The sequence below is a fragment of the Stenotrophomonas sp. STEN009 genome, from assembly GCF_056760395.1.
Map to the genome: position 1 here is coordinate 1 of NZ_JBRRES010000026.1, position 56,680 is coordinate 56,680.

The 56,680-nt window shown below is 67.0% G+C and carries 49 protein-coding genes (1 of these 49 cut by a window edge); 31 read left to right on the top strand and 18 right to left on the bottom strand.

Annotation, left to right across the window (positions count from 1 at the left end; genetic code table 11):
• The first annotated feature begins 628 nt into the window (after nucleotides 1–628).
• Nucleotides 629–1,888 (top strand): enoyl-ACP reductase FabV, encoded by a 1,260-nt coding sequence (gene fabV / locus ACVOMM_RS12840; RefSeq protein WP_053520465.1) that lies wholly within the window; start codon nucleotides 629–631, stop codon nucleotides 1,886–1,888.
• A 65-nt stretch (nucleotides 1,889–1,953) separates the two neighbouring features.
• Here fabV and ACVOMM_RS12845 read toward each other — a convergent pair whose 3' ends face one another.
• The 3 genes from ACVOMM_RS12845 to ACVOMM_RS12855 all read right to left on the bottom strand — a co-directional run bounded on the left by ACVOMM_RS12845 (nucleotide 1,954) and on the right by ACVOMM_RS12855 (nucleotide 5,844).
• Entirely contained in the window at nucleotides 1,954–4,023 is a 2,070-nt protein-coding gene (locus ACVOMM_RS12845; RefSeq protein ID WP_128988965.1) for an EAL domain-containing response regulator, read from the bottom strand.
• 91 nt (nucleotides 4,024–4,114) lie between these two features.
• A complete protein-coding gene (locus tag ACVOMM_RS12850; protein ID WP_128988963.1) occupies nucleotides 4,115–5,299 on the bottom strand; it encodes a BaiN/RdsA family NAD(P)/FAD-dependent oxidoreductase in 1,185 nt (394 codons plus the stop codon).
• Nucleotides 5,296–5,844: a YaeQ family protein gene (locus ACVOMM_RS12855; RefSeq protein WP_053517781.1), complete on the bottom strand. Its 549-nt coding sequence runs from the start codon at nucleotides 5,842–5,844 to the stop codon at nucleotides 5,296–5,298. The genes ACVOMM_RS12850 and ACVOMM_RS12855 overlap by 4 nt, the downstream gene beginning before the upstream one ends.
• A 124-nt stretch (nucleotides 5,845–5,968) precedes the next feature.
• Between ACVOMM_RS12855 and ACVOMM_RS12860 the strand changes: the two genes are divergently transcribed.
• Nucleotides 5,969–6,850, top strand: a complete 882-nt coding sequence (locus ACVOMM_RS12860; protein ID WP_481526328.1) for a pseudouridine synthase — start codon at nucleotides 5,969–5,971, stop codon at nucleotides 6,848–6,850.
• A gap of 13 nt (nucleotides 6,851–6,863) precedes the next feature.
• On the opposite strand, the gene ACVOMM_RS12865 is transcribed toward ACVOMM_RS12860, so the two are convergent.
• Nucleotides 6,864–7,355, bottom strand: coding sequence for a YaiI/YqxD family protein (locus tag ACVOMM_RS12865; protein WP_128988959.1), 492 nt, complete (start codon nucleotides 7,353–7,355; stop codon nucleotides 6,864–6,866).
• Nucleotides 7,356–7,658: 303 nt separating this feature from the next.
• On the opposite strand from ACVOMM_RS12865, the gene ACVOMM_RS12870 reads away from it, so the two are divergent.
• The 15 genes from ACVOMM_RS12870 to pcaC all read left to right on the top strand — a co-directional run bounded on the left by ACVOMM_RS12870 (nucleotide 7,659) and on the right by pcaC (nucleotide 22,368).
• A complete protein-coding gene (locus ACVOMM_RS12870) occupies nucleotides 7,659–7,868 on the top strand; it encodes a cold-shock protein (RefSeq protein WP_005416210.1) in 210 nt (69 codons plus the stop codon).
• A 147-nt stretch (nucleotides 7,869–8,015) separates the two neighbouring features.
• Nucleotides 8,016–8,705 carry a glutathione S-transferase gene (locus ACVOMM_RS12875; RefSeq protein ID WP_262218397.1) on the top strand — a complete coding sequence of 230 codons (690 nt, stop codon included), beginning with the start codon at nucleotides 8,016–8,018 and terminating at the stop codon, nucleotides 8,703–8,705.
• 31 nt (nucleotides 8,706–8,736) lie between these two features.
• Nucleotides 8,737–10,302 (top strand): protein adenylyltransferase SelO, encoded by a 1,566-nt coding sequence (locus ACVOMM_RS12880; RefSeq protein WP_053517776.1) that lies wholly within the window; start codon nucleotides 8,737–8,739, stop codon nucleotides 10,300–10,302.
• A 273-nt stretch (nucleotides 10,303–10,575) separates the two neighbouring features.
• The gene (locus ACVOMM_RS12885; RefSeq protein WP_481505178.1) at nucleotides 10,576–12,087 is read left to right on the top strand and encodes a NosD domain-containing protein; all 1,512 of its coding nucleotides are present in this window, start codon (nucleotides 10,576–10,578) and stop codon (nucleotides 12,085–12,087) included.
• A gap of 22 nt (nucleotides 12,088–12,109) precedes the next feature.
• On the top strand, nucleotides 12,110–13,399 hold the full coding sequence (locus ACVOMM_RS12890) for a carbohydrate porin (RefSeq protein ID WP_065181319.1): 1,290 nt from the start codon (nucleotides 12,110–12,112) through the stop codon (nucleotides 13,397–13,399).
• Nucleotides 13,399–14,286, top strand: coding sequence for a type I 3-dehydroquinate dehydratase (aroD, locus tag ACVOMM_RS12895; protein ID WP_053517772.1), 888 nt, complete (start codon nucleotides 13,399–13,401; stop codon nucleotides 14,284–14,286). The genes ACVOMM_RS12890 and aroD overlap by 1 nt, the downstream gene beginning before the upstream one ends.
• Before the next feature lie 53 nt (nucleotides 14,287–14,339).
• Complete coding sequence (locus ACVOMM_RS12900) at nucleotides 14,340–15,656, top strand: MFS transporter (RefSeq protein WP_481526329.1); 1,317 nt, start codon at nucleotides 14,340–14,342, stop codon at nucleotides 15,654–15,656.
• Nucleotides 15,657–15,825: 169 nt separating this feature from the next.
• Nucleotides 15,826–16,506 (top strand): 3-oxoacid CoA-transferase subunit A, encoded by a 681-nt coding sequence (locus ACVOMM_RS12905; RefSeq protein WP_053517770.1) that lies wholly within the window; start codon nucleotides 15,826–15,828, stop codon nucleotides 16,504–16,506.
• The gene (locus ACVOMM_RS12910; protein WP_053517768.1) at nucleotides 16,503–17,150 is read left to right on the top strand and encodes a 3-oxoacid CoA-transferase subunit B; all 648 of its coding nucleotides are present in this window, start codon (nucleotides 16,503–16,505) and stop codon (nucleotides 17,148–17,150) included. Before ACVOMM_RS12905 ends, ACVOMM_RS12910 begins: the two co-directional genes overlap by 4 nt.
• Before the next feature lies 1 nt (nucleotide 17,151).
• Nucleotides 17,152–18,366 (top strand): 3-oxoadipyl-CoA thiolase, encoded by a 1,215-nt coding sequence (gene pcaF, locus ACVOMM_RS12915; protein WP_481526330.1) that lies wholly within the window; start codon nucleotides 17,152–17,154, stop codon nucleotides 18,364–18,366.
• A 67-nt stretch (nucleotides 18,367–18,433) separates the two neighbouring features.
• A complete protein-coding gene (gene pcaH / locus ACVOMM_RS12920) occupies nucleotides 18,434–19,144 on the top strand; it encodes a protocatechuate 3,4-dioxygenase subunit beta (RefSeq protein ID WP_053517767.1) in 711 nt (236 codons plus the stop codon).
• A gap of 4 nt (nucleotides 19,145–19,148) precedes the next feature.
• Entirely contained in the window at nucleotides 19,149–19,712 is a 564-nt protein-coding gene (gene pcaG / locus ACVOMM_RS12925) for a protocatechuate 3,4-dioxygenase subunit alpha (protein ID WP_111185632.1), read from the top strand.
• Between the two features lie 90 nt (nucleotides 19,713–19,802).
• Nucleotides 19,803–21,146, top strand: coding sequence for a 3-carboxy-cis,cis-muconate cycloisomerase (locus ACVOMM_RS12930; protein WP_481526331.1), 1,344 nt, complete (start codon nucleotides 19,803–19,805; stop codon nucleotides 21,144–21,146).
• Between the two features lie 25 nt (nucleotides 21,147–21,171).
• A complete protein-coding gene (gene pcaD, locus ACVOMM_RS12935) occupies nucleotides 21,172–21,957 on the top strand; it encodes a 3-oxoadipate enol-lactonase (RefSeq protein ID WP_164152931.1) in 786 nt (261 codons plus the stop codon).
• 24 nt (nucleotides 21,958–21,981) lie between these two features.
• A complete protein-coding gene (gene pcaC / locus ACVOMM_RS12940) occupies nucleotides 21,982–22,368 on the top strand; it encodes a 4-carboxymuconolactone decarboxylase (RefSeq protein WP_481526332.1) in 387 nt (128 codons plus the stop codon).
• Nucleotides 22,369–22,442: 74 nt separating this feature from the next.
• On the opposite strand, the gene ACVOMM_RS12945 is transcribed toward pcaC, so the two are convergent.
• Nucleotides 22,443–23,300, bottom strand: a complete 858-nt coding sequence (locus tag ACVOMM_RS12945) for an IclR family transcriptional regulator domain-containing protein (RefSeq protein WP_164152939.1) — start codon at nucleotides 23,298–23,300, stop codon at nucleotides 22,443–22,445.
• 101 nt (nucleotides 23,301–23,401) lie between these two features.
• A complete protein-coding gene (locus ACVOMM_RS12950) occupies nucleotides 23,402–25,825 on the bottom strand; it encodes a membrane-bound PQQ-dependent dehydrogenase, glucose/quinate/shikimate family (protein ID WP_481526333.1) in 2,424 nt (807 codons plus the stop codon).
• Nucleotides 25,826–26,121: 296 nt separating this feature from the next.
• On the opposite strand from ACVOMM_RS12950, the gene ACVOMM_RS12955 reads away from it, so the two are divergent.
• Nucleotides 26,122–26,661: an adenine phosphoribosyltransferase gene (locus tag ACVOMM_RS12955; protein WP_481526334.1), complete on the top strand. Its 540-nt coding sequence runs from the start codon at nucleotides 26,122–26,124 to the stop codon at nucleotides 26,659–26,661.
• A gap of 80 nt (nucleotides 26,662–26,741) precedes the next feature.
• On the opposite strand, the gene dbpA is transcribed toward ACVOMM_RS12955, so the two are convergent.
• On the bottom strand, nucleotides 26,742–28,118 hold the full coding sequence (dbpA, locus tag ACVOMM_RS12960; RefSeq protein ID WP_053517757.1) for an ATP-dependent RNA helicase DbpA: 1,377 nt from the start codon (nucleotides 28,116–28,118) through the stop codon (nucleotides 26,742–26,744).
• 69 nt (nucleotides 28,119–28,187) lie between these two features.
• Nucleotides 28,188–29,267, bottom strand: a complete 1,080-nt coding sequence (locus ACVOMM_RS12965) for a YeiH family protein (protein ID WP_262218409.1) — start codon at nucleotides 29,265–29,267, stop codon at nucleotides 28,188–28,190.
• A 101-nt stretch (nucleotides 29,268–29,368) separates the two neighbouring features.
• Here ACVOMM_RS12965 and ACVOMM_RS12970 point away from each other — a divergent pair, with 101 nt between their 5' ends.
• Both ACVOMM_RS12970 and ACVOMM_RS12975 read left to right on the top strand, forming a co-directional pair.
• Nucleotides 29,369–30,244, top strand: a complete 876-nt coding sequence (locus ACVOMM_RS12970; RefSeq protein WP_481526335.1) for a LysR family transcriptional regulator — start codon at nucleotides 29,369–29,371, stop codon at nucleotides 30,242–30,244.
• A 51-nt stretch (nucleotides 30,245–30,295) separates the two neighbouring features.
• A complete protein-coding gene (locus ACVOMM_RS12975; protein WP_065181328.1) occupies nucleotides 30,296–32,176 on the top strand; it encodes an ATP-binding cassette domain-containing protein in 1,881 nt (626 codons plus the stop codon).
• 196 nt (nucleotides 32,177–32,372) lie between these two features.
• Here ACVOMM_RS12975 and ACVOMM_RS12980 read toward each other — a convergent pair whose 3' ends face one another.
• Entirely contained in the window at nucleotides 32,373–32,834 is a 462-nt protein-coding gene (locus tag ACVOMM_RS12980; RefSeq protein WP_053517751.1) for a c-type cytochrome, read from the bottom strand.
• Between the two features lie 9 nt (nucleotides 32,835–32,843).
• Nucleotides 32,844–33,236 carry a c-type cytochrome gene (locus ACVOMM_RS12985; RefSeq protein WP_053517750.1) on the bottom strand — a complete coding sequence of 131 codons (393 nt, stop codon included), beginning with the start codon at nucleotides 33,234–33,236 and terminating at the stop codon, nucleotides 32,844–32,846.
• Nucleotides 33,237–33,441: 205 nt separating this feature from the next.
• Between ACVOMM_RS12985 and ACVOMM_RS12990 the strand changes: the two genes are divergently transcribed.
• The 3 genes from ACVOMM_RS12990 to ACVOMM_RS13000 are packed head-to-tail and all read left to right on the top strand — an operon-like array spanning nucleotide 33,442 to nucleotide 41,179.
• Nucleotides 33,442–34,587, top strand: coding sequence for an efflux RND transporter periplasmic adaptor subunit (locus ACVOMM_RS12990; RefSeq protein ID WP_053517749.1), 1,146 nt, complete (start codon nucleotides 33,442–33,444; stop codon nucleotides 34,585–34,587).
• 56 nt (nucleotides 34,588–34,643) lie between these two features.
• Nucleotides 34,644–38,105, top strand: coding sequence for an efflux RND transporter permease subunit (locus ACVOMM_RS12995; protein WP_481526340.1), 3,462 nt, complete (start codon nucleotides 34,644–34,646; stop codon nucleotides 38,103–38,105).
• Complete coding sequence (locus ACVOMM_RS13000) at nucleotides 38,102–41,179, top strand: efflux RND transporter permease subunit (protein WP_065181330.1); 3,078 nt, start codon at nucleotides 38,102–38,104, stop codon at nucleotides 41,177–41,179. The genes ACVOMM_RS12995 and ACVOMM_RS13000 overlap by 4 nt, the downstream gene beginning before the upstream one ends.
• Nucleotides 41,180–41,551: 372 nt before the next feature.
• On the opposite strand, the gene ACVOMM_RS13005 is transcribed toward ACVOMM_RS13000, so the two are convergent.
• The 6 genes from ACVOMM_RS13005 to ykgO all read right to left on the bottom strand — a co-directional run bounded on the left by ACVOMM_RS13005 (nucleotide 41,552) and on the right by ykgO (nucleotide 46,051).
• Nucleotides 41,552–42,772, bottom strand: a complete 1,221-nt coding sequence (locus ACVOMM_RS13005; protein ID WP_053517747.1) for a TraB/GumN family protein — start codon at nucleotides 42,770–42,772, stop codon at nucleotides 41,552–41,554.
• 4 nt (nucleotides 42,773–42,776) lie between these two features.
• Nucleotides 42,777–43,307, bottom strand: coding sequence for a GNAT family N-acetyltransferase (locus tag ACVOMM_RS13010; protein ID WP_065175046.1), 531 nt, complete (start codon nucleotides 43,305–43,307; stop codon nucleotides 42,777–42,779).
• A 13-nt stretch (nucleotides 43,308–43,320) separates the two neighbouring features.
• Nucleotides 43,321–44,208 (bottom strand): carbon-nitrogen hydrolase, encoded by an 888-nt coding sequence (locus ACVOMM_RS13015; RefSeq protein ID WP_164152926.1) that lies wholly within the window; start codon nucleotides 44,206–44,208, stop codon nucleotides 43,321–43,323.
• Nucleotides 44,209–44,372: 164 nt separating this feature from the next.
• Complete coding sequence (locus ACVOMM_RS13020; protein ID WP_065175047.1) at nucleotides 44,373–45,410, bottom strand: agmatine deiminase family protein; 1,038 nt, start codon at nucleotides 45,408–45,410, stop codon at nucleotides 44,373–44,375.
• Nucleotides 45,411–45,449: 39 nt separating this feature from the next.
• On the bottom strand, nucleotides 45,450–45,779 hold the full coding sequence (locus ACVOMM_RS13025) for a hypothetical protein (RefSeq protein ID WP_053517741.1): 330 nt from the start codon (nucleotides 45,777–45,779) through the stop codon (nucleotides 45,450–45,452).
• Nucleotides 45,780–45,925: 146 nt separating this feature from the next.
• A complete protein-coding gene (gene ykgO / locus ACVOMM_RS13030; RefSeq protein WP_005409283.1) occupies nucleotides 45,926–46,051 on the bottom strand; it encodes a type B 50S ribosomal protein L36 in 126 nt (41 codons plus the stop codon).
• 197 nt (nucleotides 46,052–46,248) lie between these two features.
• On the opposite strand from ykgO, the gene cmk reads away from it, so the two are divergent.
• From cmk to galU, 8 genes are all read left to right on the top strand, one after another.
• The gene (cmk, locus tag ACVOMM_RS13035; RefSeq protein ID WP_053517740.1) at nucleotides 46,249–46,926 is read left to right on the top strand and encodes a (d)CMP kinase; all 678 of its coding nucleotides are present in this window, start codon (nucleotides 46,249–46,251) and stop codon (nucleotides 46,924–46,926) included.
• A 199-nt stretch (nucleotides 46,927–47,125) separates the two neighbouring features.
• Complete coding sequence (rpsA, locus tag ACVOMM_RS13040; RefSeq protein WP_053517739.1) at nucleotides 47,126–48,805, top strand: 30S ribosomal protein S1; 1,680 nt, start codon at nucleotides 47,126–47,128, stop codon at nucleotides 48,803–48,805.
• An 85-nt stretch (nucleotides 48,806–48,890) separates the two neighbouring features.
• Nucleotides 48,891–49,196 carry an integration host factor subunit beta gene (locus tag ACVOMM_RS13045; RefSeq protein ID WP_053517737.1) on the top strand — a complete coding sequence of 102 codons (306 nt, stop codon included), beginning with the start codon at nucleotides 48,891–48,893 and terminating at the stop codon, nucleotides 49,194–49,196.
• 77 nt (nucleotides 49,197–49,273) lie between these two features.
• A complete protein-coding gene (locus tag ACVOMM_RS13050; RefSeq protein WP_053517736.1) occupies nucleotides 49,274–49,558 on the top strand; it encodes a lipopolysaccharide assembly protein LapA domain-containing protein in 285 nt (94 codons plus the stop codon).
• A gap of 6 nt (nucleotides 49,559–49,564) precedes the next feature.
• The gene (gene lapB, locus ACVOMM_RS13055) at nucleotides 49,565–50,743 is read left to right on the top strand and encodes a lipopolysaccharide assembly protein LapB (RefSeq protein ID WP_481526336.1); all 1,179 of its coding nucleotides are present in this window, start codon (nucleotides 49,565–49,567) and stop codon (nucleotides 50,741–50,743) included.
• 3 nt (nucleotides 50,744–50,746) lie between these two features.
• Entirely contained in the window at nucleotides 50,747–51,736 is a 990-nt protein-coding gene (locus tag ACVOMM_RS13060) for an MraY family glycosyltransferase (protein WP_065181335.1), read from the top strand.
• Nucleotides 51,737–51,739: 3 nt separating this feature from the next.
• Nucleotides 51,740–53,650, top strand: a complete 1,911-nt coding sequence (locus tag ACVOMM_RS13065; RefSeq protein ID WP_053517731.1) for a polysaccharide biosynthesis protein — start codon at nucleotides 51,740–51,742, stop codon at nucleotides 53,648–53,650.
• Complete coding sequence (gene galU, locus ACVOMM_RS13070; protein ID WP_053517730.1) at nucleotides 53,650–54,528, top strand: UTP--glucose-1-phosphate uridylyltransferase GalU; 879 nt, start codon at nucleotides 53,650–53,652, stop codon at nucleotides 54,526–54,528. The genes ACVOMM_RS13065 and galU overlap by 1 nt, the downstream gene beginning before the upstream one ends.
• A gap of 555 nt (nucleotides 54,529–55,083) precedes the next feature.
• Here the strand turns inward: galU and ACVOMM_RS13075 are convergent.
• Both ACVOMM_RS13075 and ACVOMM_RS13080 read right to left on the bottom strand, forming a co-directional pair.
• Complete coding sequence (locus tag ACVOMM_RS13075; RefSeq protein ID WP_053520191.1) at nucleotides 55,084–56,292, bottom strand: acetyl-CoA C-acyltransferase; 1,209 nt, start codon at nucleotides 56,290–56,292, stop codon at nucleotides 55,084–55,086.
• Nucleotides 56,293–56,384: 92 nt separating this feature from the next.
• Nucleotides 56,385–56,680: the 3' portion of a 3-hydroxyacyl-CoA dehydrogenase/enoyl-CoA hydratase family protein gene (locus tag ACVOMM_RS13080; RefSeq protein ID WP_065175049.1), read on the bottom strand. 2,077 nt of this gene lie beyond the right edge of the window; 296 of the gene's 2,373 nt are visible here — the last part of the coding sequence; its start codon lies off the right edge, out of view; its stop codon occupies nucleotides 56,385–56,387.

Sequence of the window (56,680 nt, forward strand, 5' to 3'; positions counted from 1 at the left end):
TGTGCGGGGGCCCCTTAACCCCCGCGCCGGGGGGGTGGCCCCCGGGGTGGGCGGGGCGGGTGTCGGCCCCCCACGGCAAGACCGGGGTTGGGCGTCCTGCCCAACCCGCCCGAGGCATGCCTCGGGCCCATGCGGCTGACACCCCGCACTCCGACACCGCCCCAACTTCGAAACGTTCACGCGGCTGTCGGTAGGTGTCGATCTTGGTCGACACATCTGTCAGATTTCGAATGAATTCAATCGTGTCGACCAAGGTCGACACCCACCAGAGCAGAATGCGGTTCCGACAGAACGCGGAAGACTGTCGAAGGCGGGGTGGGGGCGGGTTGGGGGGGGGGGGCGCCCAGGGTTGGGGCGCCCCGCCGAAAAGGGCGGACTTTAGGCGGGCCCCCCCACCCCCCCCCCCCCCCCCACCCCCCCATCCCGCAGATAGCTCGCTTCTGCCGTTGATGTTGACGTTGATTCGGCGGGTGCAGGGTGCAACCCTGCAAAACAAACACCACCCTACGGCAGCGTCGGTTGTGCAATCGTGCCCCGCACACTACGATCCTGCGGTTCGCGCGCGCAGGCGCGCCCTCCGATTCCTGCTGAGCGCCCTGCGCGCCGCATCTGCCAACCCGAGGTATCCATGGTCATCAAACCGCGCGTCCGCGGCTTCATCTGCGTCACCACCCATCCGACCGGCTGCGACGCCGCCGTCAAGCAGCAGATCGACTACATCCGCGCCCGCCCGCCGATCCAGAACGGTCCCAAGCGCGTGCTGGTGATCGGCGCCTCGACCGGCTACGGTCTGGCCGCCCGCATCACTGCCGCGTTCGGCAGCGGTGCGGCGACCCTGGGCGTGTTCTTCGAGCGTCCCGGCAGCGAGACCAAGCCGGGCACGGCGGGCTGGTACAACTCGGCGGCGTTCCACCGCTATGCCGATGAGGCCGGCCTGTATGCCAAGAGCATCAATGGTGATGCGTTCTCGGATGAAGTGAAGGCGCGCACCATCGAGATGATCAAGGCCGATCTCGGCCAGGTCGACCAGGTCGTCTACAGCCTGGCTGCGCCGCGCCGCAAGCACCCAAAGACCGGTGAAGTGATCAGTTCCACGCTGAAGCCGATCGGTGAGCCGATTACGCTGCGTGGCCTGGATACCGACAAGGAAGTGATCACCGAGACCACTTTGCAGCCGGCGACGCCGGAGGAAATCGCAGGGACCGTCGCAGTGATGGGCGGTGAAGACTGGCAGATGTGGATCGACGCGCTGGCCGATGCCGGCGTGCTGGCCAACGGCTGCACCACCACCGCCTTCACCTACGTTGGCGAAGAAATCACCCAGGCCATCTACTGGAATGGCTCGATCGGCGCTGCCAAGAAGGATCTCGACACCAAGGTGCTGGGCCTGCGCGAGAAGCTGGCGAAGATTGGCGGTGATGCCCGCGTGTCGGTGCTCAAGGCCGTGGTCACCCAGGCCAGCTCGGCCATTCCGACGATGCCGCTCTACCTGTCGCTGCTGTTCAAGGTGATGAAGGAGAAGGGCACCCACGAAGGCTGCATCGAGCAGCTGGACGTGCTCTACGACATCCTCTACGGCGGCAAGGCCGACGGCGTGGCGATCGACCGCCTGCGCCACGATCTGGTCGATGGCGATGGCCACACCGTCGCGCTGGTCGATGAAGAAGGCCGCCTGCGTGCCGACTACAAGGAAATGGCGGCAGACGTGCAGGGCAAGGTGGTTGCGCTGTGGCCGCAGGTGACCAACGAGAACCTGTACGAGATCAGCGACCTGGCCGGCTACAAGGCGGACTTCCTGCGCCTGTTCGGTTTCGGCGTTGAAGGCGTCGACTACGAGGCCGACGTCGATCCGGATGTGAAGATCAACAATCTGGTCGATATGACCTGATCGAAAAGGCCGGCGAAAGCCGGCCTTTTCACGTAGGGCGCGCCGCTATGCCCGGCGATGCGGGATCACCCGAAGTCGAAACTCATCGTCGGCAGCGCCGGACCGACGAAGTCGCCCTGCACGTAGTCCACGCCTGCACTGAACAGCAGCGTCATGGAGTTGGCATCGCTGACGAACTCGGCGATGGTGCGGATACCGGCCTCCTGCGCGCGCGCCGTGATCTGGCTGATGCGGTCGATGTTCTCGCGGGTCGCCGCCAGGTCGCTGGTGAATCCACGGTCCAGCTTGAGGAACTGCGGCTGGAAGTGGGCCAGCAGCTGGAACGAATCCAGGCCGGACCCGAACTGTTCCAGGCCAATGCGGCAGCCCAGCGGGGCCACGGCGGCCAGGAACTGCTGGGCGCTGCGCAGGTGGGTGAACACCTTCGCTTCCGGCGCATGCAGCCACAGGCGCTCGCCCGGAACCCCGTGCGCTTTCAGTTCACCACGTAGGGTGGCAATCATCTGCGGGTCGTCGAACGATTCGGGGGTGACCTTCACCAGCATCTGGGTGGCGCTGCCTTCGCGCGCGCGCTGCCCCAGCACCGTGATGGCCTTGGACACCACCCAGCGGTTGATCTCGGCCAGCAGCCCGTGTTCCTCGGCGATGCCAAGGAAAGCGGTGGGACTGAGCAGTTCACCGTTGTGCTCCAGTCGCAGATAGGCTTCGTACAGCTCCAGTGGCTCGCCCTGCAGGTTCAGTACCGGCTGGTAATGCAGCTGGAAGCCGTCGCCGTCCAGGGCTTCGCGGATGCGGCCGACCCATCGCTGCACACGTTCTTCCTCGACCCGATCGACCGCGGCCGGATCGAAGATGCGACAGGTGTTGCCCAGCTCGGCGGCCGCCTGCGTGCACTCGCTGGCACGCGCCAGGACTTGGCCGATACTGGCGATCTTCTCGCCGACCTGGACACCGCCGATGCTCACGGTGACCGTGGCCGAACGCGCGCCGATGCTGAACACATGGGCGGCATATGCCTCACGGATGCGTTCGGCCAGTGCCACGGTCTGCGCATAGGGGCCGGCCTGCAGCACGGCGAAGCTGTGTTCGCCGAAGCGCGCCAGCTGCGCGTCCTCCCCCACGACATCGGCCAGCAGGGAGGCCAGCGCGCCGATGAGGGTATCGGCCGAGGCCAGCCCGATGTCCGGCATCAGCCGCGCATAGTGGTCGGGCTCGACCAGCAGCAGGCCGAACTGGCCCTCGCTGCGGCCAGCCTGGGCGACCGCACTTTCGACCTGCAGCATGAAGGTCGGCCGGTTCAGCAGGCCGGTCACCTGGTCGCGCTGGCGAAGATCCTCGACCTCTCGGGCCAGTTCCGGGTCGAACTCGATCCGGCGGCGGAACACGACCTGCAGGCAGGATTCGCCCTCATAGGTGGCTGCGGTGAATTCCATCGTTGCCGGAAACGCACTGCCATCCTGGTGGCGTGCATCGAGCTGGTACTGCGGTGGTGGCGCTTCGCCGCGGCTGAGGCTCTTCAGCAGCTGCTTGAAGTCATCAACATGCTGGGCGGCCACCATGTCCAGCAGCGAGATGCCCTCGATGTCGTCGAAATGCTCGTAGCCGAACATGTCCAGATAGGCATCGTTGGCGCGGATGTGCATGCCTTCGTGCACATAGGCGATGGGTTCGCGGGAGGAGGCAATCAGCGCGTCGCAACGGCGCTCGGTCTCGCGCATCTGTGCCTCGATGCGACGCAGCCCGCGGCGCGCCTGCAGGTCGACCCACTGGTCGCGGACCACCGCCAGCAGATGCTCCGGCCGTTGACGGAGGGCAAGGGCGCGGATGCCATGGCTGCTGGCCTGGACCAGCTCATCCTCGTCGATGCGCTCGGCCAGCAGCACCAGCGGAATGTCCTTGCCGCTGGCCGCGATGTGCTGGGCCACCAGCGGCAGCGGGATGCCCTGCGAGGGCGAGGCCAGCACCAGATCGATGGCCTGGTTGGCCAGCACCTGCGACAGCTCGGCCGAATCCTGCGGGCGCCAGGGGCGCACGGCGATGCCGCTGTTGCGCAGCGTGCTGACGATGGCTTCCGCATTCTCGCCGCTGTCGTCGACGATCAACAGGCGGATGGTGATGTCGTTCGCGTTCTGCATGCACTGCTCCCCAATCTGCGGATCTTGATACACGATGCACGGCGAGCCGTCCATGCGTGCAGGCATCCCGCACCCCGAACGGCGATGCGGTTCACACCACGCTGCCGGCGGCGTGGCCGCTGGCCCAGGCCCACTGGAAGTTGTAGCCGCCAAGCCAGCCGGTGACGTCCAGCACTTCGCCGACGAAATGCAGGCCCGGCACGCGCTTGGATTCCATCGTGGAGGACGAAACGTCGGCGGTGTCCACGCCGCCCAGCGTGACCTCGGCGGTGCGGTAGCCTTCGGTGCCACTGGCCACCAGCGGGAACGCACCCAGCAGCTGCGCGGCCTGGCGCAGCTGGGGCTCATCCAGCTGCCGTACCGGGCGGTCCGGCAGCCAGTGTTCGCACAGGCGCTGGGCCAGGCGCTTGGGCAGGACCTCGGCCAGCACCGTGCGCAGTTCGGCGGCTGGCCGCTCCTGTTTCATCCGTCGCAGCCACTGGCCGGCATCCTGGCCGGGCAGCAGATCCAGTTCCAGTGCGTCGCCGGGTTGCCAGAAGGAAGAGATCTGCAGGATCGCCGGGCCGCTGACGCCACGATGGGTGAGCAGCATGGAATTCTGGAACTGCATGCCGTTGCAGCGCGCCTCGATCGGCAGCGCGACACCGCTCAGGTCGGCCAGGCGCTCCTGGTGCCTGCCGCTGAGGGTCAGCGGCACGAGTCCGGCGCGGGTCGGCAGCACGGCATGCCCGAACTGGCGTGCAATCTCGTAGCCGAAGCCGGTTGCGCCCAGGCTGGGGATGGACAGGCCACCGGTGGCGACCACCAGCGAGGCGCAGTGGAACATCCCCTGCGTGGTGTGCACACGGAAGCCATCCGCCCCGTGCTCGATGCGCTCGACGCTGCAGTGGGTACGGATGTGTACACCCGCTGCCTGGCACTCGTCCACCAGCATCTTCACGATCTGCTTGGACGAAACGTCGCAGAACAGCTGCCCCAGCTCCTTCTCGTGATAGGCGATGGCATGGCGCTCGACCATCTCGATGAAGTGCCAAGGCGTATAGCGGGCCAGCGCCGATTTGCAGAAGTGCGGATTGGCCGACAGGAAGTTGGCCGGGGTGGTGCCGGTGTTGGTGAAGTTGCAGCGGCCACCGCCGGACATCAGGATTTTCTTGCCGATCTTGTTGGCGTGATCGATCACCTGCACCTGGCGGCCGCGCCGGCCGGCGGTGATCGCGGTCATCAGGCCGGCGGCACCGGCACCGATCACTACGACGTCGCAGCGCGTCGTACTCATGCCTTGGCGCGCTTGCGCCAGGTGGGGATGATGTCGAGCTGGATCTGGTCGTTGAGGATCTGCACCTCGCCGTCCTGGATCAGCACGCTGAAGCGCATGGCACGCTGGATCTGCTGGCCCCACTGCTCGACGAAGGTGCCATCGAGGTCGATCACCGACAGGTTGTCGAAGCGCGCCAGGCCCTTGCCCTGCTTGCCCCACCAGATGTCGGACGCATTGCCGCCGTAGTTGACCACCTGCACCTGGCGGCTGCGGTTGCTGGCCTTGCGGATACGGGATTCATCGGGGTGGCCGAGGTCGATCCACTGCAGGATGTCGCCGGTGTAGTCGTGCTGCCACAGGTCCGGCTCGTCATCCGTACTCAGGCCCCGGCCGAATTCCAGGCGGTCGTCGGCGTTGAGGGCGAAGGTGAGCAGGCGCACCATCAGGCGCTCGTCGGTTTCCGACGGATGCTGGGCCAGGGTCAGGTTGTGGGTCGCGTAGTAGCCGCGATCCATGTCGCTGATCTGCAACTCGGCCTTGCGGATGGTGGCGGTGAGGGCCATGGGGGATCCGTCGACTAAAGAGGACAATGATAGAGGTTTGCTGCAGGGGTGTCCGTGGCCGGGGTGTCTGCCGCGCGTCAACGGTGGCACGCTTGCGGTTCCTGTTGCCGCCGGAGCGGACGCGATGACCCTGCCCAGCCGGCTGCAGCTGCCACCCGGCCATTGGCCGACCCTGCTGGACGGCCTGTGCGCACGCTTTCCGCGCATCGACCGCAGCCAGTGGCAGGACCGGTTCGCGCGCGGACGGGTACAGGATGCGCAGGGCAGGGCGCTGGCGGCGGACCAGCCGTGGCAGGTGGGGCTGGAAATCCTGTATTTCCGCGAGGTCAGCCACGAGCCGCGCATTCCGTTCAACGAGACGATCCTCTACCAGGACGAGCATCTGCTGGTGGTCGACAAGCCGCACTTCCTGCCGGTGACCCCGGCGGGTGCCCATGTCCGCGAAACCCTGCTGGCGCGGCTGGTGGCGCGGACCGGCAACGCGCAGCTGGCACCGCTGCACCGCCTGGACCGGCTCACCGCTGGGCTGGTCCTGTTCTCGCTGCGACCGGAGTCGCGCGATGCCTACCAGCGCCTGTTCCGCGAGCGGCGTATCGACAAGACCTACGAGGCGCTGGCCTCGGCACTGCCGGCGCTGGACTTCCCGTTCGAGCGCCACAGCCGCATCGGCCCGGCACAACCGTTCTTCCGCATGGGCGAAATGGAGGGCGAGCCGAATGCGAGTACCCGCGTCGAGGTGATCGACGCGACAGGTCCGGTCTGGCGCTACCGCCTGCAGCCGAGAACCGGTCGCAAGCACCAGCTGCGCGTGCACATGGCGGCGCTGGGCGCGCCCATCATCGGAGACGACCTGTATCCGCAGCTGCGTCCGGCCGCGACCGGGGCGCAGGCGCCGCTGCAACTGCTGGCGCGGGCGTTGTCCTTCGACGATCCCCTGAATGGGGAACGGCGGGTGTTCAGCAGCCAGCGTCAGCTGGGCCTGGAGCTGGGCCCAGTGGTGGCGTGAGCCGGGCCCCGCCTCATCGCGCCACGCGGATGCTGGCCAACCAGCGGTCCAGCGCGCTGCCGAACGCCTGGCGGTCGCGCGCATGCAGGGGAGGCGGGCCCCCGGTCTGGACGCCGGCGCCGCGCAGCTCTTCCATGAAATTGCGTACCGACAGGCGCTGGGCGATGGTGTCGGCGGTGAACAGCTCCCCGCGCGGATGCAGGGCCAGCGCGCCTCGTTCGAGCACCAGCGCGGCCAATGGAATGTCCTGGGTGACAACCAGATCGCCGGCGGCGACCCGTTCGACGATGGCGCTGTCAGCAACGTCCAGGCCCTGCGGCACCTGGAGGGAGCGGATCCAGCGCGAGGGCGGGGTGCGGATCCACTGGTTGGCGACCAGGGTCAACTCCAGGCCGACCCGCTCGGCGGCCCGGAACAGGATGTCGCGGATGACAACGGGGCAGGCGTCTGCGTCCACCCAGATGCGGGGACGGGGCAGTTCAGCCGGGGTTTCAGCTTCAGTCATTTACCCAGTGTAGGGTAGGAAAAACCTGAATGGGTCCCCGGATCCGGGCCCGACCGACTGCCAGCCCTTGCCACGCCTAGCGGGGGCGGGGTGGCGATGAATGCCGGGGCTATCGCTTTTTGGGGAAAACACGCGTATCGTGCGACCCACTGTGTTTGCTAGGGTCACCGTGAATCGTGGCCTGGTGCAGTTGATCTCACGATCCACTCATCGATCCGCTTTACCAACGCCTGCAACTCAGTCTCGGCCCCGATACCCGGTGGCTGCGATTTTTTTCAACATGTGTTTCAGGAGTTAGTAAATATGTCTGAACGTCAGACCGGCACCGTCAAGTGGTTCAACGACGCCAAGGGCTTCGGCTTCATCACCCCGGAAAGCGGCCCGGACCTGTTCGTGCACTTCCGCGCCATCCAGGGCACCGGCTTCAAGACCCTGCAGGAAGGCCAGAAGGTCACCTTCATCGCCGTCCAGGGCCAGAAGGGTATGCAGGCTGACCAGGTGCAGGCGGTCTAATCCGTCTGCTGCCCTCGGGTAGCCAGAACGCCGGAAGCGCAAGCTTCCGGCGTTTTTTTTTGCGTCGGCGGGAGCAGGCGCGGATCGAATCCACAGGCGCATGCGTGCAGGCGCGTTACGATGCTTGCACCCCTCTGGAGTCCTTTCATGCGCATCGTCCATCACCTCGAGAATTCCCGTTCGCTGCGCGTGCTGTGGATGCTGGAGGAGCTGGGGCTGGACTACGAACTGCGCCGTTACCCGCGCGACCCCAGAACGCTGCTGGCACCGCCGGCACTGCGCCAGGTACATCCGCTGGGGAAATCACCGGTGCTGCAGGACGGCGAGCAGGTGCTGGCCGAATCCGGCGCCATTCTTGATTACCTGGCTGACCGCTACGACACGCAGCGGCAGGTGTCGCCGTCGCCGATACCGGCCGAAGGTGCCGAGCGCATGGCCTATCGCTACTGGCTGCACTACGCCGAAGGCTCAGCGATGCCGCCGCTGCTGCTGACCCTGGTGATGAGCCGCATCCGCAACGCGCCGGTGCCGTTCTTCGTGCGCCCGATCGCCCGCAGCATCGCCGACAAGGCCGAGAAGAGCTTCGTCGGCCCGCAGCGCCGCCTGCACCTGGACTGGATGGAGCGCCGCCTGGCCGAGAGCCCGTGGTTCGCGGGTGAGCGTTTCACCGCGGCCGACATCCAGATGAGCTTCCCGATCCAGGCCGCAGCGGCGCGCGGAGGCGGACTGGACGACAAGCCGGCGCTGCGCGCGTTTCTCCAGCGCATCGGTGAACGCCCGGCCTACCAGCGCGCTGAAGCGCACGGCGGATCGCTGCAGGCGCTGCGCGGCGATTGAGGTCGGCGGCGTCCATCCCCATGTCAGGGCCATGGACAGCCCCTTCCCGCGATTCGACAACCGTCTGCTGACCGTCCTGCCGGGCGACCCGGAAGCCGGGCCCCGCCGGCGTGAAGTCCGAGAGGCGGCCTGGTCGTCGGTGATGCCGACGCCTGTCGCCGCGCCGACCCTGCTGGCCTGGTCGCCGGAGGTCGCCGCTCTGCTCGGCATCGATGTGGCTGAAGTGTCGAGCGGCACGTTTGCCCAGGTATTCGCTGGCAACGCGTTGTATCCGGGCATGCAGCCGTGGGCCGCCAATTACGGCGGGCACCAGTTCGGTCACTGGGCGGGCCAGCTTGGCGATGGGCGGGCGATCTCGCTGGGCGAGCTGGTGGCGCCGGATGGCCGGCACTGGGAACTGCAGCTGAAGGGTGCAGGCCCGACCCCGTACTCCCGTGGCGCCGACGGTCGCGCGGTGCTGCGCTCGTCGATCCGTGAATTCCTGTGCAGTGAGGCCATGCACCACCTCGGTGTACCGACCACGCGTGCGCTGTCGCTGGTCGGTACCGGCGAGCACGTGGTGCGCGACATGTTCTATGACGGCCGTCCGCGAGCCGAGCCCGGCGCGATCGTATGCCGTGTGTCGCCCTCGTTCCTGCGTTTCGGTTCGTTCGAACTGCCGGCCTCGCGCGGTGAGACGTCACTGCTGCAGCAACTGGTGGATGCCTGCATCGCCCGTGATTTCCCCGAACTGGCGGGGCAGGGTGAGGCGCTGTACGGTGACTGGTTCGCGCAGATCGCGGTGCGCACCGCCGAGATGATCGCGCACTGGATGCGTGTCGGTTTCGTGCATGGGGTAATGAACACCGACAACCTTTCCGTGCTCGGCCTCACTCTCGACTATGGCCCCTATGGCTGGGTCGAGGACTTCGATCCAGACTGGACCCCGAACACGACTGACGCACAGGGCCGTCGCTACCGCTTCGGAACGCAGCCGCAGGTGGCGTACTGGAATCTGGGGCGGCTTGCGCAGGCGCTGTCGCCCTTGTTTGCCGACGTCGCGCCGTTGCAGGCGGGCCTTGCTGCCTATCAGGCCACCTTTGCCGCCTGCACGCGTCGCGATGCGGCGGCCAAGCTTGGCCTGGCAGCTGCCGATGATGCCGATCTGCAGCTCTACCAGCGCTGGCAGCAGCTGCTGCAGGACGGTGGCATGGACATGACCCTGTCCTGGCGCGCCTTGATGCGGATCGATCCGGCATCGCCCGATCCGGCGGCACTGGCTGAGGTCTACTACGACCGGGAGCGGCAGGAGGCCGTGCAGGTGCCGCTGCGGCAGTGGCTGCAGGACTACGCCGCGCGCTTGCGGGCGGATCCTCTTCCGGCCGCCGAGCGCCTGGCGAAGATGGGCGCGGCCAATCCGCTGTACGTGCTGCGCAACTGGTTGGCGCAGGAAGCGATCGACCGTGCGGAACAAGGGGACATGGGCGGCGTACACGCCTTGCAGGATGTGCTGCGCGATCCGTACACCCAACGCGCCGGACGTGAGCATTTCGCCAGCAGGCGCCCGGCCTGGGCCGACGACCGCGCCGGCTGCTCGATGCTGTCCTGCAGTTCCTGAGCGGTGCTACGGCGCAGCCGTGCGCTTCGCCCGGCAAGTGCCAGTGCAGCCTTCCCTACAACGATGGTCGTACCCATTCAGTGCGATATTCGCACGCGTAGTCGATTACCGCACTTGAATGGTGCAGTGCGATAAACCTAATTTCACTTCCGCAGATTCAAAGCAGTCCAAGCGATCCACCCCTGGCGGGGCGAGGGCAGCACCCGACCCGGTGCTGAAGCCAGGTGCAGGGGAAGACCGCAGGATTTCCCTTCACCTGTGCGGAGTGATCGCATGCGTCGTCGCTTGTCCGTTGTTTCTCTGTTCCTGCTCGCCCAGTTGCCGACGCTGGCGTTGGCCTACCAGGCCGAACCGCCGCGCGGGCCCCTGCAGGTGCTGCGCGTGGACCGCTACGCCGACGACACCCGTCCCGGCTCCCTGCGCTGGGCGATCACCACCGCCAACACCGCGCCGGGTCGCTATCGCATCGAGATCGACGCGGTGGGTACCGCGCCCCATGTGATCAAGCCGACCTCGCCGCTGCCGGAGATCAAGGGGCCGGTGCAGATCATCGGCACATCCTGGGGCCGCGATGGCCAGTTCGTCGCCATCGACGGTTCGGCCTACGTCACCGGCACCGGCACCGATGCCTGTCCGGGCGCCGAACCGGGCCAGTCGGGCACCAACGTGCGCACCACCACGCTGCCGGGGCTGGTCCTGCGGGATACCCAGGGCGTTGAACTGGCCGGTCTGGAGATCCGCAATTTCTGCATCGGTGTGCTGGTCAACCGCTCCAGCCACAACGAGATCCACGACAACCGCATCGTCGCCAACAAGGGCGGCGCCGGCATCATGCTCACCGGGGACGACGGCACAGGGCAGTCCACTGCCACCACCACCGTGCACAACCGCATCGTGCGCAATGAATTCCTCGACAACGGCGATGGACTTGAGCTGACCCGTGGCGCGGCCTGGAACCTGGTAGCCGACAACCTGTTCCAGTCCACCCAGGCCAACCCGGAACCGTCGCAGGGCATCGAAATCCTCTGGGGCAACGACAACAGCGTGGTACACAACCGCTTCGTCGATTACTCCGATGGCCTGCAGATCAACTGGGGCAACCGCAACTACATCGCCGCCAACACCTTCACCGGCAATTCGCTGGGCCTGAGCATCACCGGCAGCGGCAACGTGGTCGATGGCAACATCATCACCGGCAATGGCATCGGCATCGGCGTGCGCCCGCAGCCGGTCAGTGCGCCGAACCGCTTCACCGCCAACCGCATCTTCGGCAACGGCCTGCCGATCGAGCGCTGCGAGGCCGGCGGCGCCTGCGTGAAGGGCCAACCGCGCGGCGCCATCGTGTTCGGCGTGCCAGGCCTGGAACACGCCAGCTTCGTCGGTTCACGTGGTCGTGGTGTCGACAATGATCCGTCCAAGCGTGCGCGCATCTGCTCCGCTGCCGGCCAGACCGACTGCCAGCCGCTGCCGAACCTGGGCCAGGCGGCACCGCAGCTGACTGTCGTGCAGGGCAAGGGTACGCAGCGCCAGTTGATCGGTCGTTTCCAGGGCACGCCCGACAGCCGTTACCAGGTCGAAGTGTTCGGCAACCGCGCCGCCAGCGGCAGCGAGGCCGAGTGGGTGCTGGGCAGCGTGCAGGCGCGCACCGATGCGCAGGGGCAGGGCCGTTTCACCTTCCCGCTCGGCGCCGCGGCAGATGCTGCGGCTGCCGGCAGCCTGACCGCCACGGTCACCTCGGCGCAGGGCGCCACCTCCCCCCTGAGCGCGCCGCTGTCGCTGCGCTGATCATCTCCACGAGACCGCGATCATGAATCTTGCGAAACCCGTTTCCCTGGCCGTCCTGGCCACCGCGCTGCTGCCCTGCATCGCCAGCGCGCAGTCGAGCAACCGCTACGAAGGCAGGACCCTCACTGGCGACTGGGGCGGCACCCGCACCGATCTGTTCGAGCGTGGCATCGCCTTCCGCGGCGACTACGTGGGTGAAGCCATGGGTGTGGTCGATGGAGGCTACGGCGAAACCGGTGCGCGCTATGCGCAGCAGGTGCGCGTTGGCGTGGACCTGGACATGGGCACGCTGGCCGGCTGGAACGGCGGTGCCTTCCACTTCACCCTCAACGACCGTCGCGGCCGCAGCACCTCGGTGGACTTCGTCGGCAACCGCTTCCCCATCCAGGAAGCGTACGGCGGCCAGTACACGCGGCTGACCGAACTGAGCTACGACCAGACCTTCAACGCGGGGCAGTCGTACTACAAGCTGGGCTATTACGCGATGGGCAACCAGTTCGGCCTGCACAGCCTGCTGACCCACTTCGTCAATGCGGCGTTCTGCGCGCACCCGCTGGCGATGTCGGGCAACAGCGGCTGGTACAACTACCCCGTGGCACGCTGGGGCGGTGAGTTCGCCCAGCAGGTCAGCCCGGCCGTCAACGTTCGCACCGGCTGGTTCCAGGTGAATCCGAACCTGGGTGGCAACATCGAACGCAACGCGTTCCGTCCGCTCGCTTCCGGTACCACCGGTTCGCTGTTCCCGGTGGAAGTGACCTGGACCCCGGCCAAGGGCAGCCGCTATGCGGGCGTCTACAAGTTCGGCGGCTACTACGACACCTCACGCGTGGACAAGCGCGGTCTGGATGCTTCGCCGACGACCGGGCGCCACGGCGCCTACGTGCTCGCCGAGCAGCGTCTGACCCGGGAATCGGCCGATCCCAGCCGCGGCCTGACTGCGTTCGCGCAGTACATGGTGTCCGACACCGACACCGCGCAGATCAAACGCTGGTATGCGCTGGGCGGGGTTTACCAGGGCATTGGCTCGCGCGCCCAGGACAGCATCGCGCTGGGCTACGTAGGCGCCGACATCAACAACCGGCTGGTCGATGCGCGCCGGGCCACGCTGGCCGCCGGTGGCGTGCCTGGCGATTCGCCGCTGTACAACCTCAGCCAGGCCGAGGAGCTGTTCGAACTGTCCTACAGCGTCCAGGTAAACCCGTGGCTGATGATCCGCCCGGATGTGCAGTACATCGTCAACCCGGGCACGTTCAACTACAGCGGTACCGACAACGCCTGGGCCGTGGGCGTACAGGCCAAGGTGACCTTCTGATGGCCATGCGCTCCTTCCATGCTCTGGTGACCGCCATGAAGTTCCCGCTCGCTCCGGTTGTGCTGGCCGGTGCACTGTGCGCCGTCCCGGCGCTGGCCCTGGCCGCACCGCCGCCGGCGGTACTGCAGGTCGGCCAGTTGCGTATTGGCGAGGGCCATCCCCGCACCATCGTGCCGATCACTGGCGCCACCGCTGACGTGGCCCTGCAGCAGGCGGCGGCCATCGCTGCCAGCAAGGCCACCGACATCGCCGAGTGGCGCATCGACTACCTGGACATCGCCACCGATGGCAAGGCGCTGGTCGCGCTGGGCAAGCGCATCCAGGCCACGCTGGGCGGCAAGCCGGTCATCGTGACGTTCCGCACCAAGGCCGAGGGCGGCGCCAAGCCGATCAGCGATGCCGACTACGGCGCGCTCTACGCCACGCTGCTGCGCGGCGGCGTGGCCCAGCTGATCGACGTGGAGATGTTCCGTGATCCGAAGGTGGTGCAGGCGCTGGTGGCGCAGGCGCACAAGGCCGGCGTGAAGGTGGTGATGTCCAACCATGACTTCCACGCAACGCCGCCCCGCGATGAGATCGTCGCGCGCCTGCTCAGGCAGCAGGCGCTGGGGGCGGACGTGCTGAAGATCGCGGTGATGCCGCGCGACGCAGGCGACGTGCTGGCCCTGCTCGATGCCACCTGGCAGGTGCGCCAGCAGAGCGACAGGCCGCTGCTGACCATGTCGATGGGGGGCACCGGTGTGGTCTCGCGCCTGGCTGGTGAAACCTTCGGCCAGGCGCTCACCTTCGGCATGATCGGCACCCCGTCGGCGCCGGGCCAGGTCGAAGTCGATCGCCTGCAGGACGTCCTGCAGGTCATCCATGCATCCAGCCAGGCCGGTCACTGAGACCTTCCCCGCCGGACGTTCCACCGCATCACGCTGTTGCAGGAAACCGCCCCATGAGCCACACCGCCCCCGTACCCTCGCTTGTCCTGGAACGGATGAGTCCCTTCCAGTGGACCGCCATCGCCATCTGCGTGCTGTTGAACATGCTCGATGGCTTCGATGTGATGGTCATGGCCTTTACCGCGCCGCATGTGTCGGCGGACTGGGAGCTGTCGGGCAAGGTGCTGGGGATGATGCTCAGCGCCGGCCTGGTCGGCATGGCGCTGGGCTCGTTCCTGCTGGCGCCGCTGGCCGATCGCTGGGGCCGGCGGCCGATGATCGTGTGCTGCCTGCTGATCCTGACCAGCGGCATGGCGCTGTCGGCTCTGGCTGCCAACGCCTGGCAGCTGGGCGCGCTGCGCGTGTACACCGGCATCGGCATCGGCGGCATGCTGGCCGGCGTGGGCGTGATCACCGCCGAGTACGCCAATGCCAAGTGGCGCAGTACGGCGGTCGCGCTGCAGGCCACCGGCTATCCGATAGGCGCCACCGCCGGCGGTCTGCTGGCGGCGTGGATGCTGGAACACTGGTCCTGGCACAGCGTGTTCCTGATCGGCGCCGTGGCGTCGCTGGTGTGCATTCCGCTGGTGCTCAGGTGCCTGCCCGAATCGCTGGATTTCCTGGTTGCGCGTCGCCCGGCCGATGCGCTGCCGCGCCTGAACGCACTGCTCTCGCGCATGCGCATGCCGCAGCTGCAGGCGCTGCCGCCGGCGCCGCTGCGTGATGGCCAGCGGCAGGGCTATGCGGCGCTGTTCGTGGGTGACCTGCGGCGCGTCGCGCTGCTGATCGCGTTGGCCTTCTTCCTGCACATGTTCGCCTTCTACTTCGTGCTGAGCTGGACGCCGAAGCTGCTGGTCTCTGCCGGTGTCTCCGCCCAGCAGGGCATCACCGGAGGCGTGCTGTTGAATCTGGGCGGCATCGTCGGCGGCAGCCTGTTCGGCTGGCTGGCCTCGCGCTGGTCGCTGTCGAAGCTGACCGCCGGTGCGCTGCTGCTGGCGATGGTGTCGATGCTGGGCTTTGCCGCCTTCAACACGCAGCTGGGCATGGCCTTCCCGTTGGCGTTCGTGATCGGTGCAGCACTGTTCGCCGCGATGGCGGGCCTGTATGCCGCGGCGCCGGTGGTGTTCGCCGCGCAAGTGCGGACCACCGGTCTGGGCTGGGCCATCGGCATCGGCCGCGTTGGTGCGATCCTCTCGCCGCTCACGGTGGGTGTGCTGGTGGATGGCCACTGGCGGCCCTCCGCGTTGTATGTGCTGTGCGCGCTGCCGCTGCTGCTGGCGGCTTGGGCGTGCCTGGGTCTGCGCGTGGGCGTGGGCCGGAACCAGCGTTGAACCGCGAGGGAGTCGTTGACTCAATGTGCGATTATCGAATCATGAGTGCGAATATCGCATTGACCGGACGGAGTGCCATGGCGACCATGTGGAGGCCGTGTTTTCCCTTCGCAGTGGCTCTGAAGCGAGGCGGTGATGACCGCTGGCGCGCAGGGCAAGGAGCAATGCAGTGATCGACAAGACCGTGGCCAGCGTGGAAGCAGCGGTGGCCGATATCCATGATGGCGCCACCGTGATGATCGGCGGCTTTGGCACGGCGGGCATGCCCGACGAGCTGATCGACGCGCTCATCGCACAGGGTGCGCGCGAGCTGTGCATCATCAACAACAACGCCGGCAACGGCGATACCGGCCTGGCCGCGCTGATCAGGCACAAGCGCGTGCGTCGCATCGTCTGCTCGTTTCCGCGCCAGGCCGATTCGCAGCATTTCGACGCCGCCTACCGCGCCGGTGAGATCGAACTGGAGCTGGTGCCGCAGGGCAATCTGGCCGCGCGCATCCACGCGGCGGGTTCCGGCCTGGGGGCGATCTTCACCCCGACCGGCTACGGCACCGAGCTGGCGCAGGGCAAGGAGACGCGTGAGATCGACGGGCGTCACTTCGTGCTTGAGTACCCGCTGCACGCCGATTTCGCGCTGATCAAGGCCGACCGCGGCGACCGTTGGGGCAACCTGGTGTACCGCAAGACCGCACGCAACTTCGGCCCGCTGATGGCGATGGCCGCGCGCTGCGCCATCGTGCAGGTGCGTGAGGTGGTGCCGCTGGGTGAACTGGACCCGGAGGCCGTGGTGACCCCGGGCATCTTCGTGCAGCGCGTGGTTCCGGTGGCCGCAGCGGGGGTGCAGGCATGAACAAGCTCAGCCGCGAACAGATGGCCGCGCGCGTGGCGCGTGACATTCCCGAAGGTGCCTACGTCAACCTGGGCATTGGCCTGCCGACCACGGTGGCCAATTTCCTGCCGGCCGACAAGGAGATCTTCCTGCAGTCGGAGAATGGCCTGCTGGGCATGGGACCGGCGCCGGCGCCTGGCCGGGAGGATCCGGATCTGATCAATGCCGGCAAGCAGCCGGTCACCCTGCTGACCGGGGGCTGCTATTTCCACCATGCCGATTCGTTCGCGATGATGCGTGGCGGCCACCTCGATATCTGCGTGCTGGGTGCCTTCCAGGTCTCGGTGCAGGGCGACCTCGCCAACTGGAGCACCGGGGCCCCCGATGCGATTCCGGCCGTGGGCGGCGCGATGGACCTGGCCATCGGTGCCAAGCAGGTGTTCGTGATGATGGACCTGTTCACCAAGAAGGGCGAGAGCAAGCTGGTGACCGAGTGCAGCTACCCGTTGACCGGGCTGCGCTGCGTGTCGCGCGTGTACACCGATGTGGCGGTGTTCGATCTGGGTGCTGATGGCGCGACCGTGCTGGAGATGGTGGAAGGCATGGATATCGGACAACTGCGTGAACTGACCGGCCTGCCGCTGGCACTGGCCGAGGGAGCCTGAGATGAGCCTGCATGAGACCTACATCGTCGATGGCATCCGTACCCCGATCGGTCGCTATGGTGGTGCGCTGTCCGGCGTGCGCGCCGACGATCTCGGCGCGATTCCGCTGAAGGCACTGCTGGCGCGCCACCCGCAGCTGGATCCGGCGCTGGTCGAGGACGTCTACCTCGGCTGTGCCAACCAGGCCGGCGAAGACAACCGGAACGTTGCGCGCATGAGCCTGCTGCTGGCCGGCCTGCCGGTGACGGTGCCGGGCAGCACGATCAACCGCCTGTGCGGGTCGGGCCTGGATGCGATCGGCACGGTGGCCCGTGGGATCGCCACGGGCGAGCTGGGTCTGGCCATTGCCGGTGGTGTCGAGTCGATGTCACGCGCGCCATTCGTGATGGGCAAGGCGACCTCGCCGTTCGCCCGCGACCAGCAGATTGAAGACACCACCATGGGTTGGCGCTTCATCAACTCCCGCCTGCGCGAGCTGCATGGCGTGGAGACCATGGGCCAGACCGCCGAGAACGTGGCCGAGCGCTACGCCATCAGCCGCGAGGACCAGGATGCGTTCGCGCTGCGCAGCCAGCAACGCACCGCCGCCGCGCAGGTGCGTGGATTCTTCGATGGCGAAATCGAGGCGGTGGAGGTGCCGGGCCGCAGGCGCGGCGAGACCGTGACTGTCGACCGCGATGAACACCCGCGCGGCGATACCACCGCAGACGCCCTGGCCGGACTGAAGCCGCTGTTCCGGCAGCCCGGAACGGTGACCGCAGGCAATGCCTCGGGCATCAATGATGGTGCCGCGGCATTGCTGCTGGCGTCCGGTGCGCAGATCGAGGCGCTGCACCTGGCCCCGCGCGCACGCATTCTCGGCTTTGCCAGCGCCGGCGTGGAGCCGGCAATCATGGGCATGGGCCCAGTGCCGGCCAGCCAGAAGCTGATGACGCGCCTGGGCCTGACCATTGCCGATTTCGATGCCATCGAACTGAATGAAGCGTTCGCCTCGCAGAGCCTGGCCTGCATGCGCCAGCTGGGCCTGGCCGATGATGCCGCGCACGTGAATCCCAACGGCGGCGCCATCGCCCTGGGGCACCCGCTGGGCATGAGCGGTGCGCGCCTGGTCCTGACCCTGCTGCGCCAGCTGGAAGCCACCGGGGGCCGGCGTGGCCTGGCCACGATGTGCATCGGCGTGGGGCAGGGTGTAGCCCTGGCCATTGAGCGCGTGTGAGCCCCAACGAACCCATGATCTGCACGACAGCCGCGGCCTGCGGGCCGCTCGCCAACAGGAGTACGCCATGAGCGATCCCACTCAACTGCGCGGCTACCGCACGCCGTATCCCGGCAGCCAGCCGCCGCGCATCCACCTGCCGTATGCCTCCACCGCGCTGCGTGGCCCGGGTACCGATCCGATCGCCATCCCGGTGACGCTCTCGGAAGTGACCGGCCCGAGCATCAACCGCATCACCCTAGGTGAGCACGCCGCGGACCTGACCGCAGGTTTCCCCGGCCAGCCGCAGGGCGAGCGCATCATCGTCAGCGGCCGCGTGCTGGACGAGAATGGCCGCCCGGTGCGCAACACCGTGGTCGAGGTATGGCAGTGCAACGCTGCTGGCCGTTACCTGCACAAGGGTGACCAGCACGATGCACCGCTGGATCCCAACTTCAAGGGCACCGGCCAGGTGCTGACCGACAGCGAAGGCCGTTACCGCTTCACCACCATCAAGCCCGGCGCCTACCCGTGGCGTAACCACTACAACGCCTGGCGCCCGGCGCACATCCATTTCTCCCTGCATGGCGATGGCATCGGCCAGCGGCTGGTCACGCAGATGTACTTCCCCAACGACCCACTGCTGGCGTTCGATCCCATCTACAACTGCGTGGACGATGCCAACGCGCGCGAGCGCATGGTGTCCTCGTTCGATTGGGAAACCACTACCAACGAATTCGCGCTGGGTTACCGCTTCGACATCGTGCTGCGCGGTCGCAAGATGACCGTCTGGGAGTAAGACCATGAGTTTCCAATCCACTCCGTGGCAGACCGTCGGCCCGTACTACCGCCTGGGCCTGGAACCGCTGTACCGCACCGACATCGCCCCGGCCACCGCGCAGGGCGAACGCGTGCACGTGCAGGGCCAGGTGTTCGATGGCAATGGCGTGCCGGTGTCCGATGCCGTGCTGGAAATCTGGCAGGCCGACGCACAGGGCATCTATGCCCATGGCGAAGACCCGCGCCGCGACGACCACGACCCGGCCTTCGATGGCTGGGGCCGCGTGCCGACCGATGAGCAGGGGCGGTTTGCCTTCAGCACCGTCAAGCCGGGCCGCGTGCCGGGCCTGCGCGGCGAGCCGCAGGCACCGCACCTGATCGTGCTGGTGTTCATGCGTGGCCTGCTGCAGGCTGTGCGGGGCCGCATCTACTTCAGCGACGAGACCAGCAATGGCGAGGACGGCATCCTCGCGCTGGTACCGCCCGAGCGCCGTCACACGCTGGTTGCGCAGGCGCAGGGCAAGGGTCTGTACCGGTGGGACGTGCGCATGCAGGGCCCGGATGAGACGGTCTTCTTCGCCTACTGATCGCGGCGCGCGCGACGCGCCTTCCGGCCACTCCACGCCCGCACGCAGCGGGCGCGGGTAAGCTGTGGCCACCCAGGATGGACTGCACCGATGAGCCTCTCCCCAACGCTGCTGGGCGGTCTGTTCGGCGATTCTGCCGTCGACGCCGTGTTCAGTGATCAAGCGCGCCTGCAGGCGATGCTGGACGTCGAGCGCGCGCTGGCACGCGCGCAGGTGCGGTGCGGGGTGATTCCCGCCACTGCACTGGCCCCGATCGAAGCGGCCTGCCGCGCCGATCTGTATGCGCTGCCGGCGCTGTCGGCCGCCACCGCGCTGGCTGGCAACCCGGCCATTCCATTGGTCAAGGCGCTGACTGCGCAGGTCAAGGCGAATGATGCCGAAGCCGCGCGCTGGGTGCACTGGGGTGCCACCAGCCAGGACATCATCGACACCGGCGCCGTATTGCAGCTGCGCACGGCGGTCGGTCACGTGCAGGCGCGACTGCAGGTGCTGTGCACGGCGTTGGCGCGGCTGGCCGAGGCCGAGCGCGGCACCGGTCTGCCGGGACGCACGCTGCTGCAGCAGGCCGTGCCGGTAACCTTCGGGTTGAAGGCCGCCGGTTGGCTTGATGCCCTGCAGCGCAGCCAGCGGCGCCTGGATGCACTGGCCGAAGACACCCTGGTGCTGCAGTTCGGTGGCGCCGCGGGCACGCTGGCCTCGCTGCAGACGCGCGGGTTGGACGTGGCCGAAGCCCTGGCTGCCGAGTTGCAGCTGCCGCTGCCGGCGCTGCCCTGGCATACCGCACGTGATCGTATCGCCGAACTGGGCAGCGTGTTCGCGCTGCTGACCGGCAGCCTCGGCAAGATCGCCAGCGATATCGTGCTGCTGATGCAGTCCGAGGTGGCGGAGGCCTTCGAGCCGGCCGGGGAGGGCAAGGGGGGCTCCTCGGCGATGCCGCACAAGCGCAATCCGGTGGGCTGCGTGGCGGCCATCGCCGCCGCCACGCGCGTGCCGGGCCTGCTGTCCACGTTGTTCAGCGCCATGCCGCAGCCGCACGAGCGCGCGGCCGGGCAGTGGCATGCCGAGTGGGAGACCGTGCCGGAGATCGTCCGCCTGTGTGCGGGCAGCCTGGCCCAGGTGGACATGGTGGTGCAGGGCCTGCAACTGGACCGCGCACGCATGCGCCAGCATCTGGACAGCCATGGCGGCCTGCTCTACGCCGAGGCCGTGGCGGTCACCCTGGGCGAGCGTATCGGCAAGTCGGCCGCGCACGCCCTGGTGGAGCAGGCCGCGAAGCAGGCGCTGGCGCAATCGCAGCATCTTCGCGACGTGCTGGCGCAGACGCCGGAGGTCACCGCGCAGCTTTCCGCTGCACAACTGGATGCCCTGTTCGCTGCCGACAGCTGGCGCGGCATGGCCGATACCTGGATCGACCGCGTGCTCGCGCGCGGCTGATCCCACGTTCACCGCTGGAGCACGCATGCCCTTCCTCGACCTTCCGCAGCACCGCCTGCATTACCAGACCGAGGGCCGTGCCGACGCGCCATGGCTGACGTTCTGCAATTCGCTCGGTACCGACCTGGGCATGTGGCAGCCGCAGGTGGATGCGCTGGCCTCGCAGTATCGAATCCTGCGTTATGACCGTCGGGGCCACGGCCAGTCCAGCGCTCCGCCCGGCTTGTACACCGTGGCCGAACTGGGCGCCGACGTGCTGGCCCTGTGGGATCACGTGGGCGTCGAGCGCAGCCATTTCTGCGGTCTTTCGATCGGTGGTCTGACCGGGCAGTGGCTGGGCGTGCATGCGGGCAACCGGCTGCGCACGCTCACCGTGGCCGCCACCGCGGCGAAGATCGGCACGCTGGAGAGCTGGCAGGCGCGTATGGCCCAGGTCCAGCACGATGGCTTGTTGCCCCTCGTGGATGGCACCCGCGAACGCTGGTTCACCGCTGCCTTCGCACAGACCCATGCCAGCCAGGTGGAGGAGATCCTGCAGGTATTCCTGGCGACCCGCGTCGACGGTTACGTCGGCTGCTGCAACGCGGTGGCAACGGCCGACTTCCGCGATGTGCTGGGCCGCATCGGCGTGCCGCTGCTGGCCATTGCCGGTGATGATGATCCGGTGTGCGTGCCGACCGATCTGCAGGCAATCGCCGAGGGCGTGGCCCATGGCCACTACGCCGCTGTCCCAGGCCGCCACATCTGCAATCTGGAGTCGCCGCAGGCATTCACTTCCGCACTGGCTGCGCATCTTTCCGCGCAGCACTGACCCCCGCATAACAGGTAGACCACGATGGACGAACAGGAACGCTACGAAGCCGGCCTTGCGGTGCGCCGCCAGGTGCTGGGCGAGGCACACGTTGAACGCTCGCTGCAGGCGCGCACCGATTTCACCACCGAATTCCAGGACTTCATCACCCGCACAGCGTGGGGCACGGTGTGGACGCGTGAGGGGCTGCCGCGGCATACGCGCTCGCTGCTGACCATCGTGATGATGGTGGCGCTGGGCCACGACGAGGAGTTCAAGCTGCACATCCGTGCCGCCCGCAACAACGGCGTCACGCCGGAGCAGATCAAGGAAGTGCTGCTGCAGGCTGCGATCTACTGTGGCGTGCCTGCGGCCAACCACGCCTTCGCGCTGGCTAAGCCGATTCTGGAAGAGCAGGCCGCCGACGGCTGATGCCGGTTCCGCCGGGCGTGGCCCGGCGCGCGCAGCGGCCGACGATGACGCCGGGCCATGCCCGGCGGCGTGCCTCAATTCAACAACGTGCCCAATCGCTGCGCCGCTTCACGCAGGCGCGGCAGCAGCTGGGTCTGCATCACGCCCAGACCGATACGGCCCGCCTGGGTGCCGATGTTCAACGCACCAATCACGTCACCGCTGCGCGAACGCACAGGCACTGCGATCGAGCGCAGGCCGATCTCCAGTTCCTGGTCGACCAGGGACACACCTTCGCGGCGCACCTTCTCCAGCGTGTCCAGGAAATCATCCATACGGGTGATGGTGCGCTCGGTGCGCGGCCGCAGCGGATTGCGTTCCAGATAGCCTTCCAGCGTGTCGCGCGGCAACGCCGCGAGCAACACGCGGCCCATCGATGTGCAGTAGGCAGGCAGACGGCTGCCCGCGCGCAGTCCAATCGACATGATGCGTACGGTTTCCGCACGTGCCACGTACAGGATGTCGTCGCCGTCCAGCACGCCCAGCGAGCAGGATTCATGCACGTCGTCGCGCAGGGCATCGAGCACCGGCTGCGCTGCGGCGGTCATCGACGACGACGCCACATAGGCACCGCCCATGCCCAGCACGCGCGGCAGCAGCACGTAGCCACGGCCCTGTTCGCCGACATAGCCCAGCTTTTCCAGCGTATACAGCACGCGCCGCACCGCGGCACGCGAGATGCCGGTATCGGTGCTGATCTGTGACATGGTCACTTCGCGCGGGTGCTGCGAGAACACGCTCAGCACGGCCAGGCCGCGACCGAGCGATGTCATGAAGTCCGGATCGCCCTGGTTGTCCTGGATCTGCTGCATCAGCTCATGGGCCAGGCCACGGTCCTGCGGCGGAGCAGGAGCGCGCTTGGGGCGACGGCTGGGAGGAACGGCGGCAGGCATGGCAGCAGCTTTCATCGGGTTCGACCTTGCATGGTAAGCGCTCGCACCAGCAACCGGTACCCGGGTAGCGCCGCCTGGCAGGCGACGCTACGGGGCAGGGTTCACCTGCGCTCGGGCAGCGCGTAGGCAATCACGTAATCGCCGCGGTCCGGCGACTGGCGGGCGCCACCGGCGGAGATCACCACGTACTGACGGCCGGTCTTTGGCGAGACATAGGTCATCGGCGTGCCCTGGCTACCCACCGGCATGCGTGCTTTCCACAGCTCATCGCCGGTACGGCTGTCGTAGGCACGCAGGTAGTAATCCTGCGTGCCCGCGAAGAACAGCAGGCCTGACTGGGTGGCCAGCGAACCGCCCAGGGTCGGCATGCCGATCGGGATCGACAGGCCCATCTTGATGCCCATCGGACCGGTGTCCTTCACCGTGCCCACCGGTACCTGCCAGACCAGTTTGCGGGTCGCCAGGTTGATCGCCGACATCGTGCCGAACGGGGGCTTCTGGCAGGGAATGCCAAGCTTGGACAGGAAGCGGTCGCGCAGCGAACCATAGGGCGTGCCGGTCTGCGAGGCCGCGCCCATTTCCACGCCGCCGTCGCCGCTGCTCATCTGCGCGCGCGGAATCAGCTTGGTCCACAGGCCCAGGCGCATGTCATTGACGAACAGATAGCCCGTGGTCGGGTCGACCGAGGCGCTGCCCCAGTTCATGCCGCCCAGCGAACCCGGCCATTGCAGCGCCAGGTCTTCGCCCGGCGGCGTGTACATGCCGTCGTAGCGGAACTGCTTGAACTGGATGCGGCACAGCATCTGGTCGATCGGGGTGGCTCCCCACATGTCCGACTCGGTCAGCGTTTCCGCGCCGATCTGCGGCAGGCCCACCGACAGCGGCTGGGTGGCGGCGTAGCGCTCGCCCTCGGCGTTGCCCTGCGGCGCCGGAATGTCGCGCACTTCGCTGATCGGCACGCCGGTCTGCCGGTTGAGCATGAAGATCTGCCCGGCCTTGGTGACCTGCAGCAGCGCCGGCAATGTGCCGCCCTTGCCGTCGGGTACATCGATCAGGGTCGGCTGTGCGGGCAGATCGTAGTCCCACAGATCGTGGTGTACGGTCTGGTACACCCAGCGTTCCTTGCCGGTGGCGACGTCGAGCGCGACCACGGCAGAGCTGTACTTGTCGTCCTGCGGCGTGCGTTCGCCGGCCCACTGATCCGGCGTGGTGTTGCCGGTGGGCAGGTAGACCAGGCCCAGTTGCGGGTCGTAGGCCATCGACGTCCACACATTCGGCGTCGCACGGGTGTAGTGGATCGACGGATCCAGCGGCACGTCCGGGGTCTCCTTTGAAAGATCCCAGATCCAGACCAGCGCACCGGTGCGCACGTTGTACGCACGCACCACGCCGGACGGTTCACCCACTTCGATGTTGTCGGCCACCCGGCCGCCGACCACGATCAGCTCGCCCGCCACCAGCGGCGCGGCGGTGAGGGTGTAGAAGCCGGGCTTGATCTCGCCCATGCCGACCTTCAGGTCGACCACCCCGTTGCTGCCAAAGTCCGGGCACAGGGCACCGGTGTTCGCATCCAGCGCGAACAGGCGGGCGTCGATGGAGGTCATCAGGATGCGCTTCCCGCACAGCGCCGGGCCGGTGCTCGCCACGTCAGTGGCCGGCACTGGTGCCGGTGCCGGTGCAGCCGTCGTCGCGGCGGCCGGTGCGGTGGTCGCATCGAAATAGCCCAGGCCCCGGCAACGCTGCCAGTTCGGTGCAGTGGCCTTGGGATCGAAGGCCCAGCGCTGCTTGCCCGAATCGGCATCAACGGCGATCACCTGGTTGTGCGGGGTGCACAGGTACAGGGTGTCGCCGATCTGCAGCGGGGTGTTCTGGTCTTCGGCGCCGAAGCCGTTGCTTTCCGGTACATCGCCGGTACGCGCGGTCCAGGCCACCTGCAGCTCTTTCACATTGGCCGGGGTGATCTGGTCCAGTGCGGCAAAGCGGGTACCGGCGGTGGTATTGCCCCAGTGCATCCAGTCGCGCTGCTCAGCGCCCTTGGCCACGGGCACTACGGGGGGTGTGGTGCCCTGCGCCGCCTGCACGGGACGCGGCTGGAACGCTGCGAATGCAGTACCCAGCAGACCCACCAGCAGCACTGCAGCCACGCCATAGGCGCCGCGACCGGCCACCTGGCCGCGGCTGCGGCGCAGCACCGGCCAGGCCAAGGCGACCAGCAGGGCGAGCACGGCGGGCATCACCAGGCGCGAAACCAGCGGCCAGAAATTCCAGCCGGCATCCACCAGCGCCCACAGCAGCGTAGCCACGAACGCCAGGCCGTACAGCAGCGCACCATTCGGCCGGCGCATCACCAGCAGCACGCCGGCCACGGCAGACGCCACACCCATCAGCAGGAAGTACCAGCTGCCCCCCAGCTGCACCAGGCGTACGCCGCCGACCAGCAGAGCCAGGCCGAACAGCGTCACCAGGATGCCGAGCAGGATCACCAGCACACGGCACACGGCCGGAACCTTCGTCGTCTCGTCCACGTTGCATGAACCTCATTGCAGGAACCCGCGCGGAGGCGGGGAAGCCCCGCGCGCGCCAGGCGTGGCGGGGGCCGACGGCATCCAGGGCGGCTGCGGGCCGTGACGGCGTGCAGGCGTCGATCTGCTTATGACGCAAGGCGGGTGAATGACCGATCACGGCGATTATCGCACGAGTGTGCGATTTTGGCGTGATGCTGTGTCGCCATTGATGGAACGCAGCGGCGCGAAGATGCCGGGAACGGGCAGCGTACGGACGAACCGGTTACCCTATGCCGCCATACAAGCTGGTAGCTGCAATGACCGACGCCACCGTGGCCGTCCCCGCGTGGGCCTCGCGCCTGCGCGACATCGCCGATTTCCCCAAGCCCGGCATCCTGTTCAAGGACATCATGCCGCTGCTCGCGTACGGCGAGGACTTCCGTGATGCCATCCGCGCGATGGCCGACCGCTGGCGCGACCAGAAGCTGGACGCGGTGGTGGGTATCGAATCGCGTGGTTTCATCCTGGGCGCCGCGATGGCACTGGAACTGGGCGTCGGCTTCGTGCCGGTGCGCAAGCCGGGCAAGCTGCCCGGCCAGGTGCTGCGCGAGGAATACACACTGGAGTACCGCAGCGACTGCATCGAAGTGCATGCCGATGCGCTGGCGGCCGGCGCGCGCGTGGCGATCATCGATGACGTGCTGGCGACCGGCGGCACGCTGGTGGCCGCATTGTCGCTGGTGCGCCGGCTGGGCGTGGACGTGGTCGGTGCTGGCGTCCTGGTCGAGCTGGATGGCCTGGGTGGCCGCGCCCGCTGGCAGGCGGACCTGCCGCTGCACACCGAGCTGGTGTTCTGAGACTGCCGCCGGGCATGGCCCGGCGCTACCGGCTCTGGAACTGTCGCCGGGCATGGCCCGGCGCTACCTGTCGCTGGGCCTTACATCATCCGTACGCGGAAGCGGCGGCCCTTGATCTTGCCGGCCTCCAGTTTCGCCACGGCCTTGCTGGCCTGCTCGCGCGCGATCGCCACGTAGGAGCGGGTCGGGAAGATCGCGATCTTGCCGATGAACTTGCCCGACAGGCCGGCGTCGCCGGTCAAGGCGCCGAGGATGTCGCCCGGGCGCAGCTTGTCTGTCTTGCCACCGTCGATGCGCAGGGTGCGCATCGCTGCCTGCGGCAACTCGGCGGGACGTGACGTCGCCAGCGGCGTTTTCTGCCAGTCCAGCGCGTGCCCCATCTGTGCTTCGATCGCTTCGGCGCGGGTCTTTTCGCGGCCCGCCACCAGGCTGATGGCCAGGCCGCTGGCGCCGGCACGGCCGGTACGTCCAACGCGGTGCTGGTAGCTTTCGACATCGGTCGGCAGCTCGTAGTTGATCACCGCCGCCAGCTCTTCCACGTCCAGACCGCGCGCGGCGACGTCGCTGGCGACCAGCACGTTGCAGCTGCGGTTGGCCAGGAGCAGCAGCACTTCCTCACGGTCACGCTGCTCCATGTCACCGTGCAGGGCCAGCGCCGAGAAGCCGAACTGCTGCAGCGAATGGGCGACCTCATCCACGTCCTTGCGGGTATTGCAGAACACCACCGCCGATTCGGGCGTGTACTTGAGCAGCAGGCCGGCCAGCGCCTTCTGCCGATGGGCCGGCTCGACCTCGCAGAACAGGTGGCGGATGGCCGGCGCCTGGTCAGCGCCTTCCACCGTGACTTCAACGGCATCGCGCAGCAGATCACGTGCAATGGCACGGATGCTGTCGGGGAAGGTGGCCGAGAACAGCAGGCTCTGCCGGTCCTTGTGGGTGCGTCCGGCGATTTCGCGGATGGGCTCTTCAAAGCCCATGTCGAGCATGCGATCGGCTTCGTCCAGCACCAGCGTGCGCACCGCGCCAAGATTCAGCGCGCGCTTGCGTGCCAGCTCCTGCACGCGGCCAGGGGTGCCGACCACCACGTGCGGGTCGTGGCCTTCCAGCGAGGCGAGCTGCGGTCCCAGCGGTACGCCGCCGACCAGCAGCAGCAGCTTCAGGTTGGGGATGCCGGTGGCCAGCTTGCGGATCTGCTTGCCGACCTGGTCGGCCAGTTCGCGGGTCGGGCACAGCACCAGCGCCTGCACGCGGATCAGGCTCGGATCGATCGCCTGCAGCAGCCCCAGGCCAAACGCAGCGGTCTTGCCGCTGCCGGTCGGAGCCTGCGCGATCACGTCGCGGCCATCGAGGATGGCGGGCAGGCTCTGGGCCTGCACAGGGGTCAGGGTGGTGTAGCCGAGGGCATCCAGGCCGGGCTGCAGGGCCGGGCTCAGCGGCAGGGTCGAGAAGTCAGTCATGGCGCATTGTACCTGCGCGCGCGGCCGTCCCCGTCTCCCGGGGCAGCGGCCGTATCGGCAGACCTGCGCTCAGTGCAGCATCGCCAGCACGCCCTGGTGGATCGCCAGGCCACCGAACAGCAGCCAGGCGAACAGGAGCAGCGCCAGCAGCAGCGGCTTCAGGCCCGCCTGGCGCAGCGCGGAGACATGGGTGGTCACGCCCAGCGCCGCCATCGCCATCGCCAGCAGCACCGTGTCCAGCTGCACCAGCGCTGCGTGAAGTCCGGCGGGCAGCAGCTGCAGCGAGTTCATGCCGGCCACGGCGACGAAACCGAACGCGAACCACGGCACAACGATGCGGGCCTTGCTGCCCTCGGGCGTTGCCCTGCTGCCGCGTGCCAGCCAGAGCGACAGCACGACCAGGAACGGCGCGAGCAGCATCACCCGAACCATCTTGGTGATGACGGCGGTATCGGCAGCCGCCTCACCCACGGCACGGCCGGCAGCTACCACCTGCGCCACTTCGTGCACGGTCGCCCCGGTGAACAGGCCGTACTGCCGCGCGTCCATCGCCAGCCAGCCGTGCGACTGCAGCAACGCATACAGCGCCGGATACAGGAACATGGCAAGCGTACCGAACACCACCACGGTCGATACCGCCACCGTTACCTGTGCTGCGCGACCACGCACCACCGGCTCGGCCGCCATCACTGCCGCCGCGCCGCAGATGGCACTGCCGGCGCCGATCAGCATCGCCGCCTCACGCTCCATCCTGAACACGCGCGTGCCCAGCCAACAGGCCAGGCCAAATGTGCTGGCGACCACCAGCACGTCCATCAGCACGCCGGCGACGCCGACATGGCCGATGTCCTGGAACGTCAGGCGCAGGCCATACAGCACAATGCCGGCACGCAGCAGCCAGTGCTTGGCGAAGCCGATGCCTGCCGCGCTGCGCGGCGCCAGCCGCGGGTAGAGGGTATTGCCGACCGCGATACCGGCGACGATCGCCACGGTCAGCGCGCTCAGGCCATGCGCCTGCAGCCATGGCAGGTCCGCCAGATGAAGCGATGCCGCAGCGAGCAGGCCCGCCAGCAGCAGCCCGGGCAGGCGCGGCTGCCAGCGCTGCCGCAGAACGGGCAGGGACCAGGTGGAGGGGGCGGAGGTGCTCATCGCGGGACCGGTGTGGGGAACGATGAAAAGCGTGCGCCTGCGCCAATGACCTGTAAAACGAATAATATAAGTAGAATCTACCTGCTTTATAGGTAAAGGCCATGCGCCTGACTCTGCGCCAGCTACAGGTCTTCGTCGCCATTGCCGACCACGGAAGTACCTCCGCGGCCGGCCAGGCCATCGCGCTCTCGCAGTCGGCCAGCAGTGCAGCCCTGCAGGAGCTGGAGGCGCATTTCGGCACGCCCCTGTTCGACCGTGTCGGTCGCCGCCTGGTGCTGAACGGCCATGGCCGCGCGCTGCTGGAACCGGCCCGCGCGCTGCTGGTCAATGCCGTTGATCTCGAGCGCCAGCTCGCTGCCGGCGGGGACCCCGCGCAGGGGGCACCGTTGCGGCTGGTGCTGGCGGCCAGCACCACCATCGGCAACTACCTGCTGCCGGCGCGCATCGCCGACCTGTTGCGGCAGGCGCCACAGGCGGAAGTCGATCTGCGCATCGACAACAGCGCCGGCGTGGTCGCCGCCGTCCAGCGGCTGGATGTGGATGCCGGCCTGATCGAGGGGCCATGCCACGAGCGGGGTTTGCAGGTGACCGCGTGGCAGCAGGATCCGCTGGTGATCGTTGCCGCCGCCGACGCGGCGGCGCGCTGGTCGCTGGAGGATCTGCACGCGGCGCGCTGGCTGCTGCGCGAACCCGGGTCCGGCACCCGCGAGGCCGTGGAACAGGCGCTTCTGCCGCATCTGCGCGGTTTCGCGCAGACCCTGCAGCTGGGCAATACCGAGGCGATCAAGCAAGCCGCGATTGCCGGCCTCGGCGTGGCCTGCCTGTCACGTCACGCATTGGAGGAGCCGCTGGCACTGGGTCGCCTGCGTGTGCTGGATACCCCGCTACCCGCGCTGCAGCGCACGCTGTGGCTGGTGCGCCACCCAGGCAAGCAATGGTTGCCGGGTCTGCAGGCGTTGCTGGGGGAGGTGGGCTGATCGATCTCCGGGAGCAGCCCGGCCGGCGCCCCCAACCCGTACAATATCCGGATGCCTCTGATTACTCTGCAGAACGTCGACTTCAGCGTCGGCGGCCCGTTGTTGCTGGAAAAAGCCGAACTGTCGATCGAGCCGGGTGAACGCATCGCCCTGATCGGCCGCAACGGCGCCGGCAAATCCACCCTGCTCAAGCTCCTGTCCGGCGACCACAAGCCCGATGATGGCGAAGTACGCGTCCAGCAGGGCGTCCGTGTGACCCGCCTGGAACAGGAAGTGCCGCACGGCGCGGCCGGCTCGGTGTTCGACGTGGTGGCCGATGGCCTGGGTGAGCTGGGCCAGTGGCTGGCCGAGTTCCACCACCTCAGCCATGCCGACGAGTTCGACGGCGATGCACTCGGCCGGGTGCAGGCCAAGATCGACGCGGCCAATGGCTGGGGTCTGGACCAGCGCGTGGCCGAGACACTGACCAAGCTCGACCTGGATGGCGATGCGGAGTTCGCGCGCCTGTCCGGTGGCATGAAGCGCCGCGTCCTGTTGGGCCGCGCGCTGGTCTCCAGCCCGGACCTGCTGCTGCTGGACGAGCCGACCAACCACCTGGACATCGAAGCCATCGACTGGCTGGAAGCATTCCTGAAGGGCTGGAGCGGCAGCGTGGTGTTCGTCACCCATGACCGCCGCTTCCTGCGTGCGCTGGCCACCCGCATCGTAGAGATCGATCGCGGCCAGGTCACCAGCTGGCCCGGCGACTGGGCCAACTACGAACGCCGCCGCGAAGAGCGCCTCAACGCGCAGGCGCAGGAGAACGCGCGCTTCGACAAGCTGCTGGCACAGGAAGAAGTGTGGATCCGGCAGGGCATCAAGGCGCGCCGCACCCGCGATGAAGGTCGCGTGCGCCGGCTGAAAGCGATGCGCACCGAACGGTCGCAGCGACGCGAGCTGAGCGGCAATGTCCGGATGGAAGCGGCACAGGGCGTGAGCTCCGGCAAGAAGGTCATCGACGTCAAGGACATTTCGTTCGCGTTCGGCGACCGCACCATGGTCCGCGACTTCACCACCACCATCCTGCGCGGCGACCGGATCGGCCTGATCGGCCCCAACGGCAGCGGCAAGACCACCCTGTTGAAGCTGCTGCTGGGTGAACTGCAGCCGCAGAAGGGCGAGGTCAACGCCGGCACCAACCTGCAGGTGGCCTATTTCGACCAGTATCGTGCCGTGTTGCGCGAGGACTGGAGCGCCATCGAGAACGTGGCCGAAGGCCGTGATTTCCTCGAGTTCAACGGCAAGCGGAAGCACGTGCATGCCTATCTGCAGGACTTCATGTTCACGCCCGAGCGCGCGCGCGCGCCGATCACCCGGCTGTCCGGTGGGGAGCGCAACCGCCTGCTGCTGGCCAAGCTGTTCGCGCAGCCGTCCAACCTGCTGGTGATGGACGAACCCACCAACGACCTGGACGTGGAAACGCTTGAGCTGCTGGAAGAGCTGCTCGGCGAGTACACCGGCACGCTGCTGCTGGTCAGCCACGATCGTGATTTCATCGACAACGTGGTGACGTCCACGCTGGTGATGGAGGGCGACGGCGTGATCGGCGAGTACGTTGGAGGCTATACCGACTGGCAGCGCTACGCGGCCAGTACCGCAGCGGCAGCAGTGCCCGCCGCTGCCAGGCCGGCGGCAGCGGCTGCGCCTGTGGCTGCCGCGGAACCTGCCGCGGTCAAGCGAAAGCTCAGCTACAAGGAAGCGCGCGAACTGGAGCAGCTGCCGAAGACGATCGAGAAGCTGGAAGGTGACGTCGAAGGCCTCACCTCAGCGATGAATGATCCCTCGTTCTACACCCGCAGCAGCGCCGAGGTGACGGCACACACGCAGCAGCTGGCCAAGGTGCAGGCCGAACTGGACGCCGCGTACGCGCGCTGGGAAGAGCTGGAAGGCTGATCGTTGACCGACGCTGGCGGTGCGAGGGTAGCGCGGGGCCATGCCCCGCGGGCGCACAGCGCGGGCTTCTGGCGTTCCGCCGGGCATGGCCCGGCGCTACCGGAACGCAGGCGGGGTGCGAGGGTGGCGCGGGCTTCTGGCGTTCCGCCGGGCATGGCCCGACGCTACGGATGCGGGGCGCCACGGCGCCCTGATCCTATTTGACCCCGTGCAGATCCCGCAGCTGGCTTGGCCGGCTGCCGAAGTACGCCGCCAGGTCGGCGATGTCCTGATCGCTCAGGTCCGTCGCCTGCGGCGTCATCAACGCGTGCTGGCGGTCGCCGGAACGGTAGGCCTGCAGCGCATGCGCGAGGTAATCACCGTACTGCCCACCCAGTTTCGGGTAGGTCGGATCGATCGGGGCGTTGCCGTCGGCACCATGGCAATCGATGCAGCTCTGGTTGGTGGCCTTGCCCTTCACCTTGGCCCGGGCTTCACCGGCAGCCTCACGGCCGGTGGGCAGGCCTGCCGACGATGAAGAGCCGTGCTCGCCGCTGGCATGGCCCGGATCGGCGGCGGATTTCTCGCTGTTCTCCACCTGTGACTGCGAGCAGGCCGCCAGCAGCAGGGCGACGGACAGGGCGATGGCATGACGCAGTGGATGCGCGGCTTTCGACATGGGCGGGCCTTACTTGACGGTGGACAGGTAAACAGAGAGATCGGCGATCTCCTGTTCGCTGAAACTCATCGACTGGGCCTGCATCGTCGGATGCCGGCGCTTGCCCTGGCGGTACTCGGTCAGGGCCTGGGTCAGGTACTGCTGGGTCTGGCCACCGATCTTCGGTACCCGGTAACTCGGGTAGGCGTTCTTGTAACCGGTGATGCCATGGCACCCCTGGCAGGTGTAGGCCAGCACCCGGCCATTGTCGTAATTGCCGGCAGGTGCGGCGGCGGCAGCAGCGGCGGGTGCCGGGGCTGGGGCGGGTGCTGCGGTCGTGGTAGCTGGAGCGGGCTGTGCGGCGGCCCCGAGGGGCAGGAGGACGGCCAGAGCGAGACAAGCGGCGAGCGGCTGCGGGCGCATGATGTCGTTTCCGGGGATTCGGGTCTGGTCGTTCCGGCGTGGGGTACGGAACGACCCGAGTATAGCCTCAGGTTTCATCTAGCTGAAATGGGGGTGGGCCGACCAGCGGCGTGAAGACACCATGACCTTTGGGATATGGTGTTGCCGTGAAGTGGTGCATTACTTTGCTACCACACCTGCCCACGCATCCTCCAGGGACCTGACGATGTCGCACCCAATCTTCCTGCATGGCCGCCGCAGCGGACTCTGCGCCGCCGCCCTGCTGATCTCCACCACGCTGATGCTGGGCGGTTGCGCCGCGGGCCCCAACAGCGAGGCCAAGGCCGCCGAAACCAAGGATGAGAAAAAAGTCGAGTCCGTGCCGGTCGAGGTCGCGGTGGCCAGCCGCCGCGCGGTGGCGGCCAGCTACACCGGCACCGCCGCGCTGGAGCCGCGCGCCGAGTCGCAGGTGGTTGCCAAGACCTCTGGCGTGGCGCTGGCGGTGCTGGTCGAGGAAGGCCAGCGGGTCAGCGCGGGGCAGCCGCTGGTACGGCTCGATCCGGACCGCGCACGCCTGGCGGTTGCCCAGAGCGAGGCACAGATGCGCAAGCTCGAGAACAACTACCAGCGCGCACAGAAGCTGGTCGGCCAGCAGATGGTCAGTGCCGCCGACGTCGACCAGCTGCGCTTCGATCTGGAAAACGTGCGCGCGCAATATCGCCTGGCCACGCTGGAGCTGTCGTACACCACGGTGGTCGCACCGATCTCCGGCGTGATCGCCTCGCGCTCGATCAAGACCGGCAACTTCGTGCAGATCAACACGCCGATCTTCCGCATCGTCGACAACTCGCGCCTGGAAGCCACCCTCAACGTTCCCGAACGCGAGCTGGCAACGCTGCGTGCCGGCCAGCCGGTGACCCTGTCGGCGGATGCACTGCCGGGCCAGAGCTTCACCGGCATCGTTGATCGCATCGCACCGGTGGTGGATTCGGGCAGCGGGACGTTCCGTGTTGTCAGTGCCTTCGACGGCACTGCCCATTCCCTGCAGCCGGGCATGTTCGGCCGGATCCGCATCGATTACGACCAGCGTGCCGACGCCCTGGTCGTGCCGCGCCTGGCGCTGCTCGACGATGGTGAGCCGGCGGTGTTCCGTGTGCGCGACGGCAAGGTCGCACGCGTTCCGGTCAAGCTGGGTTACGCGGAGGGGCCATGGGTGGAGATCCGTGATGGCCTGGCGGCCGGAGACCAGGTGGTCACCGCAGGCAAGGTCGCGCTGCGCGACGGCACCGCCGTGCAGGTGATCGCTGATCCGAAGGCGAAGACGGCGACGGCCTCGGCCAAGCCGGCAGACAAGGCCGGGAGCCGGCAATGAGCCATCCTGACCACGACCACGGTGCTTCGCCCCACGGCGAAAGCGCCGCCGCCGGCATGCGCGGCGGCCTGGTGGAGTTCGCTACCCGCCGCCGCGTCACCATTGCCATGTGCACGGTCACCCTGCTGCTGTTCGGCCTGCTTGCGCTGGGCAGCCTCAAGGTCAACCTGCTGCCGGACCTGAGCTACCCGACGCTGACGGTACGCACCGAATACACCGGTGCGGCACCGACCGAGATCGAAACCCTGATCACCCAGCCGGTGGAAGAAGCCGTGGGCGTGGTCAAGAACCTGCGCAAGCTGAAGTCGGTCTCGCGCACCGGCCAGAGCGATGTGGTGCTGGAGTTCGCCTGGGGCACCAACATGGACCAGGCCAGCCTGGAGGTGCGCGACAAGATGGAAGCGCTGAACCTGCCGCTGGAGGCGAAAGCCCCGGTGCTGCTGCGCTTCAATCCGTCCACCGAGCCGATCATGCGCCTGGTGCTGTCCAGCAAGGCGGCGCCGTCCAGCGATGCCGACGCCATCCGCGAGCTGACCATCCTGCGCCGCTACGCCGACGAGGATCTGAAGAAGAAGCTGGAACCGGTCACCGGCGTGGCGGCGGTCAAGGTCGGCGGCGGCCTGGAGGACGAGATCCAGGTCGACATCGACCAGCAGAAGCTCGCGCAGCTGAATCTGCCGATCGATACCGTCATCAAGCGCCTGAAGGACGAGAACATCAACATCTCCGGCGGTCGGCTGGAAGAGGGCTCGCAGCGCTTCCTGGTGCGTACCGTCAACCAGTTCGCCGACCTGGAGGAGATCCGCAACCTGCTGGTCACCACCCAGGCGTCCAATGGCAGCGCGGCAGACTCCGCGCTGCAGCAGATGTTCAACATTGCCGCCTCCACCGGTTCCGCTGCGGCCATCGCCGCAGCCTCGGCCGCACAGAGCGCATCGTCCGGCGGTGGCTCCAGCGTGGTTGCCAATGGCGTTCCTGTCCGGTTGAAGGACGTGGCCACCGTGCGCCAGGGCTACAAGGAGCGTGAAGCGATCATCCGCCTGGGCGGCAAGGAATCGGTCGAGCTGGCGATCTACAAGGAAGGCGACGCCAACACCGTCGCCACCGCAGAAGCGCTGCGCAAGCGCCTGGAGCAGATCAAGGGCACGTTCCCCGGCGATGCCGAACTGACCACCATCGAGGACCAGTCGCGCTTCATCGAGCATGCGATCAGCGACGTCAAGAAGGATGCGGTGATCGGCGGCCTGCTGGCGATCCTGATCATCTTCCTGTTCCTCCGCGATGGCTGGAGCACGTTCGTCATCAGCCTGTCGCTGCCGGTGTCGATCATCGCCACGTTCTTCTTCATGGGCCAGCTGGGTCTCAGCCTGAACGTCATGTCGCTGGGCGGCCTGGCGCTGGCGACGGGCCTGGTGGTGGACGATTCGATCGTGGTGCTGGAGAGCATCGCCAAGGCGCGCGAGCGCGGGCTGGGCATCCTGCAGGCCGCGATCGAAGGCACCCGCGAAGTGAGCATGGCGGTGGTCGCCTCCACCCTGACCACCATCGCGGTGTTCCTGCCACTGGTGTTCGTCGACGGTATCGCCGGCCAGCTGTTCCGCGACCAGGCGCTGACCGTGGCGATCGCCATCGCCATTTCGCTGCTGGTATCGATGACACTGATTCCGATGCTCAGTTCGCTGAAGGGGCGGCCGCCGCTGGCGTTCCCCGAAGAGCCCGCCAGCGAGGCGTGGCAGCCGGAGCGTCGCTGGCAGAAGCCCGTTGCAGCCGGCCGTCGTGGCTTCGTCGCTGCGGTGCGCTGGACCTTCTATGCGCTGGCCTGGCTGGTGGTACGTGCCTGCCGCGGCGTTGCCGCCGTGATCGGTCCGGTCATGCGCAAGGCCAGCGATATCGCGATGAAGCCCTATGCGGGGGCCGAACGTGGCTACCTGCGGCTGTTGCCGAGCGCGCTGGCGCACCCCGGCAAGGTGCTGGGCCTGGCCGCGCTGGCGTTTGCAGCCACCATGGCGCTGGTGCCGATGCTGGGCGCCGACCTCATCCCGCAGCTGGCCCAGGACCGCTTCGAGATGACCGTCAAGCTGCCGGCCGGCACGCCGTTGAAGCAGACCGATGCAGTGGTCCGCGAACTGCAGCTGGCGCACGGCAAGGGCGAGGGCGTGGCCTCGCTGTACGGCGTCAGTGGCAGCGGTACCCGGCTGGACGCAAGCCCGACCGAGAGCGGTGAGAACATCGGCAAGCTGACCGTGGTGATGGAAGGCGGTGGGGATGCGCGCACCGAAGCGGCCATCACCGAGCGCCTGCGTGGCACCATGGCCGGACACCCCGGCGCGCAGGTCGACTTCGCGCGGCCGGCACTGTTCAGCTTCTCCACCCCGCTGGAAATCGAACTGCGTGGTCAGGACATGGCCACGCTGGAGCAGGCCGGCCAGCGGCTGGCTGCCCTGCTGCGCGGCAATGCGCACTACGCCGACGTGAAGTCGACGGTGGAGGAGGGCTTCCCGGAGATCCAGATCCGCTTCGACCAGGAGCGCGCCGGTGCACTGGGCCTGACCACCCGCCAGATCGCCGACGTCGTGGTGAAGAAGGTGCGCGGCGATGTGGCCACCCGCTACAGCTTCCGCGACCGCAAGATCGACGTGCTGGTACGGGCACAGGAAGGCGACCGGGCCAGCGTGGAGAGCATCCGCCGCTTGATCGTCAACCCGGGCAGTACCCGTCCGGTCACCCTGGACGCCGTGGCCGACGTGGTGGCCACCACCGGTCCGAGCGAGATCCACCGTGCCGATCAGACGCGCGTCGCGGTGGTCTCGGCCAACCTGCGTGACATCGATCTGGGCGCGGCCATGCGCGAAGTGCAGCAGATGGTCGCCGAACAGCCGCTTGGTGCGGGCGTCGGCCTGCATATCGGTGGCCAGGGCGAGGAACTGGCGCAGGCGGCAACGTCGCTGATCTTCGCCTTCGGACTGGCGATCTTCCTGGTCTATCTGGTGATGGCGTCGCAGTTCGAATCGCTGCTGCATCCGTTCGTGATCCTGTTCACCATCCCGCTGGCGCTGGTCGGCGCGATCCTGGCGCTGATGCTGACCGGCAAGCCGATCTCGGTGGTGGTGTTCATCGGCCTGATCCTGCTGGTGGGACTGGTCACCAAGAACGCGATCATCCTGATCGACAAGGTCAACCAGCTGCGCGAGGCCGGCGTGGCCAAGCACGAGGCGCTGGTGGAAGGCGCGCGCTCGCGCCTGCGTCCGATCATCATGACCACCCTGTGCACGCTGTTCGGCTTCCTGCCACTGGCGGTGGCGATGGGCGAGGGCGCTGAAGTACGTGCGCCGATGGCGATCACCGTGATCGGCGGCCTGCTGGTCTCCACCCTGCTGACCCTGCTGGTGATCCCGGTGGTCTACGACCTGATGGATCGCCGCGGCGACGCCTACTACCGCGAACGCGGCCGCAAGCACGCCGGCGACGGACTGCGAATCGCAGAAGGTGGCCGCGTCGGCGGCGAGGAGCCGGCATGAGTGTCGCCGAGTTCTCCATCCGCCGTCCGGTCACCACCATCATGTGCTTCGTATCGCTGGTGGTGATCGGCCTGATCGCTTCATTCCGGCTGCCACTGGAGGCTCTGCCGGACATCTCCGCGCCGTTCCTGTTCGTGCAGATTCCGTACACGGGCTCGACACCGGAAGAAGTGGAGCGGACCATCATCCGGCCGGTGGAAGAGTCATTGGCAACGATGACCGGGATCAAGCGCATGCGCTCCTCGGCCACGTCCGAAGCGGCGCTGATCTTCATCGAGTTCAGCGACTGGGACCGTGACATCGCCATCGCCGCTTCCGACGCGCGCGAACGTATCGATGCGATCCGCAGCGACCTGCCTGACGACCTGCAGCGCTACAACGTGTTCAAGTGGTCCAGCAGCGACCAGCCGGTGCTGAAGGTGCGCCTGGCCAGCACCACCGACCTGACGACCGCCTATGACATGCTCGACCGCGAGTTCAAGCGGCGCATCGAGCGCATTCCGGGCGTTGCGCGCGTGGACATCACCGGTGCACCGCCGAATGAAGTCGAGATCGCGATCGATCCCAACCGGCTCAACGCGCACGGGCTGAGCATCAACGAGCTGAGCGAACGGTTGCGCACGCTGAACTTTTCGATCTCGGCCGGGCAGATCGATGACAACGGCCAGCGTGTGCGCGTGCAACCGGTCGGCGAGATCACCGACCTGCAGGAACTGCGCGACCTGGTGATCAACGCCAAGGGCCTGCGGCTGGGTGACATCGCCGATGTGCGGCTGAAGCCGGCGCGGATGAATTATGGCCGCCGCCTGGATGGCAACCCGGCAGTGGGCCTGGACATCTTCAAGGAGCGCAGCGCCAATCTGGTCGACGTCTCGCGCGCGGCGCTGGCCGAAGTCGAAGCGATCCGCGCACAGGCCTCGATGCGCGATGTGCAGATCAAGGTCATCGACAACCAGGGCAAGGCGGTGACCTCCTCGCTGCTGGAGCTGGCCGAAGCCGGTGCGGTGGGCCTGATCCTGTCGGTGACGGTGCTGTTCTTCTTCCTGCGCCACTGGCCGTCCACGCTGATGGTGACGCTGGCCATCCCGATCTGCTTCACCATCACCCTGGGCTTCATGTACTTCGTCGGGGTGACGCTGAACATCCTGACCATGATGGGCCTGCTGCTGGCGGTGGGCATGCTGGTGGACAACGCCGTGGTGGTGGTGGAGAGCATCTACCAGGAGCGCGAGCGCATGCCGGGACAGCCACGGCTGGCCTCGATCATCGGCACCCGCAACGTCGCCATCGCGCTCAGCGCCGGCACCCTGTGCCATTGCATCGTATTCGTGCCGAACCTGTTCGGCGAGACCAACAACATCAGCATCTTCATGGCACAGATCGCGATCACCATTTCGGTATCGCTGCTGGCGTCTTGGCTGGTGGCGGTCAGCCTGATTCCGATGCTGTCCGCGCGCATGGCCACGCCCAAGCTCGTGCACTCGCAGACCGGCCTGATCGCGCGCCTGCAGCGGCGCTACGCGCAGGTGCTGGACTGGTCGCTGCACCATCGTGGCTGGAGCCTGCTGGGCATCGTGCTGGTGGTGGCCGTCAGCCTGGTGCCGATGAAACTGACCAAGGTGGACATGTTCGGTGGTGAAGGTGGCAAGGACATCTTCATCGGCTACATGTGGAAGGGTGCCTACACCTACCGGCAGATGTCCGAGGAAGTGGCTCGGGTGGAGAACTGGATCGACGAGAACCGTGAGCGCCTGCACGTCAAGCAGGTGTACTCCTGGTACAGCGAGCAGGAAGGCAGCTCGACGGTTGTCACCCTGGACGAGAAGTACGCCAAGGACATCAAGTCACTGCAGGAGGAGCTGCGCAAGGGCCTGCCGAAGTCCGCGCGTACCGACTACTTCGTCGGCAACCAAGGCGGTGATGGTGGTGGCGGCAACCAGGGCGTGCAGGTGCAGTTGATCGGCGATTCCAGCAGCATGCTGCAGGAAATCGGCCAGGAAGTGCTGCCCCTGCTGGCCCAGCGTGCGGAGCTGCGCGACGTGCGCATCGACAATGGCGAGAAGGGCGGTGAACTCAAGGTGCGCGTCGATCGCGAGCGTGCCGCCGCCTTCGGCTTCAACGCCGAGCAGGTGGCCAGCTTTGTCGGCCTGGCATTGCGCGGTGCACCGATGCGTGAGTTCCGGCGAGGCGACAACGAGGTGCCGGTCTGGGTGCGCTTCGCCGGAGCCGAGCAGAGCAGTCCGGAAGACCTGGCCGGCTTCAGCGTGCGTACCGGCGACGGCCGCAGCGTGCCGCTGCTGAGTCTGGTCAGCGTCGATGTCGGTTCGTCCGCCACCCAGATCGGCCGCACCAACCGGCAGACCACGCTGACGATCAAGGCCAACCTGGCCGAGAAGATCACCGCACCGGACGGACGCAAGGCGATCGAGGCCGTACTCAAGCCGATGAGCTTCCCGGCCGGCTATGGCTACACCTTCGATGGCGGCGACTATGGCAACGATGACGAGGCGATGCAGCAGATGGTGTTCAACCTGCTCATCGCGCTGGTGATGATCTACGTGGTGATGGCGGCGGTGTTCGAATCGCTGCTGTTCCCGGCGGCGATCATGAGCGGCGTGCTGTTCTCGATCTTCGGCGTGTTCTGGCTGTTCTGGATCACCGGCACCTCGTTCGGAATCATGTCCTTCATCGGCATCCTGGTGCTGATGGGCGTGGTGGTGAACAACGGCATCGTGATGATCGAGCACATCAACAACCTCCGGCGCAGCGGCATGGGGCGTACCCAGGCGCTGGTGGAGGGCTCACGCGAGCGCCTGCGCCCGATCATGATGACCATGGGAACGGCGATCCTGGCGATGGTGCCGATTTCGCTGACCAACACGCAGATGTTCGGCGACGGCCCGGAGTACGCGCCGATGGCCCGAGCCATCGCCGGTGGACTGGCGTTCTCGACCGTGGTCAGCCTGCTGTTCCTGCCGACGATCTACGCGGTGCTGGACGACCTGCGCAATGCCGTGACGCGGCTGATCCGCCGCGCGCGCGGCCTGGAAAAGGTGGCGGCAACGGCCGCCTAGCGTCGAGCTTGCCCGACTACAGGGAACGACAACGTGTTGTGGTGTGGGGAGGCCGGTCGTAGTGGGGCGGCCTCCCCCTTTTTTTTTGCCGGGCATGGCCCGGCGCTACCATCACTGCCTCGCGGTATCGCCGGGTGTCGCAATTCGCCGCCACGCGGTAGCGGGGGGGCCCGGCCCGCGGGGGGGGGGGATCAACCCGCGCCCCGGACGCCCCCCGCGGGCCCGCGGCCCCCCCCGCCCCCCCCCCCCCCCGCCACCCCCCCCCCCCCCCCCGCCCCCGCCGCCCCCGCGCCGGCCCCCCCCCCCCCCCCCCCCCGCCCCCCCCCCCCCCGGCCGCCGCCCCCCCCCCCCCCCCCGGGCGGGGCGTTGCAATCAACCTGCGACCTTGCCCCACACCTGGAAGCCGGTCAGCCACAGGCCGAGCATGCTGCCGAGATTGGTCAGCATGAACGTCAGTACCACGCGGGTGACTCGATTGCGGTACCAGCCCTTCAACGACTGTGCATCGTCGCGCAGCTGCAGGAAATCCTGGTACGCCGGCTTGCGCAGGCGTGCCTCGACCAGCGCCGAGAACGCGCCGGTGGGAATGCTGAGCCGGAACGGCTTGAACGGGGCGACCACGATCGCCGTGAGAATGCTCAGCGGGTGACTGCCGGCCAGCAGACAGCCGAGGCCGGCCAGGCCGCCGGTGTACATCGCCCAGGTGGCCAGCAGTTCGGTGCCCACGCCCAGGCCTCCGCGGTAGAAGCCGACGGCGATGCCGGTGATGACGATGGCAAGGATGCCCAGCGTGAACCACGGGATGTTGCGCTTCTTCGGCACGGCTTCGAGTTCGGCGCGCAACGGTGCCGGTGCATCGGTATCCGTTTCGAGGTATCGCGCCAGGCCTGCCAGATGGCCGGCGCCGACCACCGCCAGCACTTCGCGCTGCCGCGGGTCGTGTTCTTCGCGCAGGCGCGTGGCCATGTAGCGGTCGCGCTCGCCGATGATGGTTTCGTACAGCGCGGGATTCTCGGTCGCGAACTCGCCGAAGCTCGACTCCAGCATGTCGCCCTGCTTGAGCTTCTCGATTTCGTTTTCGCCCACCTCTTCCGATGAGAACAGGCCGGCGCCCAGGCCCGCAACCAGCTTCAGCTTGCCGAAGAAGCCCAGCCGCTGCGAGGCGCGGCGGAAGGTCAGGCCCACCTCGCGGTCGATCAGATGGACGGGCAGGCCGCGCTCACGCCCCAGTTCGACGGCGCGCTTCAGTTCCGCACCCGGCTCGATGCCGAGCTGTTCGGCCAGACGACGCTGGTAGGCGGAAAGCGCCAGGTTGGCGGCGAACAGGGCAACGCGACCCTTGCGGATCACCTCGACCAGGTCCAGCTTGGCCAACGTGTCCGGATCGCTCAGGGCCTGCAGGCGCTGGGGGTCCAGTTCGACCGCGACGGCATCGAAGCGGCCGCTGTTGATTGCTTTCTCCACCGCCTCGACGCTGGCGTGGGAAACGTGGGCGGTGCCCAGAAGGGTGTAGCGCACGCCGTCGCGTTCAACGACGCGCACCGGCTGGCCGGCGAACAGATCGTCGCCGGTCTCGGGAAGGATTTCTGTCATGGAGTCATTCATTGGAAGGTGCGGTGTCGGCGCCGTCGCCGAGCGCGCGTTGCATCTGCACGGTGTCCAGCCAGCGGCCGTGCTTGCGGCCGAGGCCGCGGAACACGCCGACCAGCTCGAAGCCGAAACGCTCGTGCAGCCTGATCGAAGCGGTATTGGTCGGTTCGCCGATCACCGCCACCATCTGCCGGAAGCCACGTGCGACGCATGCGTCGATCAGCGCCTGCAACAGGCCGGTGCCGACGCCCTGGCCCTGGAACCGTGCATCGACATAGACCGAGTTCTCCACGGTCCACTGGTAGGCAATGCGCGTGCGGTAGGTGTTGGCGTAGGCGTAGCCGGCGACCTGGCCGTCGATCTCGGCGACCAGATAGGGAAAACCGCGGTCGATGATGTCGCGCATGCGGCGCAGCATCTCGGCCTGGTCCGGGATGTCGTACTCGTACGTGTTGACGAAGTCGGTCACTTCGACTGCGTAGATCGCGGTGATCGCGGCGATGTCGGCCGGGCCGGCATCACGGATGAGGACGGCCATGCGCGGCTCCGGTTCAGTCGATGTAGCGCTTGAGCAGATCGCCGTAGGCATCGATGCGGCGATCGCGCAGGAACGGCCAGATGCGGCGCACGTGCTCGCTGCGCTGCAGGTCGACGTCGCATACCAGCACAGCGGCATCGGTGCCGGCTTCGGCCAGGAACTCGCCCTGCGGGCCGAGCACGTGGCTGTTGCCCCAGAACTGGATGCCCGACGCGCCCAGCGGCGAGGCCTCATGGCCGACGCGGTTGCAGCTCAGCACCGGCAGGCCGTTGGCGACGGCATGGCCACGGTGGCTCAGTACCCAGGCATCGCGCTGGCGGGTCTTCTCGTCCTGCACGTCGTCCGGGTCCCAGCCGATCGCAGTCGGGTACAGCAGCAGTTCGGCGCCGGCAAGCGCCATCAGGCGCGCCGCCTCCGGATACCACTGGTCCCAGCACACCAGCACGCCCAGGCGGCCCACCGAGGTGTCGATCGGGGTGAAGCCGATGTCGCCCGGGGTGAAGTAGAACTTCTCGTAGAAACCCGGATCGTCCGGGATGTGCATCTTGCGGTACTTGCCGAGCAGGGTGCCGTCCTTCTCGAACACCACCGCGGTGTTGTGGTACAGGCCGGCGGCGCGGCGCTCGAACAGCGAACCGACCAGCACCACGCCATGCTTCTTCGCCAGCGTACCCAGGCGCTCGGTGCTCGGGCCCGGGATCGGTTCGGCCAGATCGAACTCGTCAACCGACTCGTGCTGGCAGAAGTAGGGGCCGTTGTGCAGTTCCTGCAGCAGCACCAGCTTGGCGCCCTGCGCTGCCGCTTCGGCCACGCGTGCCTCGATCACCGCCAGATTGGCGGCGGCATCGCCGTGGTTGCGCTCCTGGATCAGGGCGACGGTAAGCGGGCTGCGCGAGTTCATGCGGGTGTTCCTGCGGGGGAAAACCCGCATGTTAGCGCGTATGCGATGCCGCAGCGTGTCGGCCGCTGAACAGGTGCACGCAGCCGGTATCGCCGGGCCATGCCCGGCGTACGAACCGAATGCCGCTGTGCTCGCCGGGCGTGGCCCAGCGCTACCGCATCGTGCTACGCCTTCAGCAGGCCTTCCGGCAGCTGCATGGTGATGCAGTGCAGGCTGCCGTTCTGCCAGATCAGCGAGCGGCAGGGTACCTGGACGATCTCGCGGCCCGGATGGGCCTTGGCCAGCACGTCGCGGGCCAGATCGTCGGCCGGATCACCGTACGCCGGCATCAGCACCGCGCCGTTGACGATCAGGTAGTTGGCGTACGAGGCCGCCAGGCGGCGGCCCTCGTCGATCACCGGCTGTGCCCACGGCAGCGGGAACAGGCGGTATGGCTGACCGTCACGGGTGCGCAGCGCAGCCAGTTCCCTGCCCATCGCCTGCAGCTCGGCGTAGTGCGAGTCGTTCTCGTCGTCGCAGGCCTGGTAGACGATGCTGTCCGCCGAGGCGAAGCGGGCGAGGGTATCGATGTGGGCATCGGTATCGTCGCCTTCCAGGTAGCCGTGGTCGAGCCACAGCACGCGCTCCTGCTGCAGCCAGTCGGCGAGGTCGGTGCTCAGGCTGGCGCGGTCACGATCCGGGTGGCGTTCGTGCAGGCACTTCCAGGTGGTCAGCAGGGTGCCTTCACCGTCGGTTTCGATGGCGCCGCCTTCCAGCGCGAACGGGATGCTGCGCACCGGCGCGTCGTTGAAAACGCCGGCCTGGTCGAGCGCGCCCACCAGCTGATCGTCGAGGGTGGCATCGAACTTGCCGCCCCAGCCGGTGAAGCGGAAGTCCAGCAGCTGGAAACCGCCGTCGGCACGGCGCAGGGTGATCGGGCCCGAGTCGCGCAGCCAGGTGTCGTCGTAGGCCGCCGTGGTGAAGTGCACCCTGTCCATGTCGATGCGGTTGGAGCGCAGCCGCATTTCGGCATAGGTCTCCACATCGTCATCGGCCACGCAGATCAGCACCGGCTGGAAGCGGGTGATCGCTGCAACCAGTGCGATATAGGTTTCCTCCACCTGTCCCAGGCGGTCGGCCCAGTCGGTATCGGCGGTGGGCCAGGCAATCAGGATGCCGCTCTGGGCTTCCCACTCGGCAGGAAAACGAAGGGTCTGGTTCATGGTCTCGCTACACAGGCCCGCCCGGGGCGGGTAAAGGGGTCAACGGATCGGCGGTTTCGGGCCGATTTCGTTCGGGTCCGCCTGGTTGGCCACCACGTCGATCACCTTCTGCTTCTCGAAGTAGACAGTGAACTGTGGGTACACCCAGCGGTTGATGGTCGGCCATTGCCGCTTCTGCCCGCCGCGCGGCTGCAGCTGCTCGCTGGGCGCACCGAACTGGCTCTGCACCTGCTGCATGGACTGGCCACGAAGGGGCAGGGCGCCGGCCGGCTTCTCGCGGGCGCGGTCGACAAGCAGAGTGTCGGCCAGGGCCGGCGTGGCGGCAGCCAGAGTGGCCAGCACGGCCAGGGTGGACAGGTAACGCTTCATCTCGATCTACTCCCCAGTGGTCAAGAAAGGCGATTACAGCAAAATCGGCAGGAAAAAGCCGCATAAACAAAAAACCGCCCGAAGGCGGCTTTTTGCATCGGGTCGGTCCCGCGCGGGACCAGCCGCAGCCACGAAGGCTGTTGGGCTCAGCGCTGACGCGCCTTGAAACGCGGGTTCGACTTGCAGATCACGAAGATCTTGCCACGGCGACGGACGACCTTGCAGTCACGGTGACGGGCCTTCGCCGACTTCAGGGAGGACAGGACTTTCATGGCATACCTCGGCGTAAACAGTAGTTGTTCGGGTGGAGCGTGGCCGCGATATGCGAAAGACAATCGGCAGTTGACGCTCGTTCAAGCCCGCCATTCTACCGGGCTTTTCCTCATGGTTTCAAGTGGTTGCACAAAAGATCCGTCGCGGGGTGTCTGGCAGGGGCTAGAATGCCCCCTTCACACGTACTGGGACCCCCATGAATCCACTCGCTCCCGTCCTGACCATCGACGGCCCATCAGGGGCCGGCAAGGGTACCATCAGCCGCATCGTGGCGCGCCGGATGGGCTGGCATTACCTGGATTCAGGCGCCCTGTACCGGGCGGTGGGCGTGGCCGCCAGCTGGGCCGACATCGATACCTCCGACGCCTCGGCACTGGTGCGGTGCACGTTCGATACCCATGTTCAGTTTGTTGAACAGGGTGACGCGATGCGGGTCCTAGTCAATGGCAGCGATGCCACCGACGAACTGCGGCTGGAGACCACCGGCGCGCTGGCGTCGGCCATCGCGGCCATTCCCGAAGTCCGGGCGGCCCTGAAGGAGCGGCAGCGCGCATTCAGGGAGCTGCCGGGCCTGGTGGCGGACGGTCGCGACATGGGTACGGTGATCTTCCCGGATGCCCCCTACAAGGTGTTCCTGACCGCCAGTGCCGAAGAGCGCGCCGAGCGCCGGCATAAGCAGTTGAAAGACAAGGGGGTTTCTGTTAACTTTGATGACCTCCTGCGCGAGATCATGGCCCGCGACGCCCGTGATGCTCAGCGTACCGTGGCGCCCCTGAAGCCGGCAGACGATGCCGTCCTCATCGACACCACAGGCATCGGCATCGCAGATGTCGTTGCCCGAGTGATGGATCTGCTTCCGGTTCCGGCTGCCTGATCCGTTCGCGCGGGAGCACTGCCAGCCGCATCGGTGGTGGTCGCGCAATAGCAGTGCTGTACAAGCTCCGTCGCGCAATGATGCGTGGCGGTTTTCCTACTTCACACACGACCTGCTTTTCCGGGGTCGACCAACAGGCGGGCGGTCGCCCATCCCCGAAGGGACGCCACCGACCCATGTGTCCAACAGAGTAAATCTAATGACCGAATCATTTGCCGAACTGTTTGAAGCCAGCCAGGCCAATCTGGCCAAGCTGAAGCCGGGCGCCATCGTCAGCGGTACCGTTGTTGAAGTCCGCGGCGACGTCGTGGTGATCAACGCTGGCCTGAAGTCCGAAGGCATCGTGCCGATCGAACAGTTCCGTAACGACGCTGGCGAGATCGATGTCGCCGAAGGCGATATCGTCAAGGTCGCCCTCGACTCCATCGAGAACGGCTTCGGCGAAACCGTCCTGTCGCGCGAGAAGGCCAAGCGCGCGATGGTGTGGGACGAGCTGGAAGAAGCGTTGGAAAAGAACGAAACCATCACCGGCCGCATCAGTGGCAAGGTCAAGGGTGGTTTCACCGTGGACATCAAGGATGTCCGCGCCTTCCTGCCGGGTTCCCTGGTCGATGTGCGCCCGGTGCGCGATCCGGCCTACCTGGAAGGCAAGGAGCTGGAATTCAAGCTCATCAAGCTGGACCGCAAGCGTAACAACGTCGTGGTCTCGCGCCGCGCTGTCGTCGAAAGCGAGCACTCGGAAGAGCGCGAGCAGCTGATGGACAAGCTGCAGGAAGGCGCGATCCTGAAGGGTGTCGTCAAGAACCTGACCGACTACGGCGCGTTCGTGGACCTGGGCGGTATCGACGGCCTGCTGCACATCACCGACATGGCATGGAAGCGCGTGCGCCATCCGTCCGAAGTCGTGAACGTCGGCGACGAGCTGGACGTGCGCGTGCTGAAGTTCGACCGCGAGCGCAACCGCGTTTCGCTGGGCCTGAAGCAGCTGGGCGAAGATCCGTGGGACAACATCGCCCGTCGTTACCCGGCCAACAGCCGCGTCTTCGGCAAGGTCTCCAACGTCACCGATTACGGCGCGTTCGTCGAGATCGAGCCGGGCGTCGAAGGCCTGGTGCACGTCTCCGAGATGGATTGGACCAACAAGAACGTCAACCCGTCCAAGGTCGTGCAGGTCGGTGACGAAGTCGAAGTGATGGTGCTGGACGTCGATGAAGAGCGTCGCCGCATCTCGCTGGGCATGAAGCAGGTTGCCGCCAATCCGTGGGAAACCTTCGCTGCCACCCACAAGAAGGGTGACAAGGTGTCCGGCCAGATCAAGTCGATCACCGACTTCGGCATCTTCATCGGCCTGGACGGTGGCATCGATGGCCTGGTCCACCTGTCCGACATCAGCTGGAACACCACCGGCGAAGACGTCGTTCGCAACTTCAAGAAGGGCGATACCCTGGACGCCGTCGTCCTGGCCGTCGACCCGGAGCGCGAGCGCATCTCCCTGGGCGTGAAGCAGCTGGAGCAGGATCCGTTCGGCCAGTACATGGCGGCCAATCCGAAGGGCTCCAAGGTCGAAGGCGTGGTGAAGGAAGTCGACGCCAAGGGCGCCGTGATCGAACTGGCCGACGGCATCGAAGGCTACGTTTCGGCTCGCGACATCGCCAACGAGCGCGTTGACGACGCCACCCAGCACCTGAAGGTCGGCGACAAGGTCGAAGCCAAGTTCGTGGGCATGGACCGCAAGGGCCGTACCCTGCAGCTGTCGATCAAGGCCAAGGACGACGCGGAAATGCGCGAAGTGCTGGAGGAATACCAGTCCGCTTCGGGTGGCACCACCCAGCTCGGCGCGCTGCTGCGTGCCCAGCTGAACGGTAGCAAGTCCGAGTAATCGGGCCCGTTGTTCGTTGTTTCCTGGACGGCCCGGGCACTGCCCGGGCCGTTTCAGGCTGAAATGCCCCTGATGTGAGCCGGTGATGACCAAATCCGAACTGATCGAAATCCTTGCGCGCCGTCAGGCGCACCTGAAGGCCGATGATGTCGATCTGGCGGTGAAGTCGTTGCTGGAAATGATGGGCGGTTCCCTCTCTGTCGGGGATCGCATCGAAATCCGCGGTTTTGGCAGCTTCTCGCTGCACTACCGCCCGCCGCGCCTGGGTCGCAACCCCAAGACCGGTGAATCGGTTGCCCTGCCGGGCAAGCACGTTCCCCATTTCAAGCCGGGCAAGGAACTGCGCGAGCGGGTCAGCAGCGTGCTGCCGCTGGACGCCGATCCCGCCTGAGCGTCCCGTCGCGCCACCGCGTGCGAATCCAGCCGCGAGTCGGATAAGCTACGGTCTCCCGCCCCTGGAGCTGTCGCATGAAGGTCTTTCGTCTGCTGGTCCTGCTGGCGGTGCTGATCCTTGGATTGATCATCGGTGCGGTCAACATGACCGCGATGTCGATCAACCTGCTGTTCACCGAGCTGCATACCTCCGTCGGCGTGGCATTGATCGCCGCCCTGCTGGTGGGCGTGGTGGTCGGCGCCGGCCTGGTGCTGGTGAGCGTGGTCGTTCCGCTCTACAGCCAGCTGCGCCGCGCCAACAAGTCCGCTGCCGCGACGCCGGCACCGGCCGCTTCCCCCCAATCTTTTGACGGACGTTGATCGAAGATGGATTTCGTCACCGAGTGGTTCTGGTTTTTCCTGTTCGTGCCGCTGGCCGCCCTGGCCGGCTGGGTGATCGGACGGCGTGGCGGTCAGCGCCACGGTGACAACCAGGTCAGCCGACTGTCCAGCACCTACTTCCGTGGCCTGAACTACCTGCTCAACGAGCAGCCGGACAAGGCCATCGAGCTGTTCCTGCACATTGCCGAGCTCGACAAGGAAACCTTCGAGACCCAGGTCGCGCTGGGCCATCTGTTCCGTCGCCGCGGCGAAGTGGACCGCGCCATCCGCCTGCACCAGGGCCTGGTCAACCGCAACGATCTGAGCGATGCGCAGCGCGTGCAGGCGCTGCTGGCGCTGGGCGAGGACTACATGAAGTCCGGCCTGCTGGACCGCGCCGAAACCGTGTTCACCGAGCTGGCCCAGCTGGACCAGCGTGCGCCGCAGGCGCTCAAGCACCTGATCGGGATCTACCAGGCCGAGCGCGACTGGGAGAAGGCGATCGACAACGCCACCCGCTTCGAGGATGTCACCAGTGAGCCGATGGGCAAGCTGATCGGGCAGTTCGAGTGCGAGCTGGCCGAACGCTTCCGTGGCGCCGGCAAGCTGGAAGAGGCGAGGGCGGCCATTGCCCGTGCCTACCAGGCCGATGCGATGTCGGTGCGCGCCGGCATCATCGAAGGACGCCTGGAGAGCGATGCCGGCAATCCCGAAGCGGCGGTGCGAGCCTTCGAGCGTGCTGCGCGCAATGACCCGGAGTATCTGCCGGAACTGCTGCCGGCGCTGATGCAGAACTACCGCAAGGTCGGCGACCTGGGCGGCGCCCGCGCCTTCCTTTCGGAAATGACCGAGCACTACCGCGGTATCGCGCCGGTGCTGGCGCTGACCCGGCTGATGGAGGAACAGGAAGGTGTCGCCCCTGCGCGCGCCTATCTGGGCCGCCAGCTCAAGGACCGCCCCTCGGTGCGCGGCGAATCGGCGTTGATCGACCTGACCCTCGCCGAAGGTGCCGATTCCACCGCCACCCTGCACGATCTCAAGCACATCACCGACCAGCTGCTGGTGCGCAATCCGGCCTACCGCTGCACACGCTGCGGCTTCGGCGCGCGCACCCACCACTGGCAGTGCCCGAGCTGCAAGGAATGGGGTACGGTCAAGCCGCTGCTGAACTACGCGGTGCTCTGAATCATGCCCTGGCTCGTGATGGGCGCGCTGCTGGCGTTGGCCCTGCTGAGCGCCGCCCTGACCTGGGCGGCGCGCGGCTACGCGCTGCGCCGGCAGCTGATGGACCACCCCGGGGAACGCCGCAGCCATAGCGTCGCCACGCCACGCGGCGGCGGCATCGCCATTGTCATCAGCCTGCTGGCCACCGCAGCCGTGGCCATGTGGGCGTGGCCGCAGGCCATGCCGAGCCTGCTGGTCGCCGCTGCCGGCCTGCTGCTGGTCGCGGGCATCGGCTGGTGGGACGACCATCGCCCGCTGCCGGCCATGCGCAGGCTGCTTGTTCATTTCATTGCTGCCGGCCTGCTGGCCGGGCTGGTGAAGATCCACGGCGGCAGCTGGCTGCTGGCCCTGCTGGTGCTGTTCTTCACCGCCTCGTTGATCAACATCTGGAACTTCATGGATGGCATCAACGGCATTGCCAGCAGCCAGGCCATCGTGGTCGCGCTGGGGTTCGCTCCGGTGCTGCCCTGGCCGTGGTCATTGCTGGCCATCGCCCTCGGGCTGGCCTGCGTGGGTTTCCTGCCCTTCAACTTTCCGCGCGCACGCATCTTCCTCGGGGATGTCGGCAGCGGAGCGCTGGGCTACGCGGTGGCGGCCGTCGTGGCCGTGGCCAGCCTGCGCACGGACATCAACTGGATCCTCCTGCTGGTGCCGCTGTCACCGTTCCTCGTGGACGCGGGCTTCACACTGCTGGCGCGCATCATTTCCGGACAACGCTGGATGGAACCCCACACCCAGCACGTCTATCAGCGCGCTGTGCAGGCAGGAGCCAGCCACGCCCTGGTGACAGGGATGTACTTTGTTTTGGGCCTATTCAGCATTACAGTGTTCAATGTCAGTTCGAATCTGCAGCCGAGGTGGGAGGCTGTCGTGGCAATTGCTTGGTTCATCACGCTGAGCATGCTGTGGCTCCTCCTGCGCAATGGAATGCGCCTCCGACAAGGAACTCCTTGAAATATGTCTTCACCCTGGCGGGATAGAATCCTCGGCCTGTTGCCGCGTACGGCCATTGTCTGCCACGACCTGTTCATGGTCTGGGCATGCTGGCAGCTGCTCCACGCCGGTCGTTACTCGATCCTGCCGGACGCGCCTGCGCTGCCGTTGTGGAATGTCGATACCACCCTGGTCCTGCTGCTGCAGGGACTGGTGTTCTGGCGCGTCGGCCTGTATCGCGGCCTGTGGCGGTTTGCCAGCGTCAGCGACCTGCTGAACATCTTCAAAGCCAGCTTCATCGGCATGGTCGCCATCGTCCTGGTGCTGATGTGGAAGCGCTTCAACGGCGTGCCGATGTCGGTGCTGGTGATCTATCCCTTCGCGCTGTCGGCCCTGCTGGGCGCGCCGCGCCTGCTGTATCGCGCATGGAAGGACTACCAGGCGCTGCAGTCCGATTCGAGCGCGCGCCGGGTGCTGATCCTGGGTGCCGGACAGGCCGCTGAAACGCTGGTCCGCGATCTGCGCCGTTCCGGCAATTTCGAGCCGGTCGGCCTGCTTGATGACGCCCCGCATCTGCGTGGCGCGAAACTGCAGGGCCTGCCGATCCTGGGCACGCTGGACGATGCGCCGGCCGTGGCCCGCGAAACCGCAGCCAAGCTGCTGGTCATTGCCATTCCGTCGCTGGATGCCGCCGGCATGCAGCGCGTGGTCGCCATCTGCGAGAGCACCGGGGTTCCGTTCCGCACCGTGCCCAAGCTCAGTGACATCCTGCAGGGGCAGTCGCTGCCGGGCCAGCTGAAGGAAGTGGCGATCGAGGATCTGCTGGGCCGCAAGCCGATCATGCCGGACTGGAACCTGATCCGTGGCTGGCTGGGCGGGCGCACCGTGATGGTGACCGGTGCCGGTGGTTCGATCGGTTCAGAACTGTGCCGCCAGTGCGCGCGCCACGGTGCAGGCCGCATCGTCCTGCTGGAGATCAGCGAACTGCTGCTGTTGACCATCGAAGGCGAACTGCGTCGCAGTTTTCCCGACATCGAGATCGAAGCCGTGCTGGGTGACTGCGGTGACCCCGCAGTGATCCGCCATGCGCTGTCGCTGCACCCGGTCGATACGGCCTTCCATGCTGCCGCCTACAAGCATGTGCCGGTACTGGAACGGCAGCTGCGCGAGGCGGTGCGCAACAACATCCTGGCCACGGAGAACGTCGCCCGTGCCTGCCTGGAGGCACACGTCGAGCACTTCGTGTTCATCTCAACCGACAAGGCGGTCGATCCGGTCAATGCGCTGGGTGCCAGCAAGCGCTACGCCGAGATGATCTGCCAGAGCCTGGACCAGAAGTCCACGCATACCCGCTTCGTCACCGTGCGCTTCGGCAACGTGCTGGCGTCGGCGGGCAGCGTCGTGCCGTTGTTCCGCGAGCAGATCCTCAAGGGCGGGCCGGTCACGGTCACCGACCCGGAGGTCAGCCGCTATTTCATGACGATCCCCGAGGCCTGCCAGCTCATCCTGCAGGCGGCCGCCTCGGCGTCGCATGGCGCCATCTACACGCTCGACATGGGTGAGCCGGTGCCGATCCGGGTGCTGGCCGAGCAGATGATCCGGCTGGCCGGCAAGCAGCCGTACAAGGATATTCCGATCATCTACACCGGGCTGCGCCCGGGTGAGAAGCTGCACGAGACGCTGTTCTATTCCGACGAGGACTATCGTTCGACCGCGCACCCCAAGATCCTCGAAGCCGGCGTGCGCGCGTTCTCGCGTGACATGGTGCTCGGCAACGTTCCGAAGCTGCGCGAAGCGATCAGCAGCTACGACATCGACACCATCCAGGAGATCCTGTTCGCGACGATGCCGGAGTTTTCTCCAATCGAACAGGATGCTTACATCTCATCCGCTAAAGTCGTGCCGTTTCCGACACGCGAGGCCAACAGGCACTAATGAGCAAGCGAATTCGTAAAGCAGTTTTTCCCGTGGCAGGGCTCGGGACGCGCTTCCTGCCGGCGACCAAGACGGTGCCGAAAGAAATGCTGCCGATCATCGATCGTCCGCTTATCCAGTACGCTGTTGATGAGGCCATAGAGGCCGGCTGTGACACGCTGGTGTTCATCACCAACCGCTACAAGCACGCGGTCGCCGACTATTTCGACAAGGCGTATGAGCTGGAACAGAAGCTCGAGCGCGCCGGCAAGCAGGAGCAGCTGGAGATGATCCGCCACGTGCTGCCCAACGGCGTGCGTGCGGTCTTCGTGACGCAGGCCGAAGCGTTGGGTCTGGGCCACGCGGTGCTGTGTGCCAAGGCCGTGATCGGTGACGAGCCGTTCGCCGTGCTGCTGCCGGACGATCTGATCTGGAACCGCGGCGACGGTGCGTTGAAGCAGATGGCCGATCTCAATGAGGCCAGCGGTGCCAGCGTGATCGCCGTCGAGGACGTGCCGCACGACAAGACCGCCAGTTACGGCATCGTGGCCACCGAGGCCTTCGATGGCCGCAAGGGCCGTATCTCGCAGATCGTGGAGAAGCCGAAGCCGGAGGACGCCCCCAGCGATCTGGCGGTGGTCGGCCGCTATGTGCTGAGCCCGAAGATCTTCGATCTGCTGGAGCAGACCGGCAGTGGTGCCGGTGGCGAGATCCAGCTGACCGATGCGATCGCGCAGCTGCTGAAGACCGAGCAGGTCGATGCCTACCGTTTCGAGGGCACCCGTTTCGACTGCGGCACGCACTTGGGGCTGGTCGAGGCGACGATCCGCTTCGCGCTGGACAACCCGAAGCTGGCGGGCCCGGCGCGCGAGAAGCTGGCGGCGATGCTGGCGGAATAAGGTTTATCAAGCGCTCCGTTCGCGGCGCCTTGATTGATACGTGGTGGGCGGTACGGGTGGGCCTTTGCAGGACACGCCGTAAACCCATCCATGGGGGCTCGATGGCGCCTTGCTCGTGTGCGCTGTCCTGCGCACACGGCAAGACCGGGGTTGGGCGTCCTGCCCAACCCGCCCGAGGCATGCCTCGGGCCCATGGCGCCAACGGTCCTGCAAAGGCCCACCCGTACCGCCTGTCAGATTTCCTGCGGGCGCGGACGGGAAGGGCGGAATCAAAGACAAGAGCACAAGAAAAAAGGCAGCCACCGGCTGCCTTTTCTCTTGTTGGGATCAGATCCCTTTGCGCAGCAAAGGGATCTGACCCCAGCTTTTGATCTTGCCTTTGCTGAACCCTCCGCCGCGCGGAATGTTGGGTGGCACGGGTGGGTGAGGCTGGCCGGGACTGTCAGCGGCATGGATGCCGCTGCCAAGCCCCCAAGGACGGGTTTACGGCGTGTCCCGGGCAGCCTCACCCACCCGGGCCCCACCATCAGCAATCAGCCGGCAACGCTTTGAACCTTACAGCGCCTCGAAAATACCCGCCGCGCCCATGCCGGTGCCGATGCACATCGTCACCATGCCGTACTTCTGCTGGCGACGACGCAGGCCGTGCAGCAGGGTCGCGGTACGGATCGCACCGGTGGCACCCAGCGGGTGGCCCAGGGCGATCGCACCACCCAGCGGGTTCACCTTGTCCGGGTCCAGGCCGCAGTCACGGATCACCGCCAGCGACTGCGCGGCGAAGGCTTCATTGAGCTCGATCCAGTCCAGCTGATCCTGGTTCAGGCCAGCCTGCTTGAGTGCCTTCGGGATCGCGGCGATCGGGCCGATGCCCATCACTTCCGGGCGCACGCCGGCCACCGAGAAGCTGACGAAGCGCGCCAGCGGTGTCAGGCCGTAGTCCTTGATCGCCTGTTCCGACGCCAGCAGCACGGCACCGGCGCCGTCGCTCATCTGCGACGAGTTGCCGGCAGTGACGGTGCCACCGAACTGGCCATTGCGGAATACCGGGCGCAGCTTGGCCAGGCCTTCGGCCGAGGAATCCGGGCGCGGGCCTTCGTCGGTATCGGCAACCTTGTTGCGGGTGATGATGCGCTGGCCATCGGCCAGGTCCGGCAGGTGCGAGACGATCTCGTACGGGCTGATCTCGTCCTTGAACTCGCCCTTCTGGATCGCAGCCATCGCCTTCTGGTGCGAGGCCAGGGCGAACGCGTCCTGCTCTTCGCGCGAGACCTTCCACTCTTCGGCCACCTTCTCGGCGGTGATGCCCATGCCGTAGGCGATGGCCACATGGTCGTTGTCGAACACGCTCGGTGCCATCGCGATCTTGTTGCCCATCATCGGCACCATCGACATCGACTCGGTGCCGCCGGCCAGCATCAGGTCGGCGTTGCCCAGGCGGATCGCATCGGCGGCCTGCGCAACGGCCTGCAGGCCGGAGGAGCAGAAGCGATTGACGGTCTGCGCCGCGATGGTGTTCGGCAGGCCGGCCAGCAGCACGCCGATGCGCGCCACGTTCATGCCCTGCTCGGCTTCCGGCATCGCGCAGCCGATGATCGCATCATCGATGCGGTTGACGTCCACGCCCGGCGCCTGCGCGACAACGCTGCGCAGCACGTGGGCAAGCATGTCGTCGGGGCGGGTATTGCGGAACATGCCCTTGGGCGCCTTGCCCACCGGGGTACGGGTGGCGGCGACGATGTAGGCGTCCTGGATTTGCTTGGTCATTGCAGTGATCTCTCGAATAGGTTTTGTAGAGTCGAGCCATGCTCGACTGCCACAGCAGGTGATGCCGGCCCGGGGCCGGCATCCGCCATCAATCAGTTGCGCAGCGGCTTGCCGGTCTTGAGCATGTGCGCGATGCGGGCCTGGGTCTTTTCCTGCTGGGCCAGTTCGACGAAGTGCTTGCGCTCCAGGGTCAGCAGCCACTCTTCGTCGACCAGGGTGCCGCGATCGACCTTGCCGCCGCACAGCACGGTGGCGATGCGCTCTGCAATCTCGTAGTCGTACGGGCTGATGAAGCGACCTTCCAGCATGTTGACCAGCATCATCTTGAAGGTGGCGATGCCGACGTCGCCGGCCACCTGGATGCGGCGTGCCGGCAGCGGCGGACGGT

Bases quoted from the DNA above. Each gene is read 5' to 3' on its own strand.
- ACVOMM_RS12900 (WP_481526329.1), top strand. From the start codon at position 14,340: ATGAGCCACACCGCCCCCGTACCCTCGCTTGTCCTGGAACGGATGAGT.
- ACVOMM_RS13000 (WP_065181330.1), top strand. From the start codon at position 38,102: ATGAGTGTCGCCGAGTTCTCCATCCGCCGTCCGGTCACCACCATCATG.
- ACVOMM_RS12870 (WP_005416210.1), top strand. From the start codon at position 7,659: ATGTCTGAACGTCAGACCGGCACCGTCAAGTGGTTCAACGACGCCAAG.
- dbpA (WP_053517757.1), bottom strand. From the start codon at position 28,118: ATGACTGACTTCTCGACCCTGCCGCTGAGCCCGGCCCTGCAGCCCGGC.
- galU (WP_053517730.1), top strand. From the start codon at position 53,650: ATGAGCAAGCGAATTCGTAAAGCAGTTTTTCCCGTGGCAGGGCTCGGG.
- ACVOMM_RS12985 (WP_053517750.1), bottom strand. From the start codon at position 33,236: ATGCGCCCGCAGCCGCTCGCCGCTTGTCTCGCTCTGGCCGTCCTCCTG.
- ACVOMM_RS12955 (WP_481526334.1), top strand. From the start codon at position 26,122: ATGACCGACGCCACCGTGGCCGTCCCCGCGTGGGCCTCGCGCCTGCGC.
- fabV (WP_053520465.1), top strand. From the start codon at position 629: ATGGTCATCAAACCGCGCGTCCGCGGCTTCATCTGCGTCACCACCCAT.
- pcaG (WP_111185632.1), top strand. From the start codon at position 19,149: ATGAGTTTCCAATCCACTCCGTGGCAGACCGTCGGCCCGTACTACCGC.
- ACVOMM_RS12865 (WP_128988959.1), bottom strand. From the start codon at position 7,355: ATGACTGAAGCTGAAACCCCGGCTGAACTGCCCCGTCCCCGCATCTGG.
- ACVOMM_RS13025 (WP_053517741.1), bottom strand. From the start codon at position 45,779: ATGAAGCGTTACCTGTCCACCCTGGCCGTGCTGGCCACTCTGGCTGCC.
- lapB (WP_481526336.1), top strand. From the start codon at position 49,565: ATGGATTTCGTCACCGAGTGGTTCTGGTTTTTCCTGTTCGTGCCGCTG.
- ACVOMM_RS12855 (WP_053517781.1), bottom strand. From the start codon at position 5,844: ATGGCCCTCACCGCCACCATCCGCAAGGCCGAGTTGCAGATCAGCGAC.
- ACVOMM_RS12965 (WP_262218409.1), bottom strand. From the start codon at position 29,267: ATGAGCACCTCCGCCCCCTCCACCTGGTCCCTGCCCGTTCTGCGGCAG.
- ACVOMM_RS12990 (WP_053517749.1), top strand. From the start codon at position 33,442: ATGTCGCACCCAATCTTCCTGCATGGCCGCCGCAGCGGACTCTGCGCC.
- pcaH (WP_053517767.1), top strand. From the start codon at position 18,434: ATGAGCGATCCCACTCAACTGCGCGGCTACCGCACGCCGTATCCCGGC.
- cmk (WP_053517740.1), top strand. From the start codon at position 46,249: ATGAATCCACTCGCTCCCGTCCTGACCATCGACGGCCCATCAGGGGCC.
- ACVOMM_RS13060 (WP_065181335.1), top strand. From the start codon at position 50,747: ATGCCCTGGCTCGTGATGGGCGCGCTGCTGGCGTTGGCCCTGCTGAGC.
- ACVOMM_RS12970 (WP_481526335.1), top strand. From the start codon at position 29,369: ATGCGCCTGACTCTGCGCCAGCTACAGGTCTTCGTCGCCATTGCCGAC.
- pcaC (WP_481526332.1), top strand. From the start codon at position 21,982: ATGGACGAACAGGAACGCTACGAAGCCGGCCTTGCGGTGCGCCGCCAG.
- ACVOMM_RS12995 (WP_481526340.1), top strand. From the start codon at position 34,644: ATGCGCGGCGGCCTGGTGGAGTTCGCTACCCGCCGCCGCGTCACCATT.
- ACVOMM_RS13075 (WP_053520191.1), bottom strand. From the start codon at position 56,292: ATGACCAAGCAAATCCAGGACGCCTACATCGTCGCCGCCACCCGTACC.
- ACVOMM_RS13020 (WP_065175047.1), bottom strand. From the start codon at position 45,410: ATGAACCAGACCCTTCGTTTTCCTGCCGAGTGGGAAGCCCAGAGCGGC.
- ACVOMM_RS12930 (WP_481526331.1), top strand. From the start codon at position 19,803: ATGAGCCTCTCCCCAACGCTGCTGGGCGGTCTGTTCGGCGATTCTGCC.
- pcaD (WP_164152931.1), top strand. From the start codon at position 21,172: ATGCCCTTCCTCGACCTTCCGCAGCACCGCCTGCATTACCAGACCGAG.
- ACVOMM_RS13010 (WP_065175046.1), bottom strand. From the start codon at position 43,307: ATGGCCGTCCTCATCCGTGATGCCGGCCCGGCCGACATCGCCGCGATC.
- ACVOMM_RS12885 (WP_481505178.1), top strand. From the start codon at position 10,576: ATGCGTCGTCGCTTGTCCGTTGTTTCTCTGTTCCTGCTCGCCCAGTTG.
- ACVOMM_RS12890 (WP_065181319.1), top strand. From the start codon at position 12,110: ATGAATCTTGCGAAACCCGTTTCCCTGGCCGTCCTGGCCACCGCGCTG.
- ACVOMM_RS12850 (WP_128988963.1), bottom strand. From the start codon at position 5,299: ATGAGTACGACGCGCTGCGACGTCGTAGTGATCGGTGCCGGTGCCGCC.
- aroD (WP_053517772.1), top strand. From the start codon at position 13,399: ATGGCCATGCGCTCCTTCCATGCTCTGGTGACCGCCATGAAGTTCCCG.
- ACVOMM_RS12845 (WP_128988965.1), bottom strand. From the start codon at position 4,023: ATGCAGAACGCGAACGACATCACCATCCGCCTGTTGATCGTCGACGAC.
- ACVOMM_RS13050 (WP_053517736.1), top strand. From the start codon at position 49,274: ATGAAGGTCTTTCGTCTGCTGGTCCTGCTGGCGGTGCTGATCCTTGGA.
- ACVOMM_RS12980 (WP_053517751.1), bottom strand. From the start codon at position 32,834: ATGTCGAAAGCCGCGCATCCACTGCGTCATGCCATCGCCCTGTCCGTC.
- ACVOMM_RS12910 (WP_053517768.1), top strand. From the start codon at position 16,503: ATGAACAAGCTCAGCCGCGAACAGATGGCCGCGCGCGTGGCGCGTGAC.
- pcaF (WP_481526330.1), top strand. From the start codon at position 17,152: ATGAGCCTGCATGAGACCTACATCGTCGATGGCATCCGTACCCCGATC.
- rpsA (WP_053517739.1), top strand. From the start codon at position 47,126: ATGACCGAATCATTTGCCGAACTGTTTGAAGCCAGCCAGGCCAATCTG.
- ykgO (WP_005409283.1), bottom strand. From the start codon at position 46,051: ATGAAAGTCCTGTCCTCCCTGAAGTCGGCGAAGGCCCGTCACCGTGAC.
- ACVOMM_RS12880 (WP_053517776.1), top strand. From the start codon at position 8,737: ATGGACAGCCCCTTCCCGCGATTCGACAACCGTCTGCTGACCGTCCTG.
- ACVOMM_RS13005 (WP_053517747.1), bottom strand. From the start codon at position 42,772: ATGACAGAAATCCTTCCCGAGACCGGCGACGATCTGTTCGCCGGCCAG.
- ACVOMM_RS13015 (WP_164152926.1), bottom strand. From the start codon at position 44,208: ATGAACTCGCGCAGCCCGCTTACCGTCGCCCTGATCCAGGAGCGCAAC.
- ACVOMM_RS12875 (WP_262218397.1), top strand. From the start codon at position 8,016: ATGCGCATCGTCCATCACCTCGAGAATTCCCGTTCGCTGCGCGTGCTG.
- ACVOMM_RS12860 (WP_481526328.1), top strand. From the start codon at position 5,969: ATGACCCTGCCCAGCCGGCTGCAGCTGCCACCCGGCCATTGGCCGACC.
- ACVOMM_RS12975 (WP_065181328.1), top strand. From the start codon at position 30,296: ATGCCTCTGATTACTCTGCAGAACGTCGACTTCAGCGTCGGCGGCCCG.
- ACVOMM_RS13065 (WP_053517731.1), top strand. From the start codon at position 51,740: ATGTCTTCACCCTGGCGGGATAGAATCCTCGGCCTGTTGCCGCGTACG.
- ACVOMM_RS12945 (WP_164152939.1), bottom strand. From the start codon at position 23,300: ATGCCTGCCGCCGTTCCTCCCAGCCGTCGCCCCAAGCGCGCTCCTGCT.
- ACVOMM_RS13045 (WP_053517737.1), top strand. From the start codon at position 48,891: ATGACCAAATCCGAACTGATCGAAATCCTTGCGCGCCGTCAGGCGCAC.